At 65.8% G+C, this 57,324-nt stretch carries 52 protein-coding genes and 1 tRNA gene (1 of these 53 cut by a window edge); 13 read left to right on the top strand and 40 right to left on the bottom strand.

What is annotated here, in order from left to right:
• Window positions 1–13, top strand: partial view of a tRNA1(Val) (adenine(37)-N6)-methyltransferase gene (locus HLH28_RS12975; protein ID WP_246396118.1) — the final stretch only. 821 nt of this gene lie to the left of the window's left edge; 13 of the gene's 834 nt are visible here — the last part of the coding sequence; the start codon falls outside the window, past its left edge; its stop codon occupies window positions 11–13.
• 77 nt (window positions 14–90) lie between these two features.
• On the opposite strand, the gene HLH28_RS12970 is transcribed toward HLH28_RS12975, so the two are convergent.
• From HLH28_RS12970 to uvrC, 7 genes are all read right to left on the bottom strand, one after another.
• A complete protein-coding gene (locus HLH28_RS12970; RefSeq protein WP_182959823.1) occupies window positions 91–1,110 on the bottom strand; it encodes a ribonucleotide-diphosphate reductase subunit beta in 1,020 nt (339 codons plus the stop codon).
• Between the two features lie 137 nt (window positions 1,111–1,247).
• Window positions 1,248–3,191, bottom strand: coding sequence for a ribonucleoside-diphosphate reductase subunit alpha (locus HLH28_RS12965; RefSeq protein ID WP_182959806.1), 1,944 nt, complete (start codon window positions 3,189–3,191; stop codon window positions 1,248–1,250).
• Window positions 3,192–3,433: 242 nt separating this feature from the next.
• A complete protein-coding gene (locus tag HLH28_RS12960; protein WP_182959804.1) occupies window positions 3,434–3,901 on the bottom strand; it encodes a molybdenum cofactor biosynthesis protein MoaE in 468 nt (155 codons plus the stop codon).
• 5 nt (window positions 3,902–3,906) lie between these two features.
• The gene (moaD, locus tag HLH28_RS12955; protein WP_182959913.1) at window positions 3,907–4,164 is read right to left on the bottom strand and encodes a molybdopterin converting factor subunit 1; all 258 of its coding nucleotides are present in this window, start codon (window positions 4,162–4,164) and stop codon (window positions 3,907–3,909) included.
• Between the two features lie 192 nt (window positions 4,165–4,356).
• Window positions 4,357–4,878 carry a hypothetical protein gene (locus tag HLH28_RS12950; protein ID WP_182959911.1) on the bottom strand — a complete coding sequence of 174 codons (522 nt, stop codon included), beginning with the start codon at window positions 4,876–4,878 and terminating at the stop codon, window positions 4,357–4,359.
• 95 nt (window positions 4,879–4,973) lie between these two features.
• Complete coding sequence (gene pgsA, locus HLH28_RS12945) at window positions 4,974–5,573, bottom strand: CDP-diacylglycerol--glycerol-3-phosphate 3-phosphatidyltransferase (protein ID WP_182959909.1); 600 nt, start codon at window positions 5,571–5,573, stop codon at window positions 4,974–4,976.
• A 91-nt stretch (window positions 5,574–5,664) separates the two neighbouring features.
• Window positions 5,665–7,557 (bottom strand): excinuclease ABC subunit UvrC, encoded by a 1,893-nt coding sequence (uvrC, locus tag HLH28_RS12940; RefSeq protein ID WP_246396116.1) that lies wholly within the window; start codon window positions 7,555–7,557, stop codon window positions 5,665–5,667.
• 358 nt (window positions 7,558–7,915) lie between these two features.
• Here uvrC and HLH28_RS12935 point away from each other — a divergent pair, with 358 nt between their 5' ends.
• Complete coding sequence (locus HLH28_RS12935; protein WP_182959905.1) at window positions 7,916–8,725, top strand: exodeoxyribonuclease III; 810 nt, start codon at window positions 7,916–7,918, stop codon at window positions 8,723–8,725.
• A gap of 54 nt (window positions 8,726–8,779) precedes the next feature.
• On the opposite strand, the gene HLH28_RS12930 is transcribed toward HLH28_RS12935, so the two are convergent.
• Window positions 8,780–9,496 carry a response regulator transcription factor gene (locus HLH28_RS12930; protein ID WP_182959801.1) on the bottom strand — a complete coding sequence of 239 codons (717 nt, stop codon included), beginning with the start codon at window positions 9,494–9,496 and terminating at the stop codon, window positions 8,780–8,782.
• 232 nt (window positions 9,497–9,728) lie between these two features.
• Between HLH28_RS12930 and HLH28_RS12925 the strand changes: the two genes are divergently transcribed.
• Complete coding sequence (locus tag HLH28_RS12925) at window positions 9,729–10,187, top strand: L,D-transpeptidase family protein (RefSeq protein ID WP_182959800.1); 459 nt, start codon at window positions 9,729–9,731, stop codon at window positions 10,185–10,187.
• A gap of 34 nt (window positions 10,188–10,221) precedes the next feature.
• Here the strand turns inward: HLH28_RS12925 and HLH28_RS12920 are convergent, their stop codons facing one another.
• The 3 genes from HLH28_RS12920 to guaB all read right to left on the bottom strand — a co-directional run bounded on the left by HLH28_RS12920 (window position 10,222) and on the right by guaB (window position 15,038).
• The gene (locus HLH28_RS12920) at window positions 10,222–12,036 is read right to left on the bottom strand and encodes a cation:proton antiporter (RefSeq protein WP_182959798.1); all 1,815 of its coding nucleotides are present in this window, start codon (window positions 12,034–12,036) and stop codon (window positions 10,222–10,224) included.
• Between the two features lie 122 nt (window positions 12,037–12,158).
• On the bottom strand, window positions 12,159–13,451 hold the full coding sequence (locus HLH28_RS12915; protein WP_182959796.1) for an RsmB/NOP family class I SAM-dependent RNA methyltransferase: 1,293 nt from the start codon (window positions 13,449–13,451) through the stop codon (window positions 12,159–12,161).
• Between the two features lie 84 nt (window positions 13,452–13,535).
• Window positions 13,536–15,038: an IMP dehydrogenase gene (guaB, locus tag HLH28_RS12910; RefSeq protein ID WP_182959794.1), complete on the bottom strand. Its 1,503-nt coding sequence runs from the start codon at window positions 15,036–15,038 to the stop codon at window positions 13,536–13,538.
• Window positions 15,039–15,217: 179 nt separating this feature from the next.
• Between guaB and HLH28_RS12905 the strand changes: the two genes are divergently transcribed.
• On the top strand, window positions 15,218–15,820 hold the full coding sequence (locus tag HLH28_RS12905) for a nucleoside 2-deoxyribosyltransferase (RefSeq protein ID WP_182959792.1): 603 nt from the start codon (window positions 15,218–15,220) through the stop codon (window positions 15,818–15,820).
• 15 nt (window positions 15,821–15,835) lie between these two features.
• Here the strand turns inward: HLH28_RS12905 and HLH28_RS12900 are convergent, their stop codons facing one another.
• From HLH28_RS12900 to HLH28_RS12830, 15 genes are all read right to left on the bottom strand, one after another.
• Window positions 15,836–16,333: a cystathionine beta-lyase gene (locus HLH28_RS12900; RefSeq protein WP_182959789.1), complete on the bottom strand. Its 498-nt coding sequence runs from the start codon at window positions 16,331–16,333 to the stop codon at window positions 15,836–15,838.
• Window positions 16,311–16,766: a c-type cytochrome gene (locus tag HLH28_RS12895; protein WP_182959787.1), complete on the bottom strand. Its 456-nt coding sequence runs from the start codon at window positions 16,764–16,766 to the stop codon at window positions 16,311–16,313. The genes HLH28_RS12900 and HLH28_RS12895 overlap by 23 nt, the downstream gene beginning before the upstream one ends.
• On the bottom strand, window positions 16,763–17,341 hold the full coding sequence (locus HLH28_RS12890; RefSeq protein ID WP_182959785.1) for a methylamine dehydrogenase light chain: 579 nt from the start codon (window positions 17,339–17,341) through the stop codon (window positions 16,763–16,765). Before HLH28_RS12890 ends, HLH28_RS12895 begins: the two co-directional genes overlap by 4 nt.
• Before the next feature lie 84 nt (window positions 17,342–17,425).
• Window positions 17,426–18,634 (bottom strand): amine dehydrogenase large subunit, encoded by a 1,209-nt coding sequence (locus tag HLH28_RS12885; protein ID WP_182959783.1) that lies wholly within the window; start codon window positions 18,632–18,634, stop codon window positions 17,426–17,428.
• Between the two features lie 370 nt (window positions 18,635–19,004).
• Window positions 19,005–20,564 carry a SpoVR family protein gene (locus HLH28_RS12880; protein ID WP_182959781.1) on the bottom strand — a complete coding sequence of 520 codons (1,560 nt, stop codon included), beginning with the start codon at window positions 20,562–20,564 and terminating at the stop codon, window positions 19,005–19,007.
• Entirely contained in the window at window positions 20,561–21,871 is a 1,311-nt protein-coding gene (locus tag HLH28_RS12875) for a DUF444 family protein (protein ID WP_182959779.1), read from the bottom strand. Before HLH28_RS12875 ends, HLH28_RS12880 begins: the two co-directional genes overlap by 4 nt.
• Before the next feature lie 20 nt (window positions 21,872–21,891).
• The gene (locus HLH28_RS12870) at window positions 21,892–23,841 is read right to left on the bottom strand and encodes a PrkA family serine protein kinase (RefSeq protein ID WP_182959777.1); all 1,950 of its coding nucleotides are present in this window, start codon (window positions 23,839–23,841) and stop codon (window positions 21,892–21,894) included.
• 357 nt (window positions 23,842–24,198) lie between these two features.
• On the bottom strand, window positions 24,199–24,990 hold the full coding sequence (locus tag HLH28_RS12865; protein WP_182959774.1) for an MBL fold metallo-hydrolase: 792 nt from the start codon (window positions 24,988–24,990) through the stop codon (window positions 24,199–24,201).
• Between the two features lie 3 nt (window positions 24,991–24,993).
• Window positions 24,994–25,785, bottom strand: coding sequence for a TatD family hydrolase (locus HLH28_RS12860; protein ID WP_182959771.1), 792 nt, complete (start codon window positions 25,783–25,785; stop codon window positions 24,994–24,996).
• Window positions 25,782–27,320 (bottom strand): methionine--tRNA ligase, encoded by a 1,539-nt coding sequence (metG, locus tag HLH28_RS12855; protein WP_182959769.1) that lies wholly within the window; start codon window positions 27,318–27,320, stop codon window positions 25,782–25,784. Before metG ends, HLH28_RS12860 begins: the two co-directional genes overlap by 4 nt.
• Window positions 27,317–28,294: a DNA polymerase III subunit delta' gene (locus HLH28_RS12850; protein ID WP_182959767.1), complete on the bottom strand. Its 978-nt coding sequence runs from the start codon at window positions 28,292–28,294 to the stop codon at window positions 27,317–27,319. The genes metG and HLH28_RS12850 overlap by 4 nt, the downstream gene beginning before the upstream one ends.
• Window positions 28,291–28,935 carry a dTMP kinase gene (gene tmk, locus HLH28_RS12845; protein WP_182959765.1) on the bottom strand — a complete coding sequence of 215 codons (645 nt, stop codon included), beginning with the start codon at window positions 28,933–28,935 and terminating at the stop codon, window positions 28,291–28,293. Before tmk ends, HLH28_RS12850 begins: the two co-directional genes overlap by 4 nt.
• A 5-nt stretch (window positions 28,936–28,940) precedes the next feature.
• Window positions 28,941–30,200 carry a D-alanyl-D-alanine carboxypeptidase family protein gene (locus tag HLH28_RS12840; protein WP_182959763.1) on the bottom strand — a complete coding sequence of 420 codons (1,260 nt, stop codon included), beginning with the start codon at window positions 30,198–30,200 and terminating at the stop codon, window positions 28,941–28,943.
• A 2-nt stretch (window positions 30,201–30,202) separates the two neighbouring features.
• Window positions 30,203–31,066: a septal ring lytic transglycosylase RlpA family protein gene (locus HLH28_RS12835; RefSeq protein ID WP_338029729.1), complete on the bottom strand. Its 864-nt coding sequence runs from the start codon at window positions 31,064–31,066 to the stop codon at window positions 30,203–30,205.
• Window positions 31,063–32,052 (bottom strand): lytic murein transglycosylase, encoded by a 990-nt coding sequence (locus HLH28_RS12830; protein ID WP_182959761.1) that lies wholly within the window; start codon window positions 32,050–32,052, stop codon window positions 31,063–31,065. Before HLH28_RS12830 ends, HLH28_RS12835 begins: the two co-directional genes overlap by 4 nt.
• Before the next feature lie 278 nt (window positions 32,053–32,330).
• Here HLH28_RS12830 and HLH28_RS12825 point away from each other — a divergent pair, with 278 nt between their 5' ends.
• The 4 genes from HLH28_RS12825 (at window position 32,331) to ppk2 (ending at window position 36,754) form a co-directional block, all read left to right on the top strand.
• On the top strand, window positions 32,331–32,924 hold the full coding sequence (locus HLH28_RS12825; RefSeq protein WP_182959758.1) for a DedA family protein: 594 nt from the start codon (window positions 32,331–32,333) through the stop codon (window positions 32,922–32,924).
• Window positions 32,921–34,018, top strand: a complete 1,098-nt coding sequence (locus HLH28_RS12820) for an ATP-grasp domain-containing protein (protein ID WP_182959756.1) — start codon at window positions 32,921–32,923, stop codon at window positions 34,016–34,018. Before HLH28_RS12825 ends, HLH28_RS12820 begins: the two co-directional genes overlap by 4 nt.
• Before the next feature lie 343 nt (window positions 34,019–34,361).
• Window positions 34,362–35,723, top strand: a complete 1,362-nt coding sequence (locus tag HLH28_RS12815) for a carbohydrate porin (RefSeq protein ID WP_338029728.1) — start codon at window positions 34,362–34,364, stop codon at window positions 35,721–35,723.
• 113 nt (window positions 35,724–35,836) lie between these two features.
• The gene (gene ppk2 / locus HLH28_RS12810) at window positions 35,837–36,754 is read left to right on the top strand and encodes a polyphosphate kinase 2 (RefSeq protein WP_182959752.1); all 918 of its coding nucleotides are present in this window, start codon (window positions 35,837–35,839) and stop codon (window positions 36,752–36,754) included.
• A gap of 106 nt (window positions 36,755–36,860) precedes the next feature.
• Here the strand turns inward: ppk2 and HLH28_RS12805 are convergent, their stop codons facing one another.
• Window positions 36,861–37,322, bottom strand: coding sequence for an MlaD family protein (locus HLH28_RS12805; RefSeq protein WP_182959750.1), 462 nt, complete (start codon window positions 37,320–37,322; stop codon window positions 36,861–36,863).
• A gap of 113 nt (window positions 37,323–37,435) precedes the next feature.
• On the opposite strand from HLH28_RS12805, the gene HLH28_RS12800 reads away from it, so the two are divergent.
• From HLH28_RS12800 to HLH28_RS12790, 3 genes are all read left to right on the top strand, one after another.
• Entirely contained in the window at window positions 37,436–38,278 is an 843-nt protein-coding gene (locus tag HLH28_RS12800; RefSeq protein WP_182959748.1) for an undecaprenyl-diphosphate phosphatase, read from the top strand.
• 128 nt (window positions 38,279–38,406) lie between these two features.
• Window positions 38,407–39,174 (top strand): GDSL-type esterase/lipase family protein, encoded by a 768-nt coding sequence (locus HLH28_RS12795; protein ID WP_182959746.1) that lies wholly within the window; start codon window positions 38,407–38,409, stop codon window positions 39,172–39,174.
• A 99-nt stretch (window positions 39,175–39,273) separates the two neighbouring features.
• On the top strand, window positions 39,274–40,809 hold the full coding sequence (locus HLH28_RS12790) for an amino acid permease (protein WP_182959744.1): 1,536 nt from the start codon (window positions 39,274–39,276) through the stop codon (window positions 40,807–40,809).
• A 90-nt stretch (window positions 40,810–40,899) separates the two neighbouring features.
• Here HLH28_RS12790 and HLH28_RS12785 read toward each other — a convergent pair whose 3' ends face one another.
• On the bottom strand, window positions 40,900–42,099 hold the full coding sequence (locus HLH28_RS12785) for a mechanosensitive ion channel domain-containing protein (protein ID WP_182959742.1): 1,200 nt from the start codon (window positions 42,097–42,099) through the stop codon (window positions 40,900–40,902).
• 174 nt (window positions 42,100–42,273) lie between these two features.
• On the opposite strand from HLH28_RS12785, the gene HLH28_RS12780 reads away from it, so the two are divergent.
• Window positions 42,274–42,348 (top strand) — tRNA-Met (locus HLH28_RS12780).
• 87 nt (window positions 42,349–42,435) lie between these two features.
• Here the strand turns inward: HLH28_RS12780 and HLH28_RS12775 are convergent.
• From HLH28_RS12775 to glmU, 10 genes are all read right to left on the bottom strand, one after another.
• Window positions 42,436–43,707, bottom strand: coding sequence for a cytochrome c (locus HLH28_RS12775; protein ID WP_182959740.1), 1,272 nt, complete (start codon window positions 43,705–43,707; stop codon window positions 42,436–42,438).
• Window positions 43,704–45,839 carry a xanthine dehydrogenase family protein molybdopterin-binding subunit gene (locus HLH28_RS12770; protein WP_408869847.1) on the bottom strand — a complete coding sequence of 712 codons (2,136 nt, stop codon included), beginning with the start codon at window positions 45,837–45,839 and terminating at the stop codon, window positions 43,704–43,706. The genes HLH28_RS12775 and HLH28_RS12770 overlap by 4 nt, the downstream gene beginning before the upstream one ends.
• Window positions 45,840–45,850: 11 nt before the next feature.
• A complete protein-coding gene (locus HLH28_RS12765) occupies window positions 45,851–46,306 on the bottom strand; it encodes a (2Fe-2S)-binding protein (protein ID WP_182959736.1) in 456 nt (151 codons plus the stop codon).
• Between the two features lie 91 nt (window positions 46,307–46,397).
• On the bottom strand, window positions 46,398–49,019 hold the full coding sequence (locus HLH28_RS12760) for a cation:proton antiporter domain-containing protein (RefSeq protein WP_182959734.1): 2,622 nt from the start codon (window positions 49,017–49,019) through the stop codon (window positions 46,398–46,400).
• Window positions 49,020–49,366: 347 nt separating this feature from the next.
• Window positions 49,367–49,993 (bottom strand): thiamine phosphate synthase, encoded by a 627-nt coding sequence (locus HLH28_RS12755; protein ID WP_182959732.1) that lies wholly within the window; start codon window positions 49,991–49,993, stop codon window positions 49,367–49,369.
• Entirely contained in the window at window positions 49,990–50,760 is a 771-nt protein-coding gene (locus HLH28_RS12750) for a thiazole synthase (protein ID WP_182959730.1), read from the bottom strand. The genes HLH28_RS12755 and HLH28_RS12750 overlap by 4 nt, the downstream gene beginning before the upstream one ends.
• 3 nt (window positions 50,761–50,763) lie before the next feature.
• Window positions 50,764–50,961, bottom strand: a complete 198-nt coding sequence (gene thiS / locus HLH28_RS12745; protein ID WP_182959728.1) for a sulfur carrier protein ThiS — start codon at window positions 50,959–50,961, stop codon at window positions 50,764–50,766.
• Between the two features lie 31 nt (window positions 50,962–50,992).
• Complete coding sequence (gene thiO, locus HLH28_RS12740) at window positions 50,993–51,982, bottom strand: glycine oxidase ThiO (RefSeq protein WP_182959726.1); 990 nt, start codon at window positions 51,980–51,982, stop codon at window positions 50,993–50,995.
• A gap of 186 nt (window positions 51,983–52,168) precedes the next feature.
• Window positions 52,169–53,992: a glutamine--fructose-6-phosphate transaminase (isomerizing) gene (gene glmS / locus HLH28_RS12735; RefSeq protein WP_182959724.1), complete on the bottom strand. Its 1,824-nt coding sequence runs from the start codon at window positions 53,990–53,992 to the stop codon at window positions 52,169–52,171.
• Window positions 53,992–55,365 (bottom strand): bifunctional UDP-N-acetylglucosamine diphosphorylase/glucosamine-1-phosphate N-acetyltransferase GlmU, encoded by a 1,374-nt coding sequence (gene glmU, locus HLH28_RS12730; RefSeq protein ID WP_182959722.1) that lies wholly within the window; start codon window positions 55,363–55,365, stop codon window positions 53,992–53,994. The genes glmS and glmU overlap by 1 nt, the downstream gene beginning before the upstream one ends.
• A 108-nt stretch (window positions 55,366–55,473) precedes the next feature.
• Between glmU and HLH28_RS12725 the strand changes: the two genes are divergently transcribed.
• Window positions 55,474–56,151 (top strand): HAD hydrolase-like protein, encoded by a 678-nt coding sequence (locus HLH28_RS12725; protein ID WP_246396114.1) that lies wholly within the window; start codon window positions 55,474–55,476, stop codon window positions 56,149–56,151.
• On the opposite strand, the gene HLH28_RS12720 is transcribed toward HLH28_RS12725, so the two are convergent.
• A complete protein-coding gene (locus tag HLH28_RS12720; protein WP_246396112.1) occupies window positions 56,148–56,354 on the bottom strand; it encodes a LytTR family DNA-binding domain-containing protein in 207 nt (68 codons plus the stop codon). The two genes, HLH28_RS12725 and HLH28_RS12720, sit on opposite strands and share 4 nt — an antisense overlap.
• 16 nt (window positions 56,355–56,370) lie before the next feature.
• Entirely contained in the window at window positions 56,371–57,063 is a 693-nt protein-coding gene (locus HLH28_RS12715) for a hypothetical protein (protein ID WP_182959720.1), read from the bottom strand.
• Between the last annotated feature and the right edge of the window lie 261 nt (window positions 57,064–57,324).

The raw sequence follows: 57,324 nt of genomic DNA, 5'->3' as shown, positions 1-57,324 counted from the left end.
CCCCCTCGCCTGACGGCCGGAGGCCAGTCCTCAAAGGGGGCCGAGACTGCTGGCCCCTTGGGACTCCCGGCGATCACCGGTGCGGGAATTTTACTGGAAGACACTCTCCTCGAACGCTTCCTCCCACGAACCGGCGGTGGACGCGCGGCTGTATTCGGTCGAGCGGTTTTCGAAGAAATTGGTATGTTCGACGGCATTGAGCATGTCGTCCAGCCACGGCAGCGGATTGCTGGGTACGTGATACAGCGCGTCGAGCCCCAACTGGTTCAGGCGCCGGTCGGCGACGAAGCGGATATAGGTCTTGACCGTAGCGGCATCCAACCCTTCGACCGGGCCCATCTCGAACGACAGATCGATGAAGGCGTCCTCGTGCTCGACGATGTCGCGGCAGATCTGGCGGATGTCCTCCTGCAGGGCCTCGGTCCAGATTTCCGGGTTCTCCTGGATGAACACGCGGAACAGGCGCGCCATCGACAGGCAATGCAGGGTCTCGTCCCGCACCGACCACGAGACGATCTGCCCCATGCCCTTCAGTTTGTTGAAGCGCGGGAAATTCAGCAGGATGGCGAAGGACGCGAACAGCTGCAGCCCTTCGGTAAAGGCACCGAACGCCGCCAGAGTCCGGGCGATCTCGTATTTGCTGTCGACCGAGAAGCTCTGCATATAGTCATATTTATCCTTCATTTCCTTATATTTAAGGAAAGCCGAATATTCGCTCTCGGGCATGCCGATGGTATCGAGCAGATGACTGTAGGCGGCGATATGAATCGTCTCGATATTCGAGAAGGCGGACAGCATCATCAGCACTTCAGTCGGTTTGAAGATCCGACTGTAATGCTTCATGTAGCAATTGTTCACTTCCACGTCGGACTGCGTGAAGAAGCGGAAGATCTGCGTGACCAGGTGGCGCTCGCTTTCGGTCAGCGTGCGGTGCCAATCCTTCACGTCGTCGGCCAGGGGCACTTCCTCGGGCAGCCAGTGAACGCGCTGCTGGGTCAGCCACGCATCATAGGCCCACGGATAGCGGAACGGCTTGTAGACCGGATTGGCGGTCAGAAGGTCGAAATGCGGCTCGGCCTCGGGCTCGGGCCGCTGGGAAATGTCGCTCATGTCGTATTCTCCGGGAATCGGAAGGCGCAGATGCGCCATGAAATCCATGCGTCACCAGACGTCCGGCACCCGGGCGGCGCGCCCGATCAGGATGCGCGTCCCCGTTCAGGTCGCGACGGCACCGGACCCGTGGGCCATTATTGGCAGGCCAGGCACTCGTCGTAATCGGTCGAGGACGACGTCGGCGGTACGCTGGCCGGCATGGCGGGCGTACCTTCCTGTTCCATGACGTCGCTCTTGCCCAGGATGGTGCTGACGGTATCCGCCCGCTGGATCGAGAGCGAGCGGCAGTAATACAGGGATTTCACGCCCCGCTTCCATGCCAGGTAGTGGATCTGGTGCAGATCGCGCTTATGCACGTTCGCGGGCAGGAACAGGTTGATCGACTGGGCCTGGCAGATGAACGGGGCGCGATCGGCCGCATGTTCGACCACCCAGCGCTGGTCCAGTTCGAAGGCGGTCTTGAACACGTCCTTTTCCTGCTGCGTCAGGAAGTCGAGATGCTGGACGCTGCCCTTGGTCAGGGTGATCGACGACCAGACTTCGTCCGTGTTCTGCCCCTTGTCGATCAGCAGCTTCAGCAGGTGCCGGTTGCGGACGGTAAACGAGCCGGACAGGGTCTTCTGCAGGAAGACATTGGCCGCGATCGGTTCGATCCCCGGGCTGGCATTGCCCGCGATGATCGAGATCGACGCCGTGGGCGCGATGGCCAGCTTGTTGGAAAACCGCTCCATGATGCCGTATTCCGCAGCGTCGGGGCACGCGCCGCGCAGTTCCGCCAGCTTGTGCGACGCCGCGTCGGCCTGTTCGCGAATATGCTTGAAAATCCGCTTGTTCCAGACCTTCGCGATCACGCTTTCGAAGGGAATTTCCTTCGCCTGCAGGAAGGAATGGAAGCCCATGACCCCCAGCCCCACCGACCGTTCGCGGGTCGCGGCGTATTTCGCACGCTCCATGTCGTCGGGGGCGCGGTCAATGAAATCCTGCAGCACGTTGTCGAGGAACAGCATCACGTCCTCGATGAAGAGCGGATCGTCCTTCCACTCGTCCCACGTCTCAAGATTCAACGACGACAGGCAGCAGACGGCCGTACGTTCCTTGCCGTGATGGTCCATCCCCGTCGGCAGGGTGATCTCGGCGCACAGGTTCGAAGTCTTGACCTCCAGCCCCGCCATCTTGTGGTGCTCGGGCCGCGCGTTGTTCACATGGTCCGAATAGATGATGTAGGGCTCGCCCTGCTCCATGCGGGCCGTCAGGATGCGGATCCACAGCGACCGGGCCGAGATCTTGCGGATATGCGCGCCGTCCTTGGGCGACAACAGCGCCCATTCGGCGTCCTCGGCGACCGCGCGCATGAAGGCGTCGGACACCAGCACGCCATGATGCAGGTTCAGGGCCTTGCGGTTCGGATCGCCGCCGGTCGGGCGACGGATCTCGATGAATTCCTCGATCTCCGGATGCCAGACAGGCAGGTAGACGGCGGCGGACCCGCGACGCAGAGAGCCCTGGCTGATGGCGAGGGTGAGGCTGTCCATGACGCGGATGAAGGGGATGACCCCCGAGGTCTTGCCGTTGCGCCCGACATCCTCGCCGATGGACCGCAGGTTGCCCCAGTAGGATCCGATGCCGCCCCCCTTGGACGCCAGCCATACATTCTCGTTCCACAAATCGACGATGCCGCGCAGGCTGTCGTTCGCCTCGTTCAGGAAGCAGGAAATCGGCAGACCGCGCGTCGTTCCGCCGTTCGACAGGACCGGCGTCGCGGGCATGAACCAGTGGCGGGAGATATAGTCGTACAGGCGCTGCGCGTGCCCGGCATCCGCGCCGTAATAGGACGCCACGCGGCCGAACAGGTCCTGATAGCTCTCGCCATCCAGCAGATAGCGGTTATCCAGAGTCGCCTTGCCGAACGGCGTCAGCAGCGCGTCACGCGAGCGATTCACCCGAACCGGATGATGGCCCGGCAGCTGGACGACGTCGTCGAACATGTCGGGGGTCTGGTCGGCGTCGCGATCCTGGAACAGACCACGGTCGTCGGCCGGACGATCAGACACAGTTCCGGATACGTCGTCCAGGCTCATCCATCATCTCCGTGAAATCGCGGGGACAGGGCTGCGCCCATCGTCCCGACACCTTGTTTATGCCCCTACATATCGCGCCCGGGCAACTGAAGACGCACTAGATATATGAATCATCGAAGACAGCAAGAGCGCGATCCCGTTGACGAGGCAGGACTTTCCATGGCTTTCGGGAATCAAGGAAAATCTTTTTTTATCTCACCGGCAGAGTCCGGCCGCCGGGTCCGTCACGCGACTCGCGTCGATCAACCGGGTCGGCCGTCCCGCGCCCAGCGGCTCGCGGCGATGTCGTCCGCCTCCCGCGCCTCGACCCAGGCGGTCCGCCCGTCCTCGAATTCCTCGCGCTTCCAGAACGGTGCCCGTGTCTTGAGCCAGTCCATGACGAACGCAGTGGCATCCAGCGCCGCCGCGCGGTGCGCGGCCAGGCACAGGACCAGCACGATCGGCTCGCCGACCGTCAGGCGTCCGACGCGATGGATGATCGTGCAGCCCGACAGGCCGAATCGCGTCTGCGCCTCGGCCGCGATTCGGCCGATCATCGATTCGGTCATGCCGGGATAATGCTCAAGCGTCAGGGCGCGCAGCCCCGCCCCACCCCGCACGACGCCCAGGAACGCGCCGACACCGCCGGCCTCCTGCCCGCCCTGCATCAAACGGGGGAGTTCCGCATCCATCGAAAAAATTGTGGTCTGCACGCTGACGCGGATCGTCATGGCGCCTAGCCCCCGGTGACGGGGGGAAAGAATGCGATCTCGTCCCCTGCCCGCACCCCGTCCTCCGGACTGGCGAATTCCTGGTTGACCGCACATCGGACGACGCCACCCTGCGTCCCGAAGACCGCCTGGTACTCGCCTTCCCGTCCAGCCAGGCTGCGGATCACGTCGCCGACGCACCGTGCCCCCTCGGGCAACGGCATGGATTCGCTGGACCGACCCAACCGGTCGCGCAGCCAGGCAAAATACAGGATCGTAATCACAGGCACGCCTTCCATCCAGATGGCAGGCCAGGCCGGGCCTTGCCCGAACCCACCAGGGCCTGAGGGACCTCCGGACCCCGATCATGGATCACCAGACCGGTTTCCAAAGGTCCGAGGCCTTCGACGGGTTTCAGGGCAGAGCCCTGAGGTAGGCCGCCGACGAGTCAGTCATAACGCGGATTGCTCTTACCCCTATCTGGGGGTGGCCGGCGAATCTTTAACCGTCTTGACCGTCCCATCGGGTGCGATGACGGTGCTGGTGCCATCCCCGTTGGGAATGACGATGGTCGCGGCCCGCTGCCCCGCGCCATAGCGTACGGCGTCGTCCCTTACCCTCGACGGCAGCCCGCCACCGGAAAAATCCTGGATCCCGCCCTTGATCTCGGCCTGTTCGCCGGCGCTCATGCTGCCGCCTTTCGGCAATTCGGCCCCGCCTGCGTCGGCGGGTAGCGCATCGCCCAACCGGCCACGATCCTTCGACACGTCGCCCAAGGTCGGCAAGGGGGCCGGCGGCCCGGGCCACATATTTCCGGCTTCCGGCAGGATCGGCAGTTCCGCGGCTGCCTCCCCCCGCGCACGGCGCAGATTCTCGGCCTCCCCGCCCGGCGCGTTGGGATTGAGGCCCGGGAAACTCATCCCGTCACTCGCCAGCTTTCCGAAACCCGAGCACCCGCTGATCAACACAAGTGACGACAACAGCGCCGCGTTTCGCATCATGCCCCTCCTGGCCGGCCACCCCGTTCGCGACCGAAACGGAGTGTGCCCGCGCGTCACCACAATCTCAAGTAGCAGGACATGATCTGACACAATCAGGAGGCGATTTTAGACGCCGTCCTGCCATTGCGACCGACGTGGCGCAGGCCCGTGGCAAGATAGTCCCAGCCCGTCACGATCGTCAGCACCGCGGCAATCCACAGCATGATCGCCCCCACCATGCTGACCGGCAACGGGTCGAGATGCAGCAGCTTTCCCGTGCTGTCGCCAGCCAACAGGAAACCGATGGCGGTCATCTGAAATCCGGTCTTCCATTTGGCCAGGCGCGTTACCGGAAGGCTGACCCGGGTAGAGGCCAGGAATTCACGCAGGCCGCTGACCAGGATTTCCCGCGCCAGGATGATGATGGCAGGATACAGCGCCCCGAACGGCAGGCGATCCGACCCTGCCAGGACCATCAGCGACGCGCCGACCAGCAATTTGTCCGCAATCGGATCCAGCATCCGCCCCAGGTCGGAGTATTGATGCCATGCGCGGGCCAGCTTGCCATCCAGATAATCGGTGATGGCTGCGGCGATGAACAGCAGACAGGCCGCGCAGTCCGTCACCGGCGCCCCCACCCCCACGAGCGCCACCAGAACGGGAATCGCCACAATCCGCGACAGGGTCAGGATATTGGGCAGGTCGGTCAGCATCGTGCGCAGAGTACAACAAGACACGGGGAACAGGAACGCCTCATCACGACGGTCTGATGACGAATTTGCTCACGGCTCCTGCCCCGGCCGATCATTCTCCGGACCAGCCGGGATGAAAATGGCCATAAACGATCCGTGCCGTCTCCCGGTTGATCCCCGACGTGGCTTCCAACTCCGCCAGGCCCGCCTGCTTCACGCCGCGCGCCGAGCCGAACTGGTTCAGCAGGGCGCGCTTCCGGGCGGCGCCGACACCGGGGATCTCGTCCAGTTCCGACTTCACCAGCGCCTTCGAGCGCCCGGCGCGATGGGTGGTGATGGCGAAGCGATGGGCCTCGTCGCGCAGACGCTGCAGATAATACAGGACCGGATCACGCGGCGGCAACTGGAAGGGCGGCCGGTCGGCGACATGAAACCATTCCCGCCCGGCGTCGCGGTCCGGCCCCTTGGCAATGGCCACCAGCGTCACGTCCGTCACGCCCAGATCGTCCAGCACCGCGCGGACCGCGGAATACTGGCCCGCCCCGCCGTCGATCAGGACGATGTCCGGCCAGTCCCCGGGATTCGCCTGTTCCTGACGTTCGCGCAGGCCGCGGCTGAATCGGCGCTCCAGCACTTCGCGCATCATCGCAAAATCGTCGCCCGGCGTGACGGGGCCCCGAATCGAGAATTTGCGATAGGCGCGCTTCTCGAACCCCTCCGGACCGGCCACGACCATCACGCCATAGGCGTTGCTGCCCATGATGTGGCTGTTGTCATAGATTTCGATCCGCTTCGGCGGGGCGTCGAGCCCGAACAGGTCGACCATGCCGTCCAGCAGGCGCGCCTGGGCCGTGCTTTCGGCCAGCCTGCGTTCCAGTGCCTCCCGGGCATTGGTTTCGGCATGGTCGACGACCGCCTTCTTCTCGCCGCGCTTCGGAACCAGGATCTCCACTTTCCGGCCCCGTCGTATGCTCAGCGCGTCCGCCACGAGATCGCTCTCCGCGATCTCGTGATTCAACAGGATCTGCGCCGGCGGCGGCTTGTCGTCGTAGAATTGTGCCAGGAAGGCCGTCAGGATGTCGGAGGCGTCCTCATCCTTGGCGTGGGCCGGGAAAAAGGCGCGATTGCCGTTGTTCCTGCCCCCGCGGATGAAGAAGACCTGAATGCAGGAATGTCCGGCGGCCTGCCAGATCGCGACCACGTCCGCATCGTCAAGCGACGCCGGATTGATCACCGACGAATCCTGCATGGAGGCGAAGCCGCGAATGCGATCGCGAATCGTCGCTGCGCGCTCGAACTCCAGGGATTGCGCCGCCGCCTCCATTTCCCGCACCAGTTCGTCGCGAATGCCGGTGCGTTGCCCCGACAGAAAGGCGCGCGCCTGCTCGACCAGGTGGGCATAGTCGTCCTGGCCGATCCGCTCGACGCACGGGGCCGAACAGCGCTTGATCTGGAACAGCAGGCAGGGACGGGTACGCGAGGCAAAGACGGAATCGGAACAGGATCGCAGCAGGAATACCCGCTGGATCAGGTTCAGGGTCTGGTTCACCGCCCAGGCCGAGGCGAACGGGCCCCAGTAGGATGCCCCCTTTGCCGGCTTCCCCCGATGTTTCGTGACCTGGGGAAACATGTCGGCGTCCGTCATCATGATCCACGGATAGCTCTTGTCGTCCCGCAGCAGGATGTTGAAGCGGGGTTTCATCCGCTTGATGTAGTTGGCTTCCAGGAGCAGGGCCTCGGCCTCGGTATGGGTCGTCACGATTTCCATCGCGACCGTTTCCGACACCATGCGTCGCAGGCGTTCCGGCAATTTCCCCGTCTGGGTGTACGACGTCACGCGCCGCTTCAGGATACGGGCCTTGCCGACGTACAGGACCTCCCCCTTCTCCCCGATCATCCGGTAGACCCCGGGGGAAAGCGGCATCGTCTGCAAGGCCTGCTGGATGGCGCCCACCCCCTTGACCGCCACCACGGCCGGCACGTCGCCGTCCATCAATGGACCCATCCGTTCATCCACCGATCATGTGGATAAGTCTGTGGAACAGCCGCTGACAGAATCGTGCGGCTGGCGGTTTCCCTGTCCCCCGCTTGAATTGCCCAAAAAAGAAGCACAACAAATAACCTATTGATATTTAATGATTATATTAAAGACACCCTAGGAACTGACTGTAAAATTCGAGCAATCCTTTGGAAAATAAGGAAGTCAATCCCAAAGGTGGACAAAATCCGCTCGAATCGCTTTTCCGTTCCGTCCGACTCGATCCTGTTTTGTTCGTCATTCCGATATCGGTTTGATCCCGATCCCCACGCCGCGCAGCCGAATCCCACTTGCCAGGATTCGCGGGATGGGCAATCCCACCCATATGCGTATCGTCACATGGAATATCAATTCGCTCCGCCTGCGGCTGCCGCTTCTGGCACGGCTGTGCGCGGAACTGCAGCCCGATATCGTCTGCGTGCAGGAAACCAAGGTGCCGGACGATCTGTTTCCGGCCGATGCGGTACGCAAGCTGGGCTTCGCCCACATCCAGCACCGGGGAATGAAATCCTATAACGGCGTCGCGATCCTGTCCCGCGTCGCGCTGGTTCCGCTGGACGATACCCCCGACTGGTGCGCCCGCAGCGATTGCCGCCACATCGCGGCGTCGTTCGACCTGGGGGGGCAGCCCGTCGAACTGCATAATTTCTACGTCCCCGCCGGCGGGGACATTCCCGACCCCGAGGCCAATCCGAAATTCGCGCACAAGCTGGCATTTGTCGACGAGGCCCATGCCTGGTTCACGGGGCGGGACAATCGGCGGACGATCCTCGTCGGCGACCTGAACATCGCTCCGCTGGAGCAGGATGTCTGGAACCACAGGCAATTGCTGAATGTCGTCAGCCATACCCCGCCCGAGACGACCCGCCTGCTGGCCTGGCAGGCCTGCGGGTTCGTCGACGCCATGCGGCATTTTGTTCCGGCGAGCGAAAAATTATATACGTGGTGGTCCTATCGCAATCGCAACTGGACCGAGGCCAATCCCGAACGATGGAATCGCGGCCGGCGCCTGGACCACGTCTGGGTAACCCCCGACCTGATGGCGTCCCTCAGGGACATGACGGTCCTGCGTGAAGCCCGGGACTGGCCAACCACATCGGACCATGCGCCCGTGGTGGTCGATTTCACCCCCTGATCGCAACCAGGGGGCCAAAAGGCGTTCGGGTCCCGGATCCGAACGCAGCCTGCCTCAACCGGCGCGCAATCCGCCTTCCGGGTCCAGGCGATACCCCCCGCCCTCGGTCACCAGCAGAGATGCATTCGTCGGATCGGGCTCGATCTTCTGCCGCAGGCGATAGATGTGGGTTTCCAGCGTATGGGTGGTCACGGCGGCGTTGTAGCCCCAGACCTCGTTCAGCAGGACCTGCCGCGGCACAGGCCGCGTGCCGGCCCGGTACAGGAATTTCAGGATCGCGGCTTCCTTTTCCGTCAGCCGGATGCGGCGGTTGCGCGTGGGTTCCTGCAGCAGCTTCGCCGACGGCCGGAAGACATAGGGCCCGATGGAAAAGACCGCATCCTCGCTGTTCTCGAAGATCCGCATCTGCGCGCGCAGGCGGGCCAGGAGCTCGGCGATGCGGAAGGGCTTGGCGACATAATCGTTGGCCCCGGCATCCAGGCCCCGCACCACGTCGGTTTCGTCATCCGAACCCGTCAGGATGATAATGGGGATGCGCTTGCCCTGGCGTCGCAGGTCGGCGCAGAAATCGCGGCCATCACCGTCGGGCAGCGTCACGTCCAGGATGATGGCATCGAAGCGCGCGCCCGGCGCATTCAGCTTGTCCCAGGCATCGGCGACCGATTCCGCCTCGATCGCCAGGAACTCCCCTTCGAGCTGCAATTGTTCGACGAGCATATGACGTAACGTCTGATCGTCATCCACTATCAGAATGGGACGCGCACCTGCCATCGAACCCTCTTTATTTTTGACCGCAACCCCATCCGCAGGGCCGGGTATCCTATATCATTCCCGAAGCGGAAACGGCAGCATCCGGACCCGTCCGCCTGCGACCTCTTCCCACGGCTATACTGGTGTCGTCCAGTCTAGGCCCGAATCCCAGCAAAAGGCGACCCGTTTGGAGGCCTCCATGATACGCGCAGTTTTAAGATCGAATACCGGCCCCGATGCACAACTGCATTGCATGGATCAGAAAATCCCGGCGATCGTCGGGGCCGCTGGGGTCCGGTCCATCAAGGAGGAAGGCGATCACGCCACACCGACCGGAATTCTGCCGTTGCGGCGGGTCCTGTACCGCGCCGACCGTGTCGCGGCGCCGGTCTGCGCCCTGCCGTTGGAACCCCTGGCGCCGGCCGACGGGTGGTGCGACGACCCGGCCCACGCCGACTACAACCGGCGCATCACCCTGCCCCACCCTGCCCGGCATGAGAAGATGTGGCGGGACGATAACGTTTACAATATCGTGATAGAACTCGGATATAATGACGCCCCGCCGGTCCCGGGGCGCGGATCGGCCATTTTCCTGCATCTGCAATCGCCGGATGGCCGCCCGACCGAAGGATGCATCGCCCTGCGCGAATCCGACCTGCGCCGCATACTGGCCGCCGGACTGACGGAAATCGAGGTCCTGCCGCCGGCCTGACCGGCCGGATCGCGGCGGGTCTGGCCGGCCCTGTTCAGGAGGCGATTGCACCCTCGGGTGGCGTCATCGCAATGATGATATCGCCCGATACCGGTTCGACCGGGGCCTCGTCCTCGACCGATCGGATCCACATCGCCGTTCCCCTGCGGATCGTCATGATGTTCAGCCGGTTTCCGTCCGTACCGGCCGGATCGCGGGGTACGTCACTGCCAAACGGCAGGCTCCTGAACCGCCATCCACGTTCGAACAGGGTGTCGATCAGGGTGAAATTCCAGGCCGGGTCCCCCAGGACCTTGCCGCGCGAGTCGCGGCTGAGCCCCCGATAGAGATCCAGGCGTGCCACCCCCGGACTGACCTGGAACACGCGCTGCCGCCCGAAATCGGGGGCGAGGCGCGCGCAGACCAGTCCGTTATAGATCGCGTCCGGCGTCGCGGCGATCAGATAGTCCGCCGGCCGTTCCTCCAGGCTTTCCAGACCTTCGTCGGACAGCAGTTCGGCCTTCAGGGTCGGGATGCCGGCGCGGGCCGCCGGCGCCAGGGCGCCGGCATAGGTATCGACCAGCACGACCGGACAGCCCAGGCGATGCAGCGCGCCGGCCAGATCGGTCGACCATGCGCTGGCGCCCACGATCGCCAGGGCAGGTTCGTCCGACAGGGTCAGACGCAGGATCCGCGCCACGGGACGAAGCGAAAACCCATGCAGGATCATGGTGGTCGCGATGAGGGCGAACACCCCCGGCATCACCAGGTCTGCGCTGGGGTAGCCCGCCTCCCCCAGTTGCAGGCCGGCGACGCCGGCGACGGCGGCGGCGACGATGCCGCGCGGTGCGATCCAGCCCACGAACAGGCGTTCCTGCCATGACAGGTCCGACCGGATGGTCGACAGCAGGATGCCGAGGGGCCGCACTACGAACAGCACCGTCAGCGTCATCGCAACGATGGGCAGGGACAGGCGTTCCAGCACATCGCGATGCAGATCGGCGGTCAGCATGACGAACAGGCACGACACGACAAGGACCCCCAGCGACTCCTTGATACGGCGCAATTCGGACATGCCGGTCACGTGCATGTTCGTCAGCGCCATGCCGAAGACGGTCGCCGCCATCAGCCCGGCACCTTCCATGAAGAAGTTGCAGACCGAAAAGACGCTCATCGCCAGGGTCAGGATGATGGGAATGCGCAGGATTTCCGGAACCAGATCCCGCGCCGACAGGAAGCGGACCAGAATCGCGGGGAACACCCCGAATCCGATGGCCATCATGGTGCTGAACAGCAGGTGGGGTACGATCTCCACCATGAACATGCCGGAATGGCGATTGCCCTGGATCACCAGGATTTCCAGCACCAGAGTCGCCAGGATGGCCCCCACGGGATCATTCAGGATCGCTTCCCAGCGCAGGAACGCCGCCACGCGCGGCCGCAGCTTGGTATGGCGCAGCAGGGGCAGCACGACCGTGGGGCCGGTCACGACGATGATCGCACCGAACAGCCACGACGCCCCCCAGTGCAGATGGCCGACGAAATGCGCGGCCAGGGCGCCCAGGACCCAGTTGATTGGCAGAGCCACCGCCGTCAGGCGCAGCACGCCCTCGCCCGAGGCGCGCCATTGCCGGAAATCCAGCGCCAACCCGCCCTCGAACACGATGAACGCAACGGCGAGCGAGACGATCGGGTGAAAATAGCGGCCAATCGCCGCCGAGGGATGCAGAAGGCCAAGACCGGGGCCGTAGACCAGGCCCAACCCGAACAGCAGGACGATGGCCGGCAGGCGAAAGCGCCAGGCCACCCACTGGGCGCCGATACCGCCCCCCAGCACGCACAAGATCCCGATGGCCAGATTATCCTGCATTCCCGTTTCCCGGACTGTTGGCCCGACAGCTCGGGCAATCCCATCATACTATGACGATGGCAAAACCGATAATCGGGCGAAACCAGTCCGTTAACCAGAAAAAATGCGGAAGATGGCGACCGTCAGGCCGTCCGTTCCAGGATCGCGGCGAAGAACCCGTCGGTCCGGTCGCGCAGGGGCGACAGCGCGATCATGCCCTGCTGCGCCAGCCCCGCCGGCAGGCCGCATTGCGCGTCGGGTTCCGCACGACGGAATTGCGGCGACGTACGCAGGAAGGTTTCGATGCGATCCTGATTTTCCTCCCGCAGGATCGAACAGGTCGCATACACCAGCCGGCCGCCCGGCCGGACCAGCGTCGACGCGGTATCGAGGATCTCGGCCTGCTTGACCATCAGTTCGGCCAGATCCTGCTCTGTCAAACGCAGGCGGGCGTCCGGGTTCCTGCGCCAGGTGCCCGTCCCGGTGCATGGCGCGTCAACCAGCACCCGGTCGAAGCTGCCCGCACGCCGCTTGGCCCAGCGGTCGCCGGGCTTCAGCAGGTGGCGTTCGACATTATGCACGTCCGCCCGCCGCAGCCTGCGCACCGCGCCGTCCAGCCGGGCCTCGGACACGTCGCAGGCGACGATATGGCCCCGATTCTGCATGGTCATGGCCATGCCCAGCGTCTTGCCCGCGGCGCCCGCGCAGTAATCCACCACCCGCATGCCCGGCCGGGCATCGGCCGCCGCCACCACCACCTGGCTGCCTTCGTCCTGGATTTCCACCAGGCCGGCCTTGAACGCCGCAGTCGCGGTCACGGGCTGGCGTCCCGGAACACGCAGCCCCCATGGGGACAGAATTGTGTCCTCGGCGATGATGCCGTCGGCGGCCAGCGACTGCCGCGCCTCGTCCCGCGTGGTCTTCAGCAGGTTGACGCGCAGATCCAGCGTCGCCTCGCCCGACAGGGCCTCGATTTCCGGCACCAGATCGTCGCCGAACACCGTCTCCAACCGTGGCAGCAGCCAGTCGGGGATTTCCAGCGCGACGGCGCGCGGCATGTCGGGATGGATCAGCTCATGCCCCCGCAACCGCGCGGCCAGGTCGCGCTCGGCCGGCGACAGGACGGACGGCGCGTAGCGGTCGCCGGAAAACAGGTCCTGCGGGGCCTCCCCCGGCCGGGGAGACAGGGCCAGCATCGCCACGATCCGGTTTCGCGGCGTGGCGGAGGTGCCTGCACGGTCCAGCCACCATTCGATATGTCGCCACTGGCGCAGAATGGACCAGACCCGGGTGGAAACGGCCCGGCGGTCGCCCCCGCCGATATAACGGCGTTCGCGGAAGAACGCATTGGCAACGGCGTCCGCCGGGCGACGGGGCGTAGCCTCCATCGCCGTAAGCAGATCGATGGCGGCGGCAAGCCGCGCACTGGGGGTCATGATCGTCCTGTCTGTCGTCCAGCGTCCCGGGGCCCGGGACCTTGTTCCAATGGTCCGGCGGCGGTCCCCGGTCAGCGATTCCGTTCAGTCGCGGCGGTAATTCGGCGCCTCACGCGTGATCGCCACGTCATGGACATGGCTCTCGCGCAGGCCCGCGCCGGTGATACGGCGGAAGCGCGCGCGCACCTGCAGGTCCGCGACCGTCGCCGAACCGGTATAGCCCATGCCCGCCCGCAGGCCGCCGACCAGCTGATGTACCACGGCGTCCATTCCACCCTTGTAGGCCACCCGGCCCTCGATCCCTTCCGGGACCATCTTGTGGGTTTCCTTGATTTCCTGCTGGAAATACCGGTCGGCCGATCCGCGGGCCATGGCGCCCAGGCTGCCCATGCCGCGATAGGATTTGTAGGACCGCCCTTCGTACAGGAACACCTCGCCCGGCGCTTCCTCGGTGCCGGCCAGCAGCGAACCGATCATGACGACATCCGCGCCGGCCCCGATCGCCTTGACGATATCGCCGGACGTCCGGATGCCGCCGTCGGCGATGGCGGGAATATCGCGTTCATGACAGGCGGCAGAGGTTTCCAGAACGGCCGAAAACTGCGGAACACCCACACCCGCGACGACGCGCGTGGTGCAGATCGAACCCGGACCGATGCCGATCTTCACGCAATCGGCGCCGGCCTCGATCAGGGCGATCGCGGCTTCGGGCGTCGCGACATTGCCCGCAACCACCTGAATGCGGTCGTCCGCCGCCTTGACCCGGGCAACGGTATCGAGGACGCCGGACGAATGGCCGTGGGCGGTGTCGACGACGACGACATCCACCCCGGCCTCGATCAGCGCCCGGGCCCGGCGGTACCCATCCTCGCCCACGCCGGTGGCGGCGGCGCAGCGCAGGCGGCCCATCTCGTCCTTGTTGGCCAGCGGATGCAGGACCGCCTTTTCCATGTCCTTCACGGTGATCAGGCCGATGCAACGATCTTCGTCATCCACGACCAGCAGCTTTTCGATCCGATGGCGATGCAGCAACTGCCGGGCCTCGTCCCGGCCCACATCGGGGCGCACGGTCACCAGGTTCTCGCGCGTCATCAGTTCGTAGACGCGCTGTTCGGGGTCGGTGGCGAAACGCACGTCGCGGTTGGTCAGCATGCCGACCAGCCGCTTGGTTTCCCGTTCGATGACCGGCAGGCCGCTGATGCCGTGGCGGGACATGATCGCGTTGACCTCGGCCAGCGTCTGGTCGGGCGAGACCGTGACCGGATTGACGACCATGCCGGATTCAAAGCGCTTCACGCGCCGCACATGCTCGGCCTGCTCTTCTATGGTCAGGTTCTTGTGGATCACGCCCATGCCGCCCTGCTGCGCCATGGCGATGGCCATCTGGTCTTCGGTCACCGTATCCATGGCCGAGGAAATCAGCGGGATATTCAATTCGATCCGGCGGGTCAGGCGCGTCTTGGTCGAGGTCTGGCCGGGCAGGACGCTGGATTCGGCCGGGACGACCAGCACGTCGTCGAATGCCAGGGCCTCGCGGATACGATCGTCGACTCGCGCGGTGAACGCCGGATTATTGAATGAAGACATGCTGCTGGACCCTCTTCAACCATTGCAGGGGTCCCTGTGCCTCGGGTACCCGACCGTTGGCGCTTCCACATAAGATGCGAATCGGATGGTGGCAAGAAAAAGACGCGCGCCATCGAAAAACCTGGACCCGGGGCCGCCCATGGCGGTCCGGTCCCTTCTGCGACAGAGGGTGAATGGACATGACGACGCTGGGAACGGTCTATCTGGCGGGCGACCTGGTGTTTCGTCCCGGCGCGATCACGATCTTCGATCGTCTGCGGGCGCTGTGCGACGCGGCCGGGGTCGTGGGCGTGGCCCCGTTCGACGGCCAGGTCGGGATTGAATCCATGCCCCAGGGCCTGGAAACGACGCTGAGGATCGTCAGGGCCGACCGCGACCTGATGGATCGATGCGACGGCGGCATCTTCTGTATCGACCCGTTCCGCCGGTCCGCCGACATGGATCCCGGCACGGCGGTGGAAATCGGCTATATGATGGCGCAGGGCAAACCCCTGGCGGGCTACACGACGGACGGACGGCTGTATCCCGAAAAGGTCAGGGCCTACCGCCGCGCCGCATGGGGGGACGATCTGCGCCCGCGCACCACGCACGACGCGCCGGTCGGATCGGGGGCGGCCGAGGATTGCGATGGTATCCTGGCCCATTCCGACGGCATGCTGCAAAATGGAATGGTAGAAGGTTTCATCCGCCTGTCGGGTGGAGGCATCGCCGTGCACGATGATTTCTACGAGGCCTTCCGCCTCGCGATCGCCGACCTGGCATCACGCCTCCGGGCACGGTAACGGGCGGCGATCCGGTCAATACGCGCCGGCCGCATGGCCGGCCTGTGCGGCGCAGGCCGCCACCGCGCGGCCCCAGACACCCGCGCGCAATCCCGGCAGGTCGGTGGTCTGCAGCGGATGGCCGCGCAGGGCGTGAACTTCCTTCGCCGTGTAGGGACGGGTTCCCTTCGGCGTGCTGGAACCGCCGAGGTCGAACACCACGAAATTCAGCACCCGCGCCATGACCGCGTCATCGCGGATCAGCGACATCGACACACCCGGCACCCGGACCAGATAGGATCGGCCTTCCGACGTGCAGGTCAGGCTGCCGACGCGGTCGCGCAGGACCGGAATATAGGTCTGTCCGGACAGGCCCTCGATCCCATGGCATCCCCCGCATTTGACCAGATAGGTCGTGCGCGTTCCGTCCAGGGCGCGTGCCTGTCGCGGCAGGACAAGGATACCGGCCACCACTATAAGGGCGACGGCCGGCCCCGCGACATGCGCGGCCTTAGGGAAGCGGATGCGCCGCATTCAGGGTCTTCCGGGCGGCGGCCACGGCCGACGACGACATCGGCGTCGCGCGGGAGGCAGCAAGGTCGGCCGCCGTGAAGACCGGGGCGGGCTTCGTCGAGCCCAGAGACGACAGATAGGTCAGGATCGCCGCGATCTGGTCGTCGGGCAGGCTCTTGAAGCTGGGCATGAAGCCGACATAGGTCGATCCGGCAACCTGGATGGATCCGGCAAGGCCGTTGATCAGCACCTGGGTCACATATTTCTTGCCCTCCGGCGTCGACGCGATCTTGTCGATGCGGTTGGCCAGCGGTGGGAATTGTCCCGGCGCCCCGACGCCGCCGCCCTGATGGCAGATGCCGCAATTGGCGCCATAGAGGGCCATTCCGTCAGGCGCGGCAAAGGCGGGCGTCGCCCCGGCAAGACACAGGGCCAGGGTCAGGATCTTCTTCATTCGGCGGTTCCTACGATTACGGCTGTCGAACAATTATAGAGAAGCGAGCCCGTTCCGAAACACCAGATGATGTCGTTATTGGCTTGCGGACGGTAGGTCGGCAGGTCCCCGTCGGTACCCAGGCAATTCTCTTCATTGCAGGAATCCTGCCCACAGCAGTCGCGATAGGCAATCAGGTAAGACCGGCGATCCTGCGGGTTGAAGCATGTGCCGATCCACGAGGTCGGCGACGGACGGGTGCCCGGCGGGCAGCTGTGAACCCCGCCCCCGCAGGTGGTGCACAGGTTGCCGTCAATGGCGCAATACCGCCAGTAATCGCACTTGGTGTCGTCCTTGACCTGGGCCTTGGCGGCAAAGGGCGACGGGGCCGGGGTTACGGGAGCAGCCGCGCGGGCCTCGCCCCGCCAGACCGGCAGCAGCGGGAAAGCCGGGATCGCAGCCGCCCACGCCCCCAGCCGTGCCAGCGCACTGCGACGCGACGACCGCCCGGCCAGACGGCGGGTCAGCCGTTCGGCTACGCGATCAAAACCGTCCTGGCGGCCGGTCGCGCCCCGTCCGGTTTCAGGACTGGCCATGGAATGCCTCCGTCATGCGGGCGAAAATCCGGTGGCCGCCCGTCACGCGGGACGGGCGGCGGGTCATGTTTCGTGTCATCGCCATCATTCCCCCGGTGCGACCGTGAAGATGAGCGATTCCCCAAGTTTCCTGATCGGCCGCACGGTCTTGCCGGTGGTGCCATCGAGGACGATCAGATCGCCGGCCTCGTCCGTCACGAAGACGCGCGACGCCGCATCCTGGGTGATCCCGACCAATGTGCTGGGGGCGGCCAGGCGGATGCGGCGCACCAGCTTGCGGGTCTTCAGGTCGACCTCCCATACCTCCGTCCCCGGTTCCTTGTGGGTCCAGAACGTGCCGTTGTGCATCAGGACGAACAGGTGCGAATCGCGGGCACGCACCGCCGCCAGCTGCCAGCCGCCCGGCCGCCAGGTAACGTCGAAGGGGGCGCGGGCATCGGATGCCGGCTTCAGGCCCGCCGCTTCCTGGAGGGACCAGGGCTTGCCGATCCGGACGTCGGTCCCCAGGACCGCGTCATAGACCAGACCGCTGAAGGACACGAACCAGACATGGCCGCTGGCCGCGATTTTCGGGCTGTGCTCGAAGACGGGATCACGGTCGGGGACGAAGAACGGCGCGGAATGGGTAACGCTGGGCTTGCCCGACGCGTCGAGGCTGACGTTGGCCAGCGATCCGTCGCCGCAGATCGATGAAAAGCCGGAAGGCCCCCAGGGATAGACCAGCGCGCAGCCCGGGACGTCGACGGTCTGCACCACGGCCTTCTTCGCCGTATCCACGACGTGGACCGAATTGGTCGGACTGGTGTCGTAGACATAGACGTAATGCCCATCAGCGCTGACCCCCAGGTCGGCCTTCTTGGGCGTCACCAGGGCGCGGCTCGGCAGGTCGATGTCCATCGTCGGCTCGAGCGTCAGGGGATCGTAAGCCACCAGCATGTCATGCCGCTTGCCACGATTTCCACGCTCCCAGGTCGTTTCGGCGACGTAGAACGTCCGGCCGGCCGGATCGGCGGCGACATTGGCGTTATAGGCGGCCTGAACCATGCCCAGCAGCTTCCCGCTGTCGGTATCGACCACGTAGACGCGTCCGTCCTTGCTGTGACGGTACACGCCGTCTTCCACCAGGATCCGATGCGGACCACCAGGCTGAAGCTTCAGGATGTCGCTTTCTTCGGTCTGCAGGATAGGGTCCGCCGCCTGGGCCGGGCCCGAAGCAAGGACGGACAGGGCGCCGAGAAGCGTCAAGGGAGCGGCCAGAGCCCGGATCATGCCACGACGTCGTTCAGCCGCCATGGAGCCGTCCTGACATAGAATAGGACAGTATATTCATCCCGTTACCTTATCTTTCGCCCTGCCGCCCCGCCAAATCCGTCAATCGTCCAGCGCGGCAGCGTCACGGGCGGGACGTCGACCCGTCCGGCACCGGTCGGGTTCAATATCCTTTCGATACAAATTTTTCCCGCCAAGGGCCAGTACGTTTCGGATGCGCGCCATGGGACGCGACGTGAAACGCCCCAGGATACGTTATCCAGATAAGGATTTTATTCATTGATTTTGAAAGAATTTTCATTCGGAGTTGCCGCGAATCGCGGCAACTCCGATCTGACGGAGGACGACTCAGCCGACTCGCCTAAATATTTGTATTTACGATAAATTATCCGTGTTAACTGGCGGGATTGACCGTGTGTGTGGTGACGACTACGCCGGTCTGGCTATCGATTTCCTTTAAAACAACACCGTAACCCCACAATGTTACAAGATAATCCAGGGTCTGCCGGGCGTCGCCGGGCTGTAGCATCTGTCCTGTCCGGCTGCGGTGCTCCAGGACCAGGGTCCGATCCCCCAGCAGATCGACATCGACGATCTCGATTTCCGTATAGAACATTCCCGGGTCGTAGGTCAGGGCCACGCTGCGGCGGATATCGCGATAACCGGCCTCATCATGGATCGCATCCACCAGCAGATAAGGCTGGGCGGTGTCGTCGCGCAGCCTGAACATGCGGAAATCCCGGATGACCGCGGGCGACAGGAATTGCTGGATGAAACTCTCATCCCGATATTCGGCCCAGGCATGGCGCAGGGTACCGACCGGATCGCCATTGCCGGCGATGTCGGGGAACCAGCGCCGATCCTCCTCGGTGGGCGAAGCGCACATCCGGGCGATGTCGGTCATCATCGCATAGCCGAGTGCGTAGGGATTGAAGGACGGCCCGCCACCCGCCTCGAAGCCGGGCTGGTTGATCACGTTCGATGTGGAATGAATGACTTCCAGATATGCGGCGTCGTCGATCCGTCCCAGCTCATGCAGGCGGCGCATGATATAGGCATGGACCCAGGTCGCGCAGCCTTCGTTCATCATCTTGACCTGGGGCTGCGGGTAGAAATATTGCGCGACCATCCGGACGATCCGAATGATCTCCCGCTCCCACGGCGCAAGGCGGGGGGCATGCTTTTCCAGGAAATAGAGCAGGTTTTCCTCGGGTAGGCCCAGCCGCCGCCGTGTCGTCGAATCGGGCACGCCGTCCTTCTCGCCCGGCAGGTCGGACGGCAAGGTCCGCCACAGATCGTTGAACATGCTGTCTTCGTATTCGCGGCGCTCGCGCGCCCGCTGCTGCTCGGCCTTGAGGTCGATCTTGCGCGCACCGGAATGACGGTGGACCCCCTGGTTCTGCAGGGCGTGGGCGGCATCCAGGATGCGTTCCACGGCCCGCTGCCCATGCCGTTCCTCGCACCGCGCGATGAAGCCCCGGGCGAATTCCAGATAATCCAGGATCTGCGACGGGTCGGTCCATTCCCGGAACAGCCGGTTGTTGCGGAAGAAATGGTTGTGGCCGAACGCTGCGTGCGCGATGACCAGCGCCTGCATCGTCGCGGAATTTTCCTCCATCAGGTAACTGATGCAGGGATCGGAATTGATGACGACCTCGTACGCCAGCCCCATCAGGCCGCGTCGATAGGCGCTTTCATGCCCGATGAAGCGCTTGCCGAACGACCAGTGTTTGTAGCCCAGCGGCATGCCGTGCGACGTGTAGACGTCGAGCATCTGCTCCGACGTGATGATCTCGATCCGGTTGGCATAGATCTCCAGGCCGAGTTCCTTGTCCGCGATCTCCTCGATCGCGTCGTAGCAATTCCGGATGACCTGGAAATTCCAGTCATTGCCGGAATAGAGAAGGCCGCCCGGCGTCGCGGACGCCCCACCTGGAACAATCTGGTCCATCATGCCTCCGCATGGTCATGCTGGCGGGAAAACAGGTCGCGGAAGACGGGGAAGATCTCCTTGCGGTCGCCGACCTGGCGGATCGCAAGATGATCGTTCTGTTCGGCAATGGTCCGATAGCTGCGCCACAAATCGGTTTCCCCGCGAATGACCGCACCGGATCCCGTGATTTCGATATAGGCGTAATACTGGACGGCCGGCAGGATCTGCTCCTGCAGCAGAGACGCAGTCCGCTGGGTGTCCGACGATGCATTGTCGCCATCCGACGCCTGCGCAACGTAGATGTTCCAGCTGCCCGCCGGATAGCGCTCGCGCTGGATGCCATGCATCAGTTCCAGTGCGGACGACACGATGGTGCCGCCGGTGCGCGGATCGTGGAAGAACGTCTCCTCGTCCACCTCCTCCGCGCTTTCGGCATGGCGGATGAACACGATGTCGACCTTCTTGTAGCGCCGTTCCAGAAAGACGTGCAGCAGCAGGAAGAACTGCTTCGCCAGATCCTTCATGCGCTCGGTCATCGAACCCGAGACATCCATGATGCAGAACATGACCGCGCGCGTCGACGGCTGCGGCGTCAGGGTATAGCGGCGAAAGCGCAAATCGACCGGATCGACCCATGGAATGCGCGCCATGCGCTGGCGGATCGTCGACCGCCGTTCGCGCTGGCGTTCCAGTTCCTCGATCTCTTCGGCGCCCAGAGGACGCCGGGCTTCGAGCTCTGCGATCCGTTCGTCGACTTCGCGCAGATCGTCGGGTTTCGGGCGGCCCAGCCCGATCCGCCGCGCGACCGACCGGCGCATCGTCCGGCCCAGGTCGAGATGCGACGGCGCCCCGTCGTTGCTCAACCCGCTGCGGCTGGGCACGCTGTTTTCGGTCGTCGCGATCTCACGCTTGACCAGGTCCGGCAGTTCCAGGTCGTCGAAGAACAGGTCCAGGAATTCATCCCGGCTAAGCACGAAGCGGAATGAATCCTCACCGCCCCCCTTCTCGCCTCCCTGCCCCGGCCCGCCGCCGTTGCCCGACCCGCCCCCGGCCGGCGGACGCTGCAACCGGTCCCCGCGCGAAAACTCGCGGTTGCCGGTCAGGACGATCTCGCGCACGCCCTCGGTAAAGATGCGATGGAAGGTCGGTTCATGCAGCGCGTCGGAGGGCACGGAGACGGCATTGCCCTGCCCGATTTCCCTGATCTTGCCACGGGCCACGGAATCGCGGACAGCCTTCTGCACCGCGCCCCGCGCCCGTTCGAGCACGCGGCGCCGGTTCTCGATATTCTTCCCGTGGGGATTGGGACGTCTGTCGATAATATCCACTGAGCGGCACCATTCCCGTTTCAGGCGGACTGCTTCACCCGCATGTACCATTCAACGAGCCTGCGGACCTGTCGTTCCGTGTATCCGCGCGACACCATCCGCTCCACGAACTCGTCGTGCTTGCGTTCGGTCTCGCCGTCCTTCTTGGACCCGAAACTGATGACCGGCAGCAGGTCCTCCACCTGGCTGAACATCCGTTTCTCGATGACGTCGCGGATCTTCTCGTACGACGTCCAGGACGGGTTCCTCCCGCCATTGCTGGCCCGGGCACGCAGCGAGAATTTCACGACCTCGTTGCGGAAATCCTTGGGATTGGCGATGCCGGCCGGCTTCTCGATCTTGGTCAGCTCGGCATTCAGCAATTCCCGGTTCAGCATCTGGCCGGTATCGGGATCCTTGAAATCCTGGTCCTCGATCCAGGCGTCGGCGTAATCCAGATACCGGTCGAACAGGTTCTGGCCGTAATCGTTGTAGCTCTCCAGATAGGCCTTCTGGATCTCGTGCCCCAGATATTCGGCATAGCGTCCCGCCAGTTCCGATTTCAGGGTCGCCAGATATGTGGCCTCGACCTCCGGTGGAAACTGTTCCCGCCGGACCGCATGTTCCAGCACATACATCAGATGCACGGGGTCGGCCGAAATCTCGTTCGAATCATGGTTGAAGGTCGCCGACAGCACCTTGTAGGCAAAGCGGGTGGAAATCCCCTCCATCCCCTCGTCCACGCCGGCGGCGTCGCGATATTCCTGCATGGTCCGCGCCTTGGGATCGGTCTCGCGGATATTCTCGCCGTCATAGACCCGCATCTTGGCGAACGGCGTCGAGTTCGGATGCGGCTTCAGCCGCGACAGCACGGCGAAGCGCGCCAGCATTTCCAGCGTGTTGGGCGCGCAGGGCGCTGCCGACAGGCTGGAGGACTGGACCAGCTTCTCGTAGATCTTGGTCTCCTCGGTCACGCGCAGGCAGTACGGCACCTTGATGACGCAGACGCGATCCAGGAAGGCTTCGTTCGTACGATTGTTGCGGAAGGTCTGCCACTCCGCCTCGTTGGAATGGGCCAGGATCACGCCGGTAAACGGGATGGCGCCGATATTCTCGGTCCCGACATAGTTGCCTTCCTGCGTCGCCGTCAGCAGCGGATGCAGCATCTTGATCGGCGCCTTGAACATCTCGACGAATTCCAGCAGCCCCTGGTTCGCGCGGTTCAACCCGCCCGAGAAGCTGTAGGCATCGGAATCGTTCTGGCTGTAATGCTCCAGCTGCCGGATATCGACCTTGCCCACCAGGGCCGACACGTCCTGGTTGTTGTCGTCGCCCGGTTCGGTCTTGGCGATCGCAATCTGCCGCAGGCGCGAAGGATGAAGCTTGACCACCGTGAAGCGCGACAGGTCGCCATCGAACTCCTCCAGCCGCTTCAGCGCCCAGGGGCTGGCGATCCCGGTCAGCAGGCGGCGGGGAATGCCGTAACGCTCCTCCAGCGCATCCGCCATGCGGTCCGGGTCGAACAGCCCCAGCGGGCTTTCGAATACCGGACTGATATGCCGCCCGGCCTTCAGGACATAGATCGGCTCCTTTTCCATCAGGGCCTTCAGCCGTTCGCCCAGCGACGATTTCCCGCCGCCGACGGGGCCGAGCAGATAGAGAATCTGCTTGCGTTCCTCCAGCCCCTGGGCAGCGTGACGGAAGAAGCCGACGATCTGCTCGATCGTCTCTTCCATGCCGAAGAAATCGGAGAACGCGGGATAGATCCGCAGCGTGCGGTTCATGAAAATGCGCGACAGACGTGGATCGCGGGAGGTATCGACGCTGCGCGGCTCGCCGATTGCCTTGAGCATGCGTTCGGCCGCCGTCGCGTAGCATGACGGGTCTGTCCGGCAGGATTCGAGATAGTCGGACAGGCTCATCTCGACTTCGCGACGCCCGTCCCGCATCGCGGTGGCCAGGGAAAACACGTTGATATCAGAAGAAGCCATCGGCAGATGTCTCCGATCCGTCGCCTGGATCCGTCATGAACCCAGGGCGACCATGTATCATGGACAAAATTCCCGGGCGGAGACCGATCCCCGTCCGGGGAGGAACGTCAGCCTAGCGTTTCCGTATTTCTACCATTCAATGCTCATCCCCTTTTGCAGACGGGCGGGCACGCCGTGGTCCGTGGCCCACGCGATTCGACAGCGTTGCTGTATCGTGGAATGGCGGGGCACCGGACTCTCAGGGTCGTCTTGTCCAAGGGTATCGCCGCAGACTGTCGCGATTCAACCTAAATCGCGTGCCGGCCGCAAACACTTCCCCCAGCCTCAACGGATTTTTTCAAAATCCGGAGAACCGGATTACCGGAATGTCAGACGCATTCCATCAAAGGCGGGTTCGACCCCATCGGGCAGGTTGGCCTGCATCCAGGCCCAGTCCATGTCGCCGCCCATGTGGGTCAAGATCACCCGCCGGGGACGAACCCGCGCGCGCCAATGCATCACCCGTTCCAGCCAGGCATGCGCGCTGTGGGTGGCCGAGCGCTGGAAGCAATCCACCAGCCATGTCTCGATGCCCTCCAGAATCGCGAACGCGTCCTCCGGCAGTTCCACCACATCCGTCGAATAGGCCAGCGAGCCACAACGTACCCCCAGCGAGAGCGTGCGCCCGTGAATCTGTTCGAACAGGGACACCGTCAGACCGGCAATTTCGTAGGTTCCGCCGGCATGGACGATTTCCGGCACCACTACCGGACGATAGAACCCGGGCGGCGACCAGGGACGGAAGGCGTAATTGAATCGGTTTTCCAGGTCGGACAGGACGGGCGGCGTCCCGTAGACCGGCAGGGGCCGGTCGATGACGCGGTTGACGGCCCGCACCTCGTCGAGGCCCGAGATATGGTCCGCATGGGAATGCGTGTACAGGATGGCGTCGAACCGGTCGATTTCCTGCGCCAGCAACTGGTCCCGCAGGTCAGGACCGGTATCGATCAGCAGCCCCCGCCCGTCATCGCCGCGCAGCAGCACCGACGAGCGGGTGCGGCGATTGCGCGGTTCCGCCGGATCGCAGGCGCCCCAGTCGCCACGCCCCCCCGGGCCGCCGACCATCGGCACCCCGGCAGATCCGCCGCATCCCAGGACGATCAGTTCCATGGTCTATGACGCCCGGCTGAACAGGCGATGGAAATTGGCGGTCGTCACCTCCGCCAACCGCTCGGGCGCCATCTCCCTCAACTCGGCCAGCCTGAGCGCGGTATGGGCGACGAATCCGGGCTCGTTCTTCCGGCCGCGCTGCGGCACGGGGGCCAAGTAGGGCGAATCCGTCTCGACCAGCAGGCGATCCTCGGGGATGGACAGGGCGATGTCGCGCAGGGCGTCGGACCGGGGAAAGGTCAGGATCCCCGAAAAACTGATATATCCCCCCAGTTCCAGCCCCGTCCGCGCCAATTCGGGGCCCGACGCGAAGCAGTGCAGCAGGAAGCGGAACGGGCCATGGGCCGCGATCTCGTCGCGCAGGATCCCGGCGACATCCGAATCGGCGTCGCGGGCGTGGATGACCAGCGGCAGGTCCATGCGCCGCGCAGCCGCGATATGAGCACGAAAGCGCGCCTGCTGCAGCGGCCGGATCTCGGGCGCGCCATGGAAATAATCCAGCCCGCTTTCCCCGATGCCCACGACGCGCGGGTCGTCGGCCAGGGCCACGATGTCGGCGGGATCGGAAACCGTGCATTCGTCGACATGATCGGGGTGCGTGCCCACGGTACACCACACCCGCAGGTCCGGCCGGTCGAAGCGGGTCAGTTCCTTCTGCTGGCCGGCCCGCGACAGGCGGGTGCCGATCGTCACCATTCCCTCGACCCCAGCCTGCTTCGCCCGCTCCAGAAGGTCGGGAATCGCCTCGTCGGGGAAATGGTCCAGATGGCAGTGTGAGTCGATCAGGCCCGTCATTGCGCCTCGGGTTCCACATAGCGGGGGAAGATGCCCTTGGGTGCGGGCAGCGCGCGCCCGGCCGGCAGGGGTGTTTCAAGCGCCGCGAAGCTCCGTTCGTCCGCTTCGGCGCCGACCTGCGTCAACAGCGCGTCCATGCTGGCGGGCATGTATGGTTGCAGCATCGTGCCGATCACCCGCACCGCGTCGACCAGCACGCGCAGCACCACCCCCATGCGCTCGGGATCCGTCTTCTTCAGCGCCCAGGGGGCCTGCCGGTCGATATAGGCGTTGCAGGCCCGCACCACGCGCCAGACTTCCTCCAGCGCGTCGGTCAGGGCCCGGCGGTCGATCTGCCCGTGCATTACCGCCGGCAGCAGGGCGGCCTGCGCCAGCAGGGCCAGGTCATCCTCGGTCCGCACGCCCTGTTCGGGCAGGACTCCGCCGCAGTTGCGCGCCACCTGCGACAGCGTGCGCTGCGCCAGATTGCCCAGGTCGTTGGCCAGTTCAACATTCATCCGGGTGATGATGGCCTTGCGGTTCAGGTCGCTGTCGCCCCCGAACGGCATTTCGCGCATCAGGAAGAACCGCACGGGATCGAGGCCGAATTCGGCGACGAGGTCACGCGGATCGATGACGTTGCCCAGCGACTTGCTCATCTTCTCACCCTCGATGGTCCACCACCCATGCGAGAAGACGCAATCCGGCAAGTCCAGCCCCGCCGCCATCAGCAGTGCCGGCCAGTAGATCGCATGGAACCTAACGATATCCTTGCCGACCAGGTGCACATTCGCCGGCCAGTAGCCCCAGCGCGGATTGGCGGTGTCGGGAAAGCCCACCGCCGACAGGTAATTGGCCAGCGCGTCGACCCAGACATACATCACATGGTCGGCGTCGCCCGGCACGGGAATGCCCCAGCGGAAGCTGGTGCGGCTGATGGAAAGGTCGCGCAGGCCCTGTCGGACGAAACTCGCGACCTCGTTACGGCGGGATGCGGGCTCGATGAAGCCCGGCCGGTTTTCGTACAGATCCAGCAGCCTGTCGGCGAAGGCCGACAGGCGGAAGAAATAGGACGGCTCCCGGACCCATTCCACCGGCGCGCCCGTCGGCGCGACCCGCGTGCCGTCGGGCCGCGTGACCAGTTCGTCCTCGTTGTAGAAGCTTTCGTCGCGCAGGGCGTACCACCCTTCGTAGGCGCCCAGATAGATATGTCCGTTCGCGGCGATCCTTTCCCACAGGGCCGAGGCGCCGGCGATATGGCGCGGCTCGGTCGTGCGGATGAAATCGTCGTACGAGACGTTCATCGCGTCGTACATCGCCCGGAAATCGGAGGAAACGCGATCGGCGAAGTCGATCGGCTCCACCCCCGCCGCCTGGGCCGCCTGTTCCACCTTCTGGCCGTGTTCGTCGGTGCCGGTCAGGAAAAAGACATCGTACCCCGCCAACCGCTTGAAGCGCGCGATCACGTCGGCGGCGACGGAGGTGTAGGCGTGGCCGATATGGGGCGCCCCGTTCACATAATAGATCGGTGTCGTGACGTAATAGCGCCCAGTCATATTCCACTCACCAGTGTCAGGCCGGTCAGGATGGCCTGATGTTTATCCAGATTGAAGCGTTCCGTCTCGGCCCGCAAATGAACCAGTTGGCGCCACAGATCGACCATGCGGTCGGCCGGCATCCCCAGCCCGCCTCCCCCGGACGGCGTCCGTCCGCGCGCCGCATCCCGCGTCCGAACCGATATGGCATCGCACAGGAGATTGAAGAAGACCGAAAAACCATTCTCCCGCTTCAGGACGGCGTCCGCAATGTCATACATCGCCCCCGCGCCGACCGGTTCGCGCAGGATCCGCTCCACCACCACGCCGAGTTCGGCCCCGTCCCCCGCCAGCAGCGCCAGCGCGCGGCCGGGCGCACCCTGGGCCAGGGGAACGATCCGCGCGATATCCGCATCCTGCATGTCGCTGGCCAGAAATCCCATGGCCTCATGCATGTCCCGCTCCGTCAGCGGGGCCAGAGGCAGGGTGCGGCAACGGCTGCGGATCGTCGGCAGCAGCCGTCCCGGGGCCGCGCAGGTCAGGATCAGGATCGCGCGCGGCGGCGGTTCCTCCAGGATTTTCAGGATGGCATTGGCGGCGCTGCGGTTCATGTATTCCGCGCCATCCACCACCACCACGCGCCAGCCGTCCTCGGCCGCCGTGCGATGCATGAACTGACTGATCGGGCGGACATCGTCGGCCACGATCTCGGCCCGGATCTTCTGCCGCTTTTCGTCCATCCCACGCGCGATGGTCAGCAGGTCGGCGTGACTGCCGGCGGCGATGCGCCGTGCGGTGGCCGATGCGGGATCCTCGGCCTTCAGCAGGACCCGCGCCATCCAGAAGGCGAAAGTCGCCTTCCCGATCCCCTCCGGCCCGGTGACCAGCCAGGCATGATGCAGCCGCCCGGCCCGCACGGCATCCAGGAACGCCGCCCGCGCCGGCCCGTGCCCGACCAGGCGAACATTTTCACGCGGCGGGGGCGCCGGAATCATGCCGGCCCGGGGTGCGCGGCCAGGCAGGCATCGACACGCACGGCGATGTCGCGCGCGACCGCGTCCGCCGGCCGGTCGGCGGCAACCGACAGGCACCGCCCGGGGTCCGCGCGCGCGATCGCGTCGAACCCGTCGGCGACGCGGGCGTGAAAGGCCTCGTCCGCGGCCTCGTATCGGTCGGAACTCTGGCCCCGTGCCGCCAGACGCACCAGCGCCTGCGCGCGCGGCAGGGTCAGCACGAAGGTCATGTCCGGAACGACCCCTACCTGCGTTCCCAATGTGCGGATCAGGTCCAGTATCCGCGGATCCCCCTTGCCGAGCCCGTATCCCTGATAGGCCAGGGTGGAATCGACGAACCGGTCGCAGATCACGACCTGCCCGCGGGCCAGCGCCGGCCGGATCAGGCGGTCCACATGGTCGCAGCGTGCGGCGAAATGGGACATGATCTCGGCCCGCAGGGACAGGTCGTGCCCGCCGAACAGCAGGAATTCGCGCAGGGCCTCCGCCCCCGGCGTGCCGCCGGGTTCGCGGGTGCGCACGACATCGTACCCCCCTTCGCGCAGATGGGCCTCCAGATGCCGCACCTGCGTCGACTTGCCTGCGCCTTCCCCGCCCTCGAACGTGATGAACAGGCCCGGCACCGCGTTCAGTGCCGGCCCAGTTTCTGACCCAGCACCGCCGATGCGCGGGCAAACAGGCCCAGGCGTGCCACGCTCTGGCCGGCGGCCAGGGTCATGCGGATGTCGGCCAGACCGGGATTGGCGATCACCAGTTCACCCAGCGCCTGCCCGGCGGCGATCGGGGCCGGCACCGGCGCCTGATAATCGACGCCGATATGGGCGCGGGATCGCCAGCCATGCGGCAGGGTCATCACGATGTCCCGCGTGGCGACCAGCGGTACCGTCGGCGCGGTGCCCAGCCAGACGGCGGCATGTTCCACGACGTCGCCGCGGCGGAACAGGACCGCGTTCTCGAAATTGGCGAAGGACCATTCCAGCAGGCGCTCGCCCTCATGCGCGCGGGCGTTGCTGGACGGCATGCCGTTCAACGCCAGGACAATGCGGTTTCCGCCGCGATCGGCACTGGCGCACAGGCCGAATCCCCCGGCATCGGTGTGTCCGGTCTTCAGCCCGTCCGCCAGCCCCTTGTCCACCAGGACGTTGCGGTTGCCCTGGGCGATCTTGTTGAAGCGATAATCCTTCTCCGAAAAGAAATGGTAATATTCGGGAAAGTCGCGGATCAGGCGCACCGCCAGCGTCGCCACGTCGCGCGCGGACATGTAATGATTGTCGGCGGGCCAGCCTGTGGCGTTCATGAAATGGGAATTCGTCATGCCCAGCCGCCCGGCCTCGTCGTTCATCAGGGCGACGAACTGTTCCTCGGACCCGGACACGCCTTCGGCCAGAACGATGCAGGCGTCGTTGCCCGACTGGATGACCATGCCCTGGATCAGGTCCTGCACCGGGATGCTCTCGCCCAGGGGCACGAACATCTTCGAACCCTGCATCCGCCAGGCCTTCTCGCTGACCGGCAGGGGCTGATCCAGTTTCAGCCGACCGGATTTCAGCATGCCGAACACGATATAGGCCGTCATCATCTTGGTCAGCGAGGACGGAGGCATCCGTTCGTCCGCCGCCTTTTCCAGCAGGACAGCACCGGTCGTGTAATCGACGATGCATGCCCAGCGCGCGACCGTGTCCAGAGGACCGATCGGGGTGACCGCTGGCGGCCCGACGGGCGCGGCCGGGGTGTCGCCGCCGTTGCCCGAATCGTCCGACGTGGCGGCCGGGGCATGGGTATGGGACGACGCAGCGCGGTGCCGATGCGGCGCCGCGAACGCAAGAGAGCCGGAAGCGGCCAGCGAGGCCGATCCGGCAAGAAGGAACCTTCGGGTCTGCACGTTCATCCCTATTCGACGACGATCCGGGCACCGGTTACCCCGGCACCCATGACCTGGTCCAGTCCCCGGTCCGCATCGGCGGCGGTCATGAACGGCCCGACATGTACCCGCCAGGCGGCCTTGCCGCGATCGCGCACCGGAACAACACGGCCACCGGTCCTGGCGGCAGCGACTTCAGCATAACGAAGTGTCGAGAATGTGCCGGCGTCCACCCAGAGCAGGCCGCCCTCGACATATCCCTGGCGTACCGACGCCGGCAGGTCGCGCATGACCGCCGCCACATCCGCCGCGTCCACCCCGCCGGACGGCGCGGCGACCACCATGCCGCCGGTCCCGGGGTGATCGAGCGATTCCGCGCGGACCTGGCCGGCGGGTGCGGCAGCGACATCCAGATGCTGCCCCCCCGGCAGGGTTTCGGCCAGCTGCTCGTTCAATCCTTCGATTCCCGTGATGGCCACGCGGACCGGATTGACGCCGATCCCCAGCAGGGCGGCGGCGCGCGGGGTCAGCGATACCAGGCGCCCCGCGGATACCGGACCGCGATCGTTCAGGCGAATCGTGATTTCGCGCCCGTTTTCCAGGTTTCGGACGGTCACGATGGCCGGCAACTGCAAGGTGGCATGGCTGCCGGTCATGGCGTTGGCATCATAATGTTCGCCATCCGCCGTCACATAAGGGGTCTGGTCCGGATCGGCGATGGCCAGACCGGTCGCGCGATAGGAAAAATCCTCTTGCGGATAGCGCCAGACGCCGCCCATGCGATAGGGCGCGCCGACGACATAATGGGGCGAGGCCGGCGGCAGCGGGGGCTCCTCCGGTCGATGGCAGCCGGCCAGCCCCACCACGACCAGCACGGCGCAGACACGCCTCACGTCACGTCACGACCCAGCAGCCCGACCGCCAGCGCATAGAAATCGGACGGATTGTAGCGGCGAATGACCGAAAAATTGCGATAGACCATGAAGGCCTCGCCTCCCGGGCCATCCGGCCTGATCACCGCGCCGGTGATGTCACCGCGCGAAAACGCGCGGCCGTCCTGGCGACGGACCCCCTGCTCCATCCACGCCGCCAGGGTCCTGCGCCGGTCGCGCCCCAGGCTGCCCTGCGGCAGGCCCGCTGGAACGGAGACCGCCTGCCCCCACGGTTCGCCCGCCACCCAGCCGCATTTACCCAGGTAATTGGCGATGGAGGCGAAGACGTCCGGCTCGCTGGTCCAGATGTCCCGCCGGCCCGTCCCGGTGTAATCGACGGCGTAGCGCAGATAGGCGCTGGGCATGAATTGCGGCTGCCCCATCGCGCCGGCATAGCTGCCGATCATCCGCTCGGGCTCCACATCGCCGTGGTCGAGGATCCGCAGCGCATTCATCAGTTCGGACCGGAAGAACGACGCCCGCCGTCCGTCATAGGCCAGCGTCGCCAGCGCATCGGTGATGCGGAACGTGCCGATCCGGGTCCCGTAGGCGGATTCGAGTCCCCAGATCCCCATCATTGGCTGCGCATCGACGCCATAGCGCTGCCCCACCGCCGTCAGCAGCGCGCGACGCGCCTGCGCCGCGGCGCGCCCGTCGGCGATCTTCTTCTCGCTGAGAACCCGTTGCCGGTACTGGGCCCAGGTCAGCGTGAATTCAGGCTGATGACGGTCGAGCTGCAGCACCTTGTCGTTGGGCGCCTGCAGCGCCAGCGCGCGATCCACCATCGGGGCGGACAGGCCGTTGCGCAGCGCCTCGGCCCGGACACCTGCCAGGAAGGCGGCATAAGAGGTCGCGGGGGCGGCACGGACGGGCGTGCCGGCCAGGGCGACGCCGCCGCCCGCACAGGCTGCCGAGGCGGAAAGAAGGAAGGCGCGACGTCCGATCATGACGCAAGCTGTGCCACATCTGTCCGGGGCCTTTCAATCCTCGGCACCCCATGGTGGCGATTTGTCGGCCGGGACGAAGCATGCCACAAGGGCCGCCTGCCCGGACACGGCCTGCCACAGCCTGCCCGGGCGCCCGCGCATGCGTCGGAGTTATTAGGGTTGGGACGGCGTGGCCGGATTGATCGGTGTGCGCGCCAACGGGCAAGAGGCTTGATGAAGTGAGGATTGTGACCCTACCGCTCCCGCCGCTGCGGCGCTGAACCCCAGCGCCTTCCATCATGTTCCCCTCTCTTTCCGCACTTCTCGCCAGTGCAGGCGCGTCGCCATTCCTTCAGGCGCTGGCCATTATCATCGGGACCTTCATCCTGGAGGACGCCGCCACGATCATGACGGCGATGGAGGTCCAGACCGGCCAGGTCTCCATCCAGCTTGCGCTCGTGGCCCTTTATATCGGCATCGTGGTCGGCGATCTGGGCCTGTACGGCCTGGGCCGCCTGGCGGCCCTGTGGCCGCCGATGCGACGCTGGATCGCCGTCCCGCACGCGGACGGGAAGCAGAAGGGGGACGACAGCCAGGGCTGGTTCGGCCGGAATGTCTTTCGCATCGTCTTCATCAGCCGCTTCATCCCCGGCGCGCGCCTGCCGCTCTATACCGCCTGCGGATTCTTCCGGGCCAGCATCGGCCGCTTCGCCGTCGCCGCGGTCATGGCGACGCTGATCTGGACATCGTTGCTGTTCGCTGTTTCGCTGCGTGTCGGCCAGTTCCTGATCGACCATCTGGGCGAATGGAAATGGCTGGGCATGGCGGGCTTCATCCTGACCATCATTCTTGTCGGCCGGATCGTGGCCACCGTGCGGAGTCCGTCCCTATGACCCAGGCCTCGACCGCCGCGACGCCGGCCGCCGCCAAGACACGCCAGCCCTCGCCGCTGTCGTTGTTCGAGTTCTGGCCGGGCTGGGCATTCTATACGCCCATCGTGCTCTACTGGATCCTGATGGGCCTGCGCTATCGGGATTTCAGCCTGCCCACGGCGGCGAATCCCCGGATCGAGACCGGCGGCCTGTGCGGGGAAAGCAAGACCTCGATCCTGGACATGGCCGGGGCCGAGGCCCGACGCTGGATCGCCCCGTACACCACCATCGTTACCGGATCGGCCGACGACGCCCAGGCGGCGCGCGTGGCGCTGGACCAGGCCGGCCTGTCCCTGCCCGTCGTCCTGAAGCCCGATATCGGCTGCAACGGCACCGGGGTGAAGCTGATCACGACCTGGGAAGACCTGGCGATGACGCTGGACCAGTATCCGCGTGGCGTCCGCCTGGTCCTGCAGCGGCTGATTCCCTTCGAGCATGAGGCCGGCGTCTTCTATATCCGCCATCCCGACGAGGCCCAGGGGCGCGTCACGTCGCTGACCTACAAGGAGGCCCCGGTCCTGGTCGGCGACGGACGTTCCACGGTGCGGCAACTGATCGATGCCGACGCGCGGACGCGCCTCGTCCCGCATCTCTACCTGCCCCGGCTGGGCGAGCGGGTGCACGAAATCCTGCCGACAGGCGAACCCCTGCGCCTGGTCTTCGCCGGCAATCATTGCAAGGGGTCGATCTTCCGCAACGGCGCCGACGATATTACCCCCGCGCTCGTCGAACAGATCGACCGGATCATGCAGGACCTGCCCGATTTCCATTTCGGCCGGATCGACCTGAAATTCGAATCGGTCGCCGCCCTGCGCCGGGGCACCGGATTCGAGATCATAGAGATCAATGGAGTCGGGTCCGAGGCCACCCATATCTGGGATTCCCGCACGACCCTGCGCGAGGCCTACGCCGTGCAGTTCCTGCATTACCGGGAGACGTTCCGGATCGGCGCCAAGAAGAAGAAGGCGGGCTGGCGTAGCAGCGGCGCCTTCACGATGCTCCGCTACTGGCGGTTGCAGCGGAAGATGATGGCCTCCTACCCACTCAACGACTGAACGGCTGGAAGGCGTGGCTTCAGCCTTGACGTGAATTCATTGTGACCGGCCGGATCGCCTGGAGTTGGCTGGCGGCAGGGACGTTCCCTGTGCGAACGTCATAATAACTTCACTTTATGAGACGCGTCAGGTCGCCGAGTTTCGCGGCGTGCCTTCAATACCGGGCAAGGGAAAACGGCCATGCTCATCAGCGGTATGCTGTTCTTCCTCTTCCCCCACCTCCTTTAACTGGCCGACCATGGCGAGGTCTCCCGCTCCGACATTTCGCCGCACAGCCTTCCTCTTCGCCATGGCCGGTTGTCTCGCGGGGGAACACGGGGCCCGTGCCGCGAGCACGCCCCTCGTGACCGACATCCTGCCGTCCGGCGTTCCCCTGCCGGTCCCTGCCCCAAGCTTTGTCCGCCCGCCCGAGGATGCGAGTACCGAGTTGCTCGGCAATGCGTGGGGCGCGCGCGACTGGCTCGACCGGAAGGGGGTACGAATCAATATCCAGGACGTCGAGGAACTGTGGGGATTGCTGTCCGGCGGGATGCATCCCGGTCCGACCTACGACGGCATGACGGCCATGGCCCTGACGCTCGACACCGGGCGCGCATTCGGCTTGCGGGACGGCCTTCTGAACATCAGCGCGCTGCAGATCCGTGGCCGGTCGCTGACGGGCGAGCGCCTCGGATCGCTCAACGCGGTCAGCGGTTATGACGCGGGGCGTTCCACGCGCCTGTTCGAACTCTGGTACGGGCAGGGCTTCTTCGGGAACCGCCTCGATATCCGCGCGGGGACGATCGACCTCGATACGGAATTTCTGGTCAGCCAGAACGCGTCCTTCTTCCTGAACGCCAGCTTCGGCTGGCCGCTGTCCACGTCCAGCAATCTCTATTCGGGGGGACCGTCCTGGCCGTTCTCCGCCATGGGCGTGCGGGTCAAATGGACGCCGACCTATCCTCTGGTCCTTATGGGGGCGGTGACGGACGACAACCCGACCCGCGGACCGTTCTATAGCGATATCAGCCCTGCGCAGCGGGACCCCTCGGGGACGTTCTTCTCGACCGCAGGCGGCACGCTCTTCATCGCCGAAGTCCAGCTCTGGCTCGACGCGGCCGAACGGATCGCCGGGAAAGACGCGCCCGCCCTGCCGGGGACCTGGAAAATCGGGGCGTTGTACGACAGCGGGCGCTTTCCGGACCAGCGATATGACAGTCAGGGCGGTCTGCTGGCCAGTCCCGACAGCACCGGTACACCGCTCTATCATCGCGGCAACTGGCTGGCTTACGCCGTCCTCGACCAGATGATCTGGCGCGCGGAGAAGGGGTCGGGCAAGACCATCAATGTCTTCGCCCGCGCGACGGTGAATGACGGCACCCGCAACCGCTTTTCGTCAGAAGTCCAGGCCGGCCTGACCTTCGACGAGCTTCTCCCCGGCCGCCCTGACGATACGATCGGCGTCGCCTGGGGGACAGGCTTCTACGAACGGCGCGCAATCGAGAACGCATATGATGCGACGCGTCTGGGCACGAGCCTGGCGGGTCCCCTCCGGCCCGAGCACCATGTCGAACTGACCTATCAGGCGGCGGTGACGCCCTACCTGATCCTGCAGCCGGACTTCCAGTATTTCTGGAACATCGGCGGAACCTCGCGAAATCCCGATACCGGCCGTCCCATCGCGAATGGAATCGTGATGGGCCTCAACATGACGACAACTTTCTGAGCGATCGCGCCGGCAGGCTCGACCGATGTCATGGAAGTTTCAATTCAGCCACGTTCGGCAGGCCGTATGATGACCCCGCCGGGGCGCGAACGCCGACCAGAGGGGGAGAAACGATGCGCGATCAGGATATGGCCGATCTGTCATCGGAAGAGCGCGAACGCGTGCAGATGCGCCGCGAGATCATCGACGATCTGGACGAGGAATTCGAACTCTCTCTCGAGGAAGACGCTGCCGGCGGCGCGCTCGACGCCTCCGACCGGGCATTTCGCCGTGTCTATTTTCGCGAGCTGATCCGCCTGCAGGGCGAACTGGTGAAGCTCCAGGACTGGATCAAGGCGACGGGCCACCGGCTGGTCGTCATCTTCGAGGGACGCGACGCCGCCGGAAAGGGGGGCGCCATCAAACGGATCGCCCAGCGCCTCAATCCGCGTATCTGCCGCGTTGCGGCCCTGCCCGCGCCGAGCGACCGGGAACGCACGCAATGGTATTTCCAGCGCTACGTGGCGCATCTGCCCGCGGCGGGCGAAATCGTCCTGTTCGACCGCAGCTGGTATAATCGCGCGGGCGTCGAGCGCGTCATGGGCTTCTGCACCGACGCGCAGTACGAGGAGTTTTTCCGCTCCGTCCCCGAATTCGAGCGCATGCTGGTCAGCAGCGGCATTCAGATCGTGAAATTCTGGTTCTCGATCACGGATGACGAGCAGGAAGCCCGGTTCCGGGCACGCATCGAAGATCCTTTGAAACAGTGGAAACTGTCACCGATGGACCTGGAAAGCCGTCGCCGGTGGGAGAACTATACCCGTGCCAAGGAAGTCATGCTGGAACGCTCCCACATCCCCGAAGCGCCATGGTGGGTGGTGCAGGCGGTCGACAAGAAGCGTGCCCGTCTGAACTGCATGGCGCACCTGCTCTCGCTCATTCCTTACGAAGCCGTGTCGCATCCCGAAGTTCTTCTTCCCGAGCGGGTCTATCATCCGGATTACGAACGCCAGCCGACACCTGCCTCGATGATCGTTCCCGAACTTTACTGATACCCCAGGCCACGGCCGCGCCGCTCGGCCCCCTCCCTCACAATAAGGGCAACACCTGTCTCGTCCGAAGATTCGGGACAAGAAGGGCCTGATCTGACAGCCCTGGTCAGGGATCGGGCGGCAGGCCGCCATTGCCGAAGATGTAATTGCTGACCTGCTGCTCCAGGCTGACGGCCTCCTGGGCATTGGTGATGACGGCCCCCGGCCGCAGGTGCGCCGTCCCCGTACCGGGCACGATCATCAGCGCGTCGTCCGCCGTCATCGTGGCACTGCCGATCATCACCCCCGAATCGGCCGGCAGCGACAGGTTCCGGTCCACGGTGAAGCGGACGTCGGCCATGTAGCTGGCCGGGTCCAGGGTGATGGCGGCGACGCGGCCGACAGGCACGCCGGCCAGTTGCACCTCGGCCCCCACATGCAAGCCGTTCGCCGACATGAAACGTGCGTCGAGCGTATAGCGATCATGGCTCAGATCGACCTGCGTCGCCCGCGCATAGGCATAGAACGCCCCGGCGACCAGCAGGACCAACCCGCTGAAAATTACCGCGCTGCCATTTTCTCGCGCCAAACGTTCCTCCTAATCCCGAAGCACCGATCCCGCGGGCACCTGCGGTATCCGCTTGCGGCATCCCCGAAAACTGGGGCACGACAACATTGTAATTCGCCATGGACAGCCGGACAATGACACTCATCCAAGCTATCGTGATTGCCATCCTGCAAGGCGCCACGGAATTGTTTCCCGTCAGCAGCCTGGGGCACGCCGTGATCGTGCCCGCCCTGTTGCACTGGTCGCTCGATCCCAATGGCGACATCTTCCTGCCCTTCCTGGTGATGCTGCACCTGGGGACGGCGGTGGCGCTGCTGGTCTTCTTCTGGAAGGACTGGTCGGCGATCGTCCAGGGTCTTGGTGGCCGGGACGGCAGCCAGCGGCAGGCCGAAAGCATCCATATCATCGTCCTGCTGGTGGTCGCCACGATCCCGGCGGCCATCATCGGCGGGCTGCTGGAACACTGGCTGCGCGCCCTGTTCGGCACCGCGCGATTCGCCGCGATCTTCCTGGTTCTGAACGGAATCCTCCTGCTGCTGACCGAGCGGATCAAGAGCCGCGAGCGCGCCCATCCCGACCGGGCCATCGCCTCGCTGACCTATGCCGACGCCGCCGTGATCGGCTTGTGGCAATGCCTCGCCTTCCTGCCGGGCATTTCCCGGTCGGGGGCGACCATCATCGGTGGCCTGCTGCGCAACCTCAATCACGAAGGCGCCGCGCGCTTCTCCTTCCTGATGGCCCAGCCGGTCATCCTCGCCGCGACGGTGCGCGAGGCATTCCATCTGCGCCATGTCGACATCCCGCCCGGCGAGATGCAGATCGCGGCGATCGGCGCGGTGATCGCGGCAATCACCGCCCTGGCCAGCACGGCGTTCCTGATGCGCTATTTCCACACGCACGAACAATGGGCGCTACGGCCGTTCGGCTATTACTGCCTTGGAATCGGCGCCGTGGCCTACGTCCTGCTCGGCCACTGACCAGGCAACCTTCGGGCGCGACTGGCGCGCCCCACCTCCTTGCCCTCACCCCTTCCTTTTACGAGCATCTTCACGCGCTCGGGTCATCGACCCGGCACGACCTGCTCCAGCGGAACCAGACCCGACCTATGCGCTCCCGCCTGTCCGTCCTGCCCATCCTGGCCCTGCTGGGGCTGGGCGCCGCCGCCCCCGCCAATATCGCGATCCAGCCCGTGTCCCGCATGGACACGCCCTGGTGGCACCAGCGCTTCGCGGACAAGCAGGCCGAGATCGTCCGTGGCCGATTCGACGTCGTATGGCTGGGCGATTCGATCACCCAGAACTGGGAACGGAACGGGCCGGAGGCATGGCGCGATTTCGCCCCGACCTGGCAGCATTATTACGGCGACCGGCACGCCATCAACCTGGGGTTCAAGGGGGACAGCACCTGCCATGTCCTGTGGCGCCTTGCCCATGGGGAACTGGATTTCCGCGCCCCGCCCCGCCTGTTCGTCGTTCTGATCGGCGCCAATAATTTCGGGCATGTCCATACGAACGCCGGACAGACCTATCCGGGTATCGTTCGCATCGTCGACGCGATCCATGCCCGTTTCCCGTCCAGCCACGTGCTGCTTCTGGGCGTGCTGCCCTCCATCCGCTCGGCCTGGGTCACCGCGAATACACGCCAGTTGAACCGGGCGCTGCAGGGCGATATCCGCCAGGGCCGCCCCTGGCTGCGCTACGCGGATGTCGGGGCGGCGGTGGAACGTGACGGCGCGCCCGATCCGTCGCGCTTCCTCGATCCGCATCTTCTGCCGCCCGACCCACCCCTGCATCCGACCGCCGCAGCGCAGGAGACGATCGCCCGCATGATAGAGCCCACGGTTGCCGACCTGCTGGGGGATCGCCGCCACTGACCTCCATCCCCCAGGGATTGTCGATCCAGCCCCCTGGACCGCGACGGAATTCCTTTTCCTTGCGATACAGTTTCCGCGCGACATGCTAAACTTGAATTCATGTCGCCTAGCCCTTCCTCACCGCGGCGCCTCGCGCTTCGCAAATCCATCCAGCAGATCGAGTCCGAAAGCCTGACGCACGGGCTGCGCCGCACCCTCGGTCCGATCCAGCTCATGATGCTGGGAATCGGCTCGACGATCGGGGCGGGAATCTACGTCATGACCGGTACGGCCGCCGCGAACTATGCGGGGCCGGCGATCCTGCTGTCGTTCCTGGTCGCGGGCCTGGCCTGCCTGTTCACGGCATTTTCCTACGGGGAACTGGCCTCGACGATGCCGGTGTCGGGCTCGGCCTACAGCTATGCCTATGTGTCGATGGGCGAAGGCGCCGCCTGGGCGGTCGGATGGCTGCTGCTGCTGGAATACGGGGTATCCTGCGCGGGCGTGGCCGCCGGGTTTTCCGGCTATGCCACCAGCCTGCTGCACGACCTGGGCGTCACGATACCCTCCTTCCTGTGCTCGACCCTGGTGCAGACTCTGCCGACGGCCCATGGGGCCAGCCTGCTGGTGGCGCCGCGGCTGGATCTCGTGGGGGCGTCGTCCGTCCTGCTGGTCACGTTCTTCCTTGTCCTGGGCGTCGAGGAATCGGCCCGGATCAATACGTTTATCGTCTTCATCAAGGTCGGCGTGCTCATGCTGTTCCTGGCGGTGGGCGTTCATTACATCCACCCCTCCTACCTGGTGCCCTTTATTCCGCCGCGCGAGGGCGGGTTCCATTACGGCGTACCGGGCATCTTCCGCGCGGCCTCGGTCATCTTCTTCGCCTATGTGGGGTTCGAAACCGTGTCGACCGCGTCGGCCGAGGCCCGGAATCCCCGGCGCGACGTACCGTTGGGCATCATCGGGTCCCTGCTGATCTGTACGCTGGTCTATATCTGCGTGGCCGCGGTGCTGATCGGCATCGTCCCGTATCGCAAGCTCGGCGTCGCCGATCCGCTGGCCATAGCGGTCGATGCGATTGGCCAACCCTGGCTGGCCATCATGATCAAGGTCGGCGCGGTGACCGGCCTGTGTTCGGTGATTCTCGGCCTGTTATACGGCCAGACGCGTATCTTCTTCACCATTGCCCGGGACGGCCTGTTGCCGCCGATGTTCTGCCGCCTGCATCCGAAATTCTGCACGCCCTGGATCGGCACCATCGTCCTGGGCGTGATCGTGGCGGTGGCGACCGCGACCCTGCCGATCGACATCATCAGCGACCTGGTCAGCCTGGGCACGGCGACTGCATTCGGCATCGTCTGCTTCACGGTGATCTGGCAGCGGAACGCCCGGCCCGACTTGGTCCGCCCGTTCAGCGTCCCCCTGGGCGGCGTCCGGATCGGAGGGGTGTGGATCGGCATCTCGCCGGCACTGGGCATCCTGTTCTGCCTGATCATGATGGTCCCGCTGTTCGTGGACATGATCCGCGCCCTATGGAACGGCAATCCCCTGCCCGCCATCCTGCTGGGAAGCTATATTGTCCTCGGCGTGCTGGGCTACACCCTCTACGGCCGGTCGCATTCCCGGCTGGGCCGCGAAAACGCGGCCATCGTCTGATCTCACGGCACGCCCAGGGCGCTGCCTGAAACCCGCCGAATTCGGTGATCCCGATCGGCCGACCCGGGCCTCAGGCCCTGGTCGGTCCCTTCAGGAGGCGGATGGCGGCGGCGCGCTGCCTGGGCCAGTATAGGCCCCTGGCGGCGGCCGGTCGACCGGCGGCGAAATGATGCCGGTGGTGGTCAGGATATCCTGGCCGACGATGGACGAAACATGGGCCATCCGTTCCCGCGGCAACGCCTCGGGGCATTCGTCGCACAGGAAGGCAATGATCTTCTCGCGGATTTCGCAGCGCAGGTCCCAGCTCTGCAACGCCGTGCGGGCGCTGGCGATGATCCTGATGGTCATGACCTGGGCAGTGCAATCCGAGACCTGAACGTCGAAGACTTTTCCATCCCATAGCGTCGTCGACCGGACGATTTCGTTCAGCCTTACCCGGATGCGGTCCATCGGCGCATGGAAATCCAGATGCACGAAGACCACCCCGATCAGCGCCGCTGAATTATGGGTCCAGTTCTGGAACGGATTTTCCAGGAAGTAGGAAATCGGCACGATATGACGGCGCCAGTCCCAGACCCGCAGCACGACATAGGTCGCGGTGATTTCCTCGACCCAGGCCCAGTCTCCGTTGATGATGATCAGGTCTTCCATGCGGATCGGCTGCGTCATGGCGATCTGCATGCCGGCGATCAGGTTCGTCAGCAGCGGTCGCGCGGCCAGGCCGACCACGACGGACGCGGCCCCGGCCGAGGCGAAGAGACTCAGCCCGTATTCACGCACCGATTCGAACGTCATCAGGGCCGACCCGACCGTCAGCAGCCCCACCAGGATGTCGGCCATGCGCCGCAGCACGCGCACCTGGGTCATGTGCGTGCGCGACAGGATGTCGTCCCTGTCGTCCTTGCCATTGATGCGCGTCAGATAGGCATCCGACAGGATGCGCATCGCCACGATCGCCGCATAGCCCAGCATGAGCAGGAACAGGACCAGCAGCCCATGGGCCGTCGCCTGCCGCGTCGTGTACGAAAAGCCCGAGGCCGGAAGCGCCGTCGCGACGAAGATGATCACCAGCATGATGCGTGCCGGACGCTGCATGGCCATCGTGAAGGACCGGACGAACGCCCCGCGCTTCTGTCCGGGAATGCGCAGAACCAGCTTGGTTATGATGCGGCTGAGGATCTCCGCCATCAGGCCGGCCGCGCACAGCATCAGGATCGACGCCACCGGCGCCGGCAGCCACCCGAGCAGTTGGCGGATATCGGTCAGCAGGGAAATAAACTCGTTCTTCACAACATATATTCCGGTCTCTCGTCTCGGTGGCGGGGGTTATGGGTGCGCATGAATAAAGCCATATCAAAGGAAACGGGAGTTTTCTTTAACCGCCATGGCAGGGGTCGCGTCATATGCGGCGAACGGGTTGACTTTGGCCGACCGGGGCGATATCTCCCAACCACCCGACGCGATGGCGGCGTAGCTCAGCGGTAGAGCAGGGGAATCATAATCCCTTGGTCGGCGGTTCAAATCCGTCCGCCGCTACCACGCGTCGGGTCTTTCCCCTTCATCGTCCATGCGAAATTCCCGCGACACGCCCGGAGTGGCTCCGGGCATGCGCTGCGCGATGTGACATCACGATGGCGGTTCGCCATCCCGTGCGGTCGCGACGTCGCCTGCCGTGACATGTCCGATTCGGTGGCTGAAATGGCCGATGGCGTAATTCGCTATGTCCGCAATATCCTGGTCGCGGTATTCGGGCCCGAAGGCCGGCATCGTCATCGCTCCCTGCGGGGTATCCAGCCGCGATCCTTCGACCAGCACCTTCACCAGATTACGGCCCTGCGTCTCGCCCAGGGATCGCGCGCCCCACAGGGCGGCAACATCAACCTGCCGTCCCTGCCCGTCTTTCAGATGGCAGCCGCCGCAGGCCCCCGCGAACAGCTCGCCTCCATTGGTGCGGTTGGAACCCGCCGCGGCCAGCGTATCGGGCGGAACATTGGCCACCGTCTCGTCGGACGGCCGCGCCGGCAGGGTGCGCAGATAGGTCACCATGGCCGAAATATCCCGTGCCGTCAGATAGCGCAGGCTGTGGCTGACGACCTCGGCCATCGGACCGGCCGCCGTTCCATGGCCGTCCGCATGCCCGCTCGACAGATAGGCGGCCAGTTGCGTGTCGCTCCACGCCCCGATGCCGCTGTCGGGATCGGGGGAGAGGTTATAGGCACGCCACCCGCCCGTCACCGCGCCGGCATAGGAATGCGCGCTGGACGTCGCCTGCATGATATTGCGCGGCGAATGGCATTCGGCGCAGTGGCCGGCGGCCTCGACCAGATATCGTCCGCGATTCCAGTCCGCCGATTGGCCGGGATCGTCGGCAAGGGGCGCCGAAGGCAGGTTGATCAGGTTCCAGGCGATCATCACCGGCCGGAAACTGTAGGGGAACCGCACCGCGTTGGCCGGCGCGCGGGCACGGACCGGACGCAGCGTATCCAGATAGGCGCGAATGGCCCGCACATCGTCCGCCGTCATCCGTGCATAGGACGGATAAGGCATGACGGGGTACAGATGCTTCCATCCGGGCGCCACGCCCGCCTGTACGGCGGAGACGAACTGCGCATCGGTGTAGGTGCCGATCCCGGTTTCCCGGTCCGGCGTGATATTGGAGGAATAGATCGTCCCGATCCCCGGCAGGACGAAAGCCCGGCCACCGGCGAACGGGGTGCCGCCCGGCCTGGTGTGGCAGACCTCGCAATCCGCCGCGCGTTCCAGGTACGCGCCGCGGGCGACCAGGTCGGTGTCCGCCGCCCGCGCCCCGCGCATGCCGCCCAGCGCCGCGACCGCGAAGAACGACAGGCAGGCAATCCGCCGCACATCGCGGCGACGCGATTCGATCGGCGGGCTCATGCCTGGCGCCCCATCAGCGGCAGGGTCCGATACCGCCGGCCGCTGGCCGCCGCCATCGCGTTGGCCAGCGCCGCCGCCGCCGCCGCCGTGCCGGTTTCCCCAATGCCCCCCGGGTCCTCGGTACTGTCGACCAGATGGACGTCGATCATCGGGGATTCGTTCATGCGCAGGATCCGGTAGGAATTGAAATTGTCCTCCTGCACCCGGCCGCCCTGCAGCGTGACCTCGTTATACAAGGCGGCGCTCAGCCCGAAGATCAGCCCCCCTTCGATCTGGGATACGACCTGATCGGGGTTCACCACCCGTCCGCAATCCACGGCGACGATGGCGCGGCGGACCCGGACGGTCCCGGTATCGGACATCTCGACCTCCATCACCGTGGCCAGGTAGGATCCGAACACGTACTGCAATGCCACGCCCCGGCCGACATGCGGCGGCAACGGCGCGCCCCAGTTCGCCTTGTCCGCCGCCAGGTCCAGCACCGCGCGCGCACGCGGACTGTCGCCCGTCATCTTCCGCCGGAACGCAACGGGATCGACCCCGGCCTGGGCTGCCAGTTCGTCGATGAAACTCTCGACCACGAATACCCCGCGCGTACCGCCGACGCCCCGCCACCAGGCGGTCACCACGCCCGGCGCCTCGCGCCGTGCATATTCCAGAAACGTCGCGGGAATCGCGTAGGGCGTCACCGCCGTGGCGACCAGCAAATCGTCATCCACCCCGTTCGGCAGCAGGGCCTCGGGCGCCCAGCGGGCGACCACCGCCGGCCCGACGATGCGATGTTCGATCCCCACCAGATTGCCGTCCCGGTCCAGCCCGCCGACCAGCCGGTCGACATAGGCCGGCCGGAAGCGGTCAAGCGTCAGATCTTCCTCGCGCGACCAGATGATCTTCAGCGGATAGGACACCTGCCGCGCGAACTGGACCGCCTGGATCACATATTCATGTTCCAGCCGGCGGCCGAATCCGCCCCCGATATACTGGTTGTGGACATGGACCTGGTCCCTGGCCAGGCCCGTGATCCCGGCCGCCGCGTCGCGCGCGCGCAAGGGGACCTGGGACCCGACCCAGATGTCGCAGCGGTCCGGTCCGACCTGTACTGTGCAATTGATCGGTTCCATCGGCGCATGGGCCAGCAGAGGCTGCTGGTACGTCGCCTCGATCCGCGTCGCGGCCGACGCGATGGCGGCTTTCGCGTCCCCCTTGGTGTGGGCGACGATGGCCGGGCCGTCCAACGCGTCGTGAAGCTGGCGATAGATCGTCGCCGTGGTGACGGCGGCGTTCACCCCCTCGTCCCAGGTGATCGACAGCGCCTCCAGCCCCTTGCGGGCCGCCCAGAAATGATCGCCTACCACGCAGACCGCATTGCCGATCGTCAGCACGTCGCGTACGCCGGGCACCTTGCGCGCGGCGACGGCGTCGACATGCGTCAGGATGCCGCCCAGGACCGGACAGGCCGCCACGGTACCGACCAGCATGCCGGGGACCTGGACATCGATGCCGAAGATCGCGGTCCCGGCCACCTTGGCCGGGGAATCCAGACGGTGCTGCGATGTGCCGATCAACCGGAACATGGCGGGATCGCGCAGCGGTGCCGGGGCTGCCGGCGCGGGCAGCAGCGCGGCGGCGGCCGCGACCTCGCCGTAGCTCAGGCTGCGCCCGCTGGCCGCATGACGGATCACGCCGGCCTCCGCCTGGCAGGTTTCGGGGCCGACAGACCACCGTGCGGCCGCGGCCTGGATCAGCAGGGTCCGCGCCGCGGCACCGGCCTGTCGCAACCCCGTCCAGGTGGCGATGGTCGACGTCGAGCCTCCGGTCGCCTGGGTCCCCAGTTCCTTGGTGATATACGGGTCGCCTGGGGGCGCCGCCTCGATCTGGATCTGATCCAGTCCGACGGCCAGTTCCTCGGCGATCAGCATCGCCTCGCCGGTATAGATCCCCTGCCCCATTTCCACATTGGGCAGGATCAACGTGATCGCGCCGTCGACCGCGATGCGCACGAAGGCGTTGGGGGCGAAGGGACCGGTCTGGTCCTCGACGATCCGCATCGCACCCCGGGCCGGGGCGCGTGGCAACATCGCCGCCAGCAACAGGCCGCCGGCACCGGCCAGGGCGCCGCGGCGGGACAGCATGGCCACGGGCATCACGCCACCCCGGCGGCGTTGCGGATGGCGGCCCGGATCCGCCGATAGGTGCCGCAGCGACAGATATTGCCCGACATGGCCTGGTCGATATCATCGTCCGTCGGATGCGGATTGGCCTTCAGCAGCGCCACCGCCGACATGATCTGTCCTGTCTGGCAATAGCCGCACTGCACGACGTCGATATCCAGCCACGCCTTCTGCACACCTTCGCCCACCAGGTCGCCGGCCAGCCCCTCGATCGTCGTCACCGGCCGCGCGCCCACCAACGACGCCGGCAGCGAGCACGACCGGACCGGCTTGCCGTCGACATGGACGGTGCAGGCCCCGCATTCGGCGATGCCGCATCCGAATTTCGTGCCCGGCATGCCCAGAACGTCCCGCAGGACCCACAGCAATGGCATGTCATCGGGAACATCGACCTGATGCGCGACGCCGTTAATCTGCAATGTCAGCATGCATCCTCCGGACGGGAATCAGCGGACGGCGCCGAGGACGCCGACCCGATCCGTCTTGATAACAAAACATTGTCCGGAAGTGGAACCCGGCCTATGGCTGCTCGCCGTCGACACCGTCGATAGAGGCCGGCAAGGCATCGGACAATGATGCCGTCGCCAGGGCGATCGCCTCGTCGGACGGCGCCAGCACCTGGCCCTTGCCGGACGGCAGCAGGCGGACCTCCGACCTGTCCGAGGTCTCGCGTGCCCTGACCAGTTCATCCAGATTTTTCAGGATAACCGGATGTTCCGCGACCAGGTGGCGAAAACGGCGGGCGCTCATGGTCAGGAAATGCCCGAATTGCAGGGACCGGCTGATGGCGCGGACCGGCTCGCCGGACAGGGCTTCCTCCGCCCCCAGGACGTCGCCGGCGCCATAGCGGACATCATGCTCGGCATAATGGGTCTCGGCCACGCCCGCGCTGATGAAATAGACGGTCCGGACCTTCCGCCCGCGATGATACAGCCGTTCACCCGGCGAGGTGAAATGGATGGACATCTGCTTAGCCACGTCATGCAGGACTGCGTCCGGCAGGCCGCGAAAGGCCGGCAGGCCGCGCATCCGGGCCTCGATCCCCGCCTTGATGTTGAATTTGAGACGAAAATCCAGCTGATTGCGCCGACGCTCGACATCGCGGTGCAGTTCCCGATGCAGTTCCTCGCTGATCAGGGATTCGGACATCAGCGCGTCATATTCCTCCCCTTCCAGCCGTAGCGCCACCTGCTGCAGCAGCCGGCTCTCGAGGGCTTCGGAATAGCCGTGATAATGCAGTCGCAGGGTCTGCAGGGCCTCGTTCAGCAGCTTGCGCTGGCGTTCCAGGACTTCACCCACGATCTCGCCGATGCGACTGCCCAGGGTCGGTTCCATCCGCGTCCGCATGAACCGGATCAGCGACAGCGACACGAAATAGCTGATCATCAGCATCTCGAACCGCTCTGTCATGCAGTACATCAGCGGCTGGTCGAAATGAAACCGGTGATGGATCGCCTGGGCGACGCGGAACCGCAGAGACGGCCGCAACCGCCGGCGCAGGGCACGGACATAGCCGAACCGGCCTTCCAATCGCGCCCCATCGACCATCGCCTCCGCCGAGCGCAGCAGCGTCTCCATCACCGGGCGCGACAGGCCCTGGATGCGGAACAGATCCAGCAGGATCGACCGTTCCTTGTTGGCGACGACGATCAGCGCCAGCGTCACCCGCTGCCGATCGCCCAGCGCGGTGTCGAACGTATTGGCCTGTTCTTCCTCGGCCACGCGCTCGTCCAGCATGCCGACGACACCGCTGGCCACATTGCGGGAAAAGCCCAGTTCGTCCGCCATTTCGCGGGTGCGGTCCCGCACCTCGCCCAGGCCAATGCCCAGCACCTGGTGACGCAGGGCCTGGTCGATCGGCGAAAGCTGGTCCAGCTTCAGAAACAATACCAGGTAGCGCAGCGTCGTGCCGTTGACGAACAGCGTGATCAGCACGAATCCCGTGGCGATGATTCCGATGAAATGCGCGACGGGAGTGGAGACATGCTCATTCTCGGTCACCGCCAGCGCCAGCGCCAGCGTGATCGCGCCACGCAGCCCGCCCCAGACCATCGTGACCTTGAACGGCGTCGGGACCGGCGGGGACAGGCGCGTGGCGGCCAGGACGGGTAGAAGGCCGAACACCACCGCCCCCCGGGCCAGCAGCCCGGCGCCGGTCGCGATCAGGATCAGCACGCAGTCCCACCGCGTCATGCCGACCAGCAGGCGCGGCACCAGCATCGACGCCAGGACGAAGACCAGGGATCCTGCCCAGAACACCAGCTGTTGCCAGAGTTCATCCAGGAACCGCCAGGTCTGCGGGCGGAAGGTCGACGGCCCGTAGACCGACAGCGTCAGCCCGGCGGCGGCGGTCGCGACCACGCCCGAGAAACCCAGGAATTCGTCGCAGATGATATAGACGATATAGGGCAGCGCGACCGTCAGCGTGATTTCGGCGGCCGGCGCGGCGCCGATCGTGGTGATCAGCAACAGGGTCAGGCGCCCGAACAGCACGCCCATGACGATCGCACCGACGAACGACACCAGGAATTCCAGGACCGCGCCGCCGGGCTGGATCTGGTGATGCGATGTCACGGCGGCCAGCAGGATGGAAAAAATGGCAATGGCGGCGGCGTCGTTCAGCAGGGCTTCCCCCTCCACCAGCCGGGTCAGGCGGCTGGTCGCGCCGATATCGCGGAATATTCCCGCCACCGCCGACGGGTCGGTCGTCGCGACGATGGATCCCAGCAGCAGGCAGACGGACAGCGGCAGGCCCGCGAACGGAAACAGCGCCAGTCCGATGGTCGCCGTCGACACGACGACCGCGACCACCGCCAGCAGCAGCACCGTCGCGGTTTCATGCGCCAGGCGCCGGACGTCGATCGCCAGCGCCCCCTGGAAGACCAGGGCCGGAAGGAAGATCAGCAGGAAGGCCTCGCTGTTCAGCGGGAAATCCAGCAGCGTCTCGGCCGCGCCGTTGAACAGGTCGGTATAGGAACTGCGCAGCACCAGATCGGCCGACCCGCCTATCAGGATCCCGACGACGGCCAGCAGAACGGTCTCGGACACTTCAAGGCGACGGGCGACCGGCTGCACCGCGCTGACGACCACCAGCAGCACGGCGATCGCCAGAAGAACCGCAGCAAGACCCGTCACCGCCATCCGTTAGTCTCTCCTTGTCGCCATGCGCGCGTGCCGTTTCACTATGGCAGGCAAGTATGAACTTATGATGGCCGTTTCAGGACATCCGGGACAGACGGCCTACCGGCCACGTCCCCATCCCACTCGGCCGATTCTCCCGCATCGGATCAAGACGGCAATCGAAACAATGATGTAAGGCGTATGCTCCCGAATACCCCCGTCCTTGCCGAATGCGGCGGTACATTAACACCTCCCCATCCCGATGTTTCCGAAAAAGCACACAAGCCCGAATCGGACAACGCGCGGGTGGTCACATTATGCTGCATGTCCGATACAGAATTGCATCGCGGACCCCATCGCCGGACCCTTCATCCAGCATGCGGCGCGGGGGCGGAATCGGCGGTGGCCGCCAGCCACGCGCGTACCTGCCCTTCGGGATCGCGCGCACCGATGAAGTCGGACACGGCCGACACGCAATCCGCCCCAGCCGCGATGCAGGCCCCGGCCCGGGCCAGCGTGATGCCGCCGATGGCGACCAGCGGCACAGGCCCGACCAGACGCTTCCACTCGCCAAGCCGGTCCAGCCCCTGGGGGGCCCAGGGCATCTGCTTCAGCTTCGTCGGCCAGACCGGGCCCAGCGCCACGTAATCGGGCCCGACCGACAGCGCCCGGTCCAGTTCGCCGGGCGAATGCGTGCTGACGCCCAGCCTGACCCCGGCCCCCCTGATGGCGGCGACATCGGCGGTATCGAGATCCTCCTGCCCCAGGTGAACGAAGTCGATCCCTTCATTCAGCGCCAGCTGCCAGTAATCGTTCAGCACCAGGCAGACGCCGTGCCGCGCCGCCAGCGCGCGCGCCGCCCGGACCTCCATCACCAGTTCTGCCGCCGGCAGGTCCTTGACGCGCAACTGGATCAGCCGTGCGCCGGCGCCGCCCAGCCGGTCGACCCACAGGGCGCGATCGACGACGGGATAGATCCGCGACGGCAGAGTCATGCCAGCACCGCCCGGCCCAGGACCGGGGTGGAGGGCACGGCCATGTCGCGTTCCTCCATCGGGTCCGCCTGACGGGCGATCCGGCCGGCTTCGACTGCCAGGCGGAAGGCCGCCGCCATCGCCGCCGGATCGCCCGCCCGTGCCACCGCCGTGTTGATCAGCACGGCGTCGTATCCCAGTTCCATCGCCTGCGCGGCGTGCGACGGCAGGCCGATCCCGGCATCGACGACCAGCGGCACGTCCGGGAAATGCGCCCGCAACGCCCGCAGGCCGAACAGGTTGTTCAGTCCCTTGCCCGACCCGATCGGCGCACCCCACGGCATCAGGACCTCACACCCCGCCTGCAGCAGCCGTTCGGCGCCGACCAGATCCTCGGTCATGTAGGGAAAGACCTTGAACCCGTCCTCGGTCAGGATCCGCGCGGCCTCGATCAAGGCGAACATGTCGGGCTGCAGCGTATCGGATTCGCCGATGACCTCCAGCTTGATCCAGTCGGTCTCGAACACTTCGCGCGCCATGTGGGCCGTGGTGACGGCATCCTTCACCGTATGGCAGCCTGCGGTGTTGGGCAGGACGGGTACGCCCAGGTCGCGGATCATCGACCAGAAGGCCTGCCCGGCCCGCAGGCCGGCCGATTCCCGCCGCAGCGAGACGGTGACCACGCCGGCCTGTGCCGCCCGCACCGCATCGGCCAGGATCTCGGGTGACGGGTATTGCGCCGTGCCCAGCATCAGCCGGGACGACAATTCCGTGCCGTAGAACAACATGGCTCAGCCCCCCTGCATCGGGGCCAGGATCTCGATCCGCGCCCCTTCCGCCAGCATATGCCCCCCCCGGCGCGAGGCGGGCACGAAATCGCCATCGACCGCCGTCGCCACCCGCGCGTCGCCATAGCCCAGTTCGTCCAGCAGGCCGGCAAGGGTCCTGGTCGAGACCTCGTGCGCTTCTTCGTTCACCAGAATCTTCATTTCCCCTCCTTCGCCCTCCTTGTCGTGGCGTTCAGGCAGCGCCTGGCCCGGTGCCGAACACGATATCGGCGGCCTGCCGCGCGCGGGCCGGCGACAGCAGGAAGCCATGCCGGTACATTCCATTCACGTAAACCGTCCGGCCCTCCACCGTCACGGCCGGCATGTTGTCCGGATAGGCCGGGCGCAGGCCCGCGCCGCTTTCGACGATCTCGGCCTCGCCGAAGGCAGGATGCAGCACATAGGCGGCCGTCAGCAGTTCCACCATGGAGCGTACTGTCATGCCGCCCGCGTTCTCGCTTTCCACCATCGTCGCGCCCACCATGAACAGATGGTCGGCGCGCGGCACGATGTAAACCGGGATGCGCGGATGCAGCATGCGCACGGGCCTGTGCAGGGTCACGTCGGAACAGCGCAGCAGCAGCATCTCCCCCCGCACCCCGCGCAGGCCCGCAAGGCGGGCGCGCGCGGCGATCCCCGTGCAATCGACCACGCGATCGTATCCGCCATCCGGTCCATCGGGCGGCGCGTCGAACAGGACGCGCGCCCCCAGATCCACCAGGCGGTCCCGCAGGGCGCGCAGCGCGTCGCGCGGATCGACGTGCCCCTCGTCGGGAAAGAACAGCCCCTTGCCGAACCGGTCGCCCAGATCGGGCTCCAGGGCGGCGATCCCCGGCCCATCCAGCGTCTGGAAATGGCTGGTGCGCCGGCCGAACCGGGCGATCTCGCCGACATCGCGCGGTGGCGCCAGGACGAGGCTGCCGTTACGCGCGACACCGGGCACGTGCGAGGCCCACCAATCGAGCGAATCGACCGATTGCCGGGTGACCTCGGGCGGCGCGGATTCGGCCTCGCACCATGGCGCGAGCATGCCGCCGGCCATCCAGGACGCCCCCGACCCGACCCGCGACCCGATTTCGGCCAGGGTCACGTCGGCGCCGCGCTCGGCCAGCGTCACGGCCGTCACCAGGCCGGACACCCCCGCCCCGCGGACCAGGATCCGAAGCCGGGTGCCAGATGGCATGCCGACATGTTCCGATCCGCTCTGCGCCATGGTCTCGCTCCCCTTCGCCGGCCTCCGACGACGTTCGACGGAAACTCCGGGAGGAAACATCCTCCCGCCGCCCGTGACAACCGCCGGGGGCGATGCCCGACGTGCCCGTCGGACATGGGCGGGCCGCCGTCGACGTCGCCCTTGCCGGCGCTGGCGTTATTCGACCGTCACGGACTTGGCGAGGTTGCGGGGCTGGTCGACATCAGTGCCCTTCAGCAATGCCACCTCATAGGCCAGCATCTGGACGGGAATGGTCTGCAGAACCGGTGCAGTGAATTCGTCGACAGTCGGGATCGCGACGACGATTTCCGCCAGCCCGCGCAGACGTTCCGCGCCCTGCGTGTCGGTGAAGACCATCAGGCGGCCACCCCGGGCGCGCGCCTCCTGAAGATTTGACAGCGTCTTCTCGAACAGGCGTCCGGACGGCACCGTGGCGACGATCGGTACGGTCTGGTCGATCAGCGAGATCGGGCCGTGCTTCATCTCGCCGGCCGCATAGGCCTCGGCATGGATATACGACACTTCCTTGAGCTTCAGCGCCCCTTCCAGGGCCACCGGGAAGGACGATCCCCGGCCGAGATAGAGTACATCGCGCGCCCCGGCGATGACGGCCGCCATCTCGCGAATGGCGTCGGACTGATCGAACACCTCGCCGGCACGACTGGGCAGGTCCAGCAGCGATGCGACCAGCGCCTGCTCCTGATCGGACGACAGGACGCCGCGCTGGCGCCCGGCGGCGATGGCCAGGCAGGCCAGGACGGACAATTGGGCGGTGAACGCCTTGGTACTGGCGACCGAGATCTCGGGCCCTGCCGCGGTCCCCAGCACCACGTCGCTTTCGCGGGCCATGGTGCTCTGCTCGACATTCAGGACCGACAGGATGTGCTGGCGCTGCGCCCGCATGCCGCGCAGCGCGGCCAGCGTGTCGGCGGTCTCGCCGGACTGCGAGATCAGCAGTCCCATCCCCCCCGGCGTCAGCGGTGGATCGCGATAGCGCATCTCGCTGGCCACATCGATATCGACCGGAAGGTGCGCCACGCTTTCCAGCCAGTAGCGGCCGATCATGCCGGCATAGAAGGCCGACCCGCAGGCTGTGACGACCGCGCGCGGAACCGATGCCAGGTCGAACGGCAGGTCCGGCAGGACTACCCGCCGGGTCGCCGGGTCGATCAGCCGTTGCAGGGTCTGTCCGATTACCACCGGGTGCTCGTGCAGTTCCTTCTCCATGTAGTGGCGATAGCCGTCCTTGCCGACCGCGCCGGCAATCAGGGCGGTGGTGCGGATTTCGCGTTCCACCCGCTCGCCCGACGCGTCGAAGAATTCGGCACCCTCGCGGGTCACCACCGCCCAGTCCCCGTCATCCATGTAGGCGATGCGGCGCGTCAGCGGCGCCAGCGCCAGGCTGTCCGAGCCCAGGAACATCTCATGCTCGCCATACCCCACGACCAGCGGCGCGCCGTGCCGCGCACCGATCAGCAGGCCGTCATGGTCGGCGAAGAGCATCGCCAGAGCGTAGGCCCCTTCCAGCCGGCGCAGGGTGGCGAACGCCGCGTCGCGCGGCGACAGGCCCCGGCTCAGGTGAAAATCGACCAGCTGGGCGATGGTCTCGCTGTCGGTTTCGGTGGTGAAGACCTGCCCCGCGGCTTCCAGCTCCCGGCGCAGTTCCTCGAAATTCTCGATGATTCCGTTGTGGACGACCGACACGCGCGCGGTGCCATGGGGATGGGCGTTGTTTTCCGTCGGTGCACCGTGCGTAGCCCAGCGGGTGTGGCCGATGCCCGTGACGCCCGTCAGCGGCATCCGGTCGAGCAGCGCCGCAAGATGGTCCAGCTTGCCCGCCGCACGGCGCCGTTCGATCCGGCCATCCACCAGCGTCGCGATCCCGGCGGAATCGTATCCGCGATATTCCAAGCGACGCAGGGCGCCGAAGATCACGGGAGCAGCCTGGTTGCTGCCGACGACACCCACAATGCCGCACATCAGCCCTGTTCCTTCTTGCTGCGCAGGGCCGCACGCATCGCGGCACCGCGCCCGTCCTTGTTGGTCTGCCGTGCCCGGCCCAGCGCCATGGCGTCCGGCGGAACGTCCTCGGTAATCACGCTGCCGGCGGCGACCAAGGCCCCATCACCGATCGCGACCGGCGCGACCAGGATCGAATCCGACCCGATGAAACACCCCTCCCCGATCGTCGTCCGATGCTTGAACACGCCATCATAGTTACAGGTAATCGTGCCGGCCCCGACATTCGTTCCCGCGCCGACCATCGCATCACCCAGATAGGTCAGATGGTTGGCCTTGGCCCCGGCCCCCAGGGTGACCGCCTTCAATTCCACGAAATTGCCGACATGCGCGCCCGGCCCGACATCGCTGCCCGGCCGCAGGCGGGCATAGGGACCGATCAGCGCCTCCGACCCGACGATGCAGCCTTCCAGGTGACTGAAGGCCCGGATCTCGGCCCCGCGCCGCACGGTCACGCCGGGACCGAACACGACATGGGGATGCACCGTGACATCGGGCTCCAGCACCGTGTCGGCGGCCAGGAACACCGTGTCCGGGGCGACCAGCGTCACCCCGGCCTCCAGCGCCGCGGCGCGCAGCCGCCCCTGGACGCAGGCCTCGGCCTCGGCCAGTTCGGCGCGGGAATTGATGCCGCGCAGTTCGTCCTCCGCCGCCTCGACGGCGCGGACCTGCTGCCCGTCCGCCACCGCCTGGGCGACGACGTCGCCCAGGTAATACTCGCCCTTCGCGTTGTCGTTCCCGACCGCGCGCAACCAGGCGGCGAACCTGTCGGCCCCGGCACACAGCACCCCGGCGTTGCACAAATCGATCGCCCGTTCCTCCGGCGTCGCGTCGGCCCATTCGACGATGCGCCGGACCAGCCCCCCTTCAACCACGACGCGACCATAGCGGCCCGGATCGCACGGCCGCATGGCCAGCAGTGCCAGCCCCACCCCGTCCTCGACCCGGCAGGCCAGCAGGCGGCGCATGGTGTCGGCCGTGATCAGGGGGTTGTCCCCGTACAGAATCGCCACGTCGCCGCCGCCGAACAGGTCGGCCGCCTGCAGCGCGGCATGCGCGGTTCCCAGGCGGTCATGCTGGACGACCACCGCATGGGGGGCGGCTAGGGACGCGACCTGCTCCATGCCCGGCCCGACCACCACGACGATCCGGTCGAAGACCGACGCCGCATTGTCCAGCAGATAACGCAGCATGGGGCGTCCGGCCAGCGGATGCATGACCTTGGGCCTATCGGATTTCATGCGGGTGCCCAGCCCGGCCGCCAGGATGACTGCCGTGGCGGGGCGGTGGGCGGTCGTGCCCCCCACGGGGGCGGACTCTGCTCTGGCGTTCATGTCCTGCGGGTAGCGGCCGGGCGACGCCGCGTCAAATCCATCACGCGGGTCATGACCATCACTTAGATTTACGGAATACTGCACCCACCGTCAGCAGGAGCTCCCGTCATGAATGCACGATCCCCCCGCCTTGCCGTATTCGACATGGATGGCACTCTTCTGGACAGCCTTCCCGATCTCGCGGCCTGCGCGGATCGCCTGCTGACCTCCTACGGCCTGCGCGGCGTCACGCCGGACATCGTCCGCCCGATGGTCGGCGATGGCGTCGCGGCCCTGGTCCGGCGATTGCTGGCCCATGCGGGGGAGGCTGCCGCGTCGATCGACGCGCAGGAGGCCACGACACGCTACATGGCCGACTACACGCCCCGATCGACCGAGCTGTCGCGCCCCTTCCCCGGCACCACCTATGCGCTGGAAACGCTGAAGGCCGACGGCTGGACACTGGCCATCTGCACCAACAAGCCGGTCGAGGCCGCACGGCGGATCGTATCGGCATTGGGCCTGGACGGGTGGTTCGACGCGATCGGCGGCGGTGACAGCTTCCCTGTCCGCAAACCCGACCCCGCGCACCTGCTGGGCACCATCGGGCTGGCGCATGGCACGCCGGGGCGCGCGATCATGGTGGGCGACCATCACAATGACATCCTGGCGGCGACGGGCGCGCATGTCGGATCGGTCTTCGCCCGCTGGGGCTATGGTCGGCCGGAAATGGAGGCCGGGGCCACGATCGGGGCCGACAGCATGATCGAGATCCCGCATATCGCGGCGCAACTGATCCCGGCCTAGATCGACCGCAGGCGTTCCAGCGTATCGGGATAGCGCCGTGACAAAGGCACGATCCCGCCGTCCCCGATCGCTAGATCGAAATCGCCCGAGCCGGTCGGAACGATCTCGCGGACGTGCGCCGCGTTCACCAGCCAGGATCGATGGGTACGCATCAGGCCATGCGGGGCCAGCGCCTGCTCGACCGTCTTGAGGGACGCCCGCATCAGTTTCCTGCGCCCGTCATCCAGGTGAAATTCGACATAGTTCCCCCGCCGCCCGGACCGCGCCGATCGCGGACACCGGGACGCGCGTCATCCTCGCGCCCTCGACGATGTCGAAGCTGGAAGGGGAAAGCGAGGGCGGTTCGACCACAGCGGCCGGCGAGGCTGCGCGCGCCGGTCTCGTGCAGAGCCAGAATATCGCTCCGATAAGGACGTAGCTGACTAGATCCTTGCGATATTCATATAACCATTCCGCCGGCCCGAGATATTGAAAGCCGCGAATCGCATAGGCCGCGCGGCGCAGCCCGATCATCAGGGCAACATGGGTCGTTGAATAGGCGACACTCGCCCCCGCATGCACGACCAGCACCCGGCGCCACGACGTCACACCCGGCCGGGCTACCCGAAGCGCCAGATAGATGATGCCGCAGACCGTCAGTTCGGCGATCCCGCTGCTGCCTTCCCATATGACCGGCTCCCACGCCGAGAGCCGGCGGTGCAGCCGTGCGGCATCGTCGAGGACCGTAAAGACGTTGATGGTGTCCACGAACAGCAGGGAGCCGGCGATGGTCAGCCAGGCGGTGCGCAGGCCGCCGCCCGGTACGCCGCTCGTCCCCGATGCCTCGCCATTCATCCCGAACAACAGCCGGATGACCCGTCCACCGTGCCGACCGGACCATGACGATGGCGGACTGGCTGATGCCGAAGACATGGTCACGGATTATCTCCGTTCGAGAGGGATCTACATGAACACATATAGCCGTATCGGCCGCTTCCGTCCGCACCGTTTGTCGCGACGGCGCCTGCTCGCTTCGATCGCCTTCGCGCCCGTCGCGATGTCCATTCCCGCCCGGGCTGCGTCGATTGTCCGGGTACGTCCGGGCGATCCCGGCTGGCCCGATGCCAGCATGTGGAGGGCACTTGCCAGGGATGTGGGTGGGCGATTGCAGCCGGGACAGCGGCCCGATCTCGC

Origin of the sequence: Gluconacetobacter tumulisoli (assembly GCF_014174155.1) — a bacterium.
GTDB lineage: Bacteria > Pseudomonadota > Alphaproteobacteria > Acetobacterales > Acetobacteraceae > Gluconacetobacter > Gluconacetobacter tumulisoli.
Note: the sequence above shows the minus strand (reverse complement) of the source record. Positions and strands in the feature narration are given on the sequence as shown.

Excerpts from the sequence above, each read along its gene's own strand:
- HLH28_RS12885 (WP_182959783.1), bottom strand. The coding sequence starts at position 18,634 with ATGGCGGCTGAACGACGTCGTGGCATGATCCGGGCTCTGGCCGCTCCC.
- HLH28_RS12965 (WP_182959806.1), bottom strand. The coding sequence starts at position 3,191 with ATGAGCCTGGACGACGTATCCGGAACTGTGTCTGATCGTCCGGCCGAC.
- HLH28_RS12925 (WP_182959800.1), top strand. The coding sequence starts at position 9,729 with ATGGATCAGAAAATCCCGGCGATCGTCGGGGCCGCTGGGGTCCGGTCC.
- metG (WP_182959769.1), bottom strand. The coding sequence starts at position 27,320 with ATGACTGGGCGCTATTACGTCACGACACCGATCTATTATGTGAACGGG.
- HLH28_RS12800 (WP_182959748.1), top strand. The coding sequence starts at position 37,436 with ATGACACTCATCCAAGCTATCGTGATTGCCATCCTGCAAGGCGCCACG.
- HLH28_RS12755 (WP_182959732.1), bottom strand. The coding sequence starts at position 49,993 with ATGACTCTGCCGTCGCGGATCTATCCCGTCGTCGATCGCGCCCTGTGG.
- HLH28_RS12905 (WP_182959792.1), top strand. The coding sequence starts at position 15,218 with ATGACGACGCTGGGAACGGTCTATCTGGCGGGCGACCTGGTGTTTCGT.
- HLH28_RS12960 (WP_182959804.1), bottom strand. The coding sequence starts at position 3,901 with ATGACGATCCGCGTCAGCGTGCAGACCACAATTTTTTCGATGGATGCG.
- HLH28_RS12870 (WP_182959777.1), bottom strand. The coding sequence starts at position 23,841 with ATGGCTTCTTCTGATATCAACGTGTTTTCCCTGGCCACCGCGATGCGG.
- uvrC (WP_246396116.1), bottom strand. The coding sequence starts at position 7,557 with ATGGGTCCATTGATGGACGGCGACGTGCCGGCCGTGGTGGCGGTCAAG.
- HLH28_RS12725 (WP_246396114.1), top strand. The coding sequence starts at position 55,474 with ATGAATGCACGATCCCCCCGCCTTGCCGTATTCGACATGGATGGCACT.
- HLH28_RS12970 (WP_182959823.1), bottom strand. The coding sequence starts at position 1,110 with ATGAGCGACATTTCCCAGCGGCCCGAGCCCGAGGCCGAGCCGCATTTC.
- HLH28_RS12820 (WP_182959756.1), top strand. The coding sequence starts at position 32,921 with ATGACCCAGGCCTCGACCGCCGCGACGCCGGCCGCCGCCAAGACACGC.
- HLH28_RS12840 (WP_182959763.1), bottom strand. The coding sequence starts at position 30,200 with ATGAACGTGCAGACCCGAAGGTTCCTTCTTGCCGGATCGGCCTCGCTG.
- HLH28_RS12920 (WP_182959798.1), bottom strand. The coding sequence starts at position 12,036 with ATGCAGGATAATCTGGCCATCGGGATCTTGTGCGTGCTGGGGGGCGGT.
- HLH28_RS12950 (WP_182959911.1), bottom strand. The coding sequence starts at position 4,878 with ATGCGAAACGCGGCGCTGTTGTCGTCACTTGTGTTGATCAGCGGGTGC.
- ppk2 (WP_182959752.1), top strand. The coding sequence starts at position 35,837 with ATGCGCGATCAGGATATGGCCGATCTGTCATCGGAAGAGCGCGAACGC.
- HLH28_RS12770 (WP_408869847.1), bottom strand. The coding sequence starts at position 45,839 with ATGCTGTCCCGCCGCGGCGCCCTGGCCGGTGCCGGCGGCCTGTTGCTG.
- HLH28_RS12880 (WP_182959781.1), bottom strand. The coding sequence starts at position 20,564 with ATGATGGACCAGATTGTTCCAGGTGGGGCGTCCGCGACGCCGGGCGGC.
- HLH28_RS12915 (WP_182959796.1), bottom strand. The coding sequence starts at position 13,451 with ATGACCCCCAGTGCGCGGCTTGCCGCCGCCATCGATCTGCTTACGGCG.
- HLH28_RS12795 (WP_182959746.1), top strand. The coding sequence starts at position 38,407 with ATGCGCTCCCGCCTGTCCGTCCTGCCCATCCTGGCCCTGCTGGGGCTG.
- HLH28_RS12830 (WP_182959761.1), bottom strand. The coding sequence starts at position 32,052 with ATGATCGGACGTCGCGCCTTCCTTCTTTCCGCCTCGGCAGCCTGTGCG.
- HLH28_RS12750 (WP_182959730.1), bottom strand. The coding sequence starts at position 50,760 with ATGTTGTTCTACGGCACGGAATTGTCGTCCCGGCTGATGCTGGGCACG.
- HLH28_RS12860 (WP_182959771.1), bottom strand. The coding sequence starts at position 25,785 with ATGACGGGCCTGATCGACTCACACTGCCATCTGGACCATTTCCCCGAC.
- pgsA (WP_182959909.1), bottom strand. The coding sequence starts at position 5,573 with ATGCTGACCGACCTGCCCAATATCCTGACCCTGTCGCGGATTGTGGCG.
- thiO (WP_182959726.1), bottom strand. The coding sequence starts at position 51,982 with ATGCCATCTGGCACCCGGCTTCGGATCCTGGTCCGCGGGGCGGGGGTG.
- HLH28_RS12715 (WP_182959720.1), bottom strand. The coding sequence starts at position 57,063 with ATGTCTTCGGCATCAGCCAGTCCGCCATCGTCATGGTCCGGTCGGCAC.
- HLH28_RS12900 (WP_182959789.1), bottom strand. The coding sequence starts at position 16,333 with ATGCGGCGCATCCGCTTCCCTAAGGCCGCGCATGTCGCGGGGCCGGCC.
- HLH28_RS12850 (WP_182959767.1), bottom strand. The coding sequence starts at position 28,294 with ATGATTCCGGCGCCCCCGCCGCGTGAAAATGTTCGCCTGGTCGGGCAC.
- HLH28_RS12865 (WP_182959774.1), bottom strand. The coding sequence starts at position 24,990 with ATGGAACTGATCGTCCTGGGATGCGGCGGATCTGCCGGGGTGCCGATG.
- HLH28_RS12895 (WP_182959787.1), bottom strand. The coding sequence starts at position 16,766 with ATGAAGAAGATCCTGACCCTGGCCCTGTGTCTTGCCGGGGCGACGCCC.
- HLH28_RS12890 (WP_182959785.1), bottom strand. The coding sequence starts at position 17,341 with ATGGCCAGTCCTGAAACCGGACGGGGCGCGACCGGCCGCCAGGACGGT.
- HLH28_RS12720 (WP_246396112.1), bottom strand. The coding sequence starts at position 56,354 with ATGCGGGCGTCCCTCAAGACGGTCGAGCAGGCGCTGGCCCCGCATGGC.
- HLH28_RS12930 (WP_182959801.1), bottom strand. The coding sequence starts at position 9,496 with ATGGCAGGTGCGCGTCCCATTCTGATAGTGGATGACGATCAGACGTTA.
- glmU (WP_182959722.1), bottom strand. The coding sequence starts at position 55,365 with ATGAACGCCAGAGCAGAGTCCGCCCCCGTGGGGGGCACGACCGCCCAC.
- HLH28_RS12790 (WP_182959744.1), top strand. The coding sequence starts at position 39,274 with ATGTCGCCTAGCCCTTCCTCACCGCGGCGCCTCGCGCTTCGCAAATCC.
- guaB (WP_182959794.1), bottom strand. The coding sequence starts at position 15,038 with ATGTCTTCATTCAATAATCCGGCGTTCACCGCGCGAGTCGACGATCGT.
- HLH28_RS12775 (WP_182959740.1), bottom strand. The coding sequence starts at position 43,707 with ATGAGCCCGCCGATCGAATCGCGTCGCCGCGATGTGCGGCGGATTGCC.
- HLH28_RS12935 (WP_182959905.1), top strand. The coding sequence starts at position 7,916 with ATGCGTATCGTCACATGGAATATCAATTCGCTCCGCCTGCGGCTGCCG.
- HLH28_RS12825 (WP_182959758.1), top strand. The coding sequence starts at position 32,331 with ATGTTCCCCTCTCTTTCCGCACTTCTCGCCAGTGCAGGCGCGTCGCCA.
- HLH28_RS12765 (WP_182959736.1), bottom strand. The coding sequence starts at position 46,306 with ATGCTGACATTGCAGATTAACGGCGTCGCGCATCAGGTCGATGTTCCC.
- glmS (WP_182959724.1), bottom strand. The coding sequence starts at position 53,992 with ATGTGCGGCATTGTGGGTGTCGTCGGCAGCAACCAGGCTGCTCCCGTG.
- HLH28_RS12760 (WP_182959734.1), bottom strand. The coding sequence starts at position 49,019 with ATGGCGGTGACGGGTCTTGCTGCGGTTCTTCTGGCGATCGCCGTGCTG.
- thiS (WP_182959728.1), bottom strand. The coding sequence starts at position 50,961 with ATGAAGATTCTGGTGAACGAAGAAGCGCACGAGGTCTCGACCAGGACC.